The organism is Neobacillus bataviensis, assembly GCF_019969725.1.
This window is the reverse complement of sequence record NZ_JAHXYW010000006.1, coordinates 230,686-288,356: the sequence shown is the minus strand read 5'-3', so window position 1 is coordinate 288,356 and position 57,671 is coordinate 230,686. Positions and strand designations below refer to the sequence as shown.

Genomic DNA, 57,671 nt, shown 5'->3' with positions numbered 1-57,671 from the left:
TTAATTTTTTTAACTTTAACACCCGATAATCGAACCGCTTCTTCATTACCGCCGATTGCATAAATATATCGGCCGATTGGTAAATGATTTAAGATGATATAAGCAGCGATAAAGACTAGAATCATGATCACCGCAGGCATTGGAATAACACCAAACAAATTTCCTCTTCCGATAAAAGCATAGGATTTTGATACACCAGATAATGGATACCCGCCTGTATAAAGCAGCGCAGCGCCTCGGGCAACCTCCATCATCGCTAAGGTAACAATGATGGCTGGTATTCTGGCATGGGCAATAAATAAACCATTAATGTAACCAAGCACCGCACCTAAAACGATTCCAAGTAAAACAGCGGCGATCGGCGGCATTCCCATGTTGATCATCAGGCCCACCATAATCGTACCGGTGAACGCCATCACCGAACCGACGGATAAATCGATACCGCCTGTTAAGATAACGAAGGTCATTCCAACGGCTAAAATTCCGTTAATGGAAACCTGCCTAATAATATTTGAAACATTTTCCGTCGTTAAAAACTGTGCCGTAGAAAAACTAAAGAAGGCACATAGAACAAGAAATCCCAGTAAGGTTAACATTTCAGGCGTTTTAAACGTTTCTTTCACGCTAAATGCTTTTGTTTGATACGATAATTTCTGGACATTTACATCATTCATTTACTAACACCACCCGTTGCATAATACATTACTTTTTCAGAATCAGCTTTTCTTCCATCGATTTCTGCCTTTATTTTTCCTTTGTGCATAACGAGCACGCGATCACTCATCCCTAAAATCTCCGGTAATTCGGAAGAAATCATAATAATCGATAGCCCTTTATCTGCCAGGCTTCTCATTAATTTATAAATCTCTTCCTTCGCCCCAATGTCAATTCCACGGGTAGGTTCATCAAAGATTAACACTTTACAGTCCGTATTCAGCCATTTTGCTAATACGACCTTTTGTTGATTCCCGCCGCTTAAATTTTTAACCATTTGCTTGCTGCTTGGTGTTTTGATTAATAAATCTTTAATCGATTGATCAATGAGGGAATCTTCTTTTTCCTTGTTAATGACTCCCAAAAAGCCCGTTAGTTCTTTTAAAATAGGTAAACTGATATTATTTTTTATCGTCATATTGAGGACGAGACCTTGAGTCTTTCGGCTCTCTGGAATGAGGGCGATCCCATGTGCCAAGGCATCAGTAGGGTTTTTAATATCGACCTTTTTCTGGTTGATATATACTTCCTTCTCCTTTGCAGGGTCAGCGCCGATTAGCGCTCTTACCGTCTCTGTTCTGCCGGATCCGACAAGACCGGCAATTCCGATAATTTCACCCTTTTTCAAAGAAAACTGTATATCTGCAATACTTTTATTACTTAACTTTTTCACTTCCAACAGCATTTCTTCCTTGCCTACTTGAGATGGCTTTTCAGGAAACGCATTGACAATTTCACGGCCAACCATCATTTTTACAATATCCTGCTTGGTAACGTTCTTTATTTCTCTTGTGCCGACCCATTCCCCATCCCGTAAACACGTCATTCGGTCACACATTTTGAGGATTTCGTCCAAATGATGCGATATATATATAATGGTTACACCATCAGCTTTCAATTTCTCAATTAACTCAAATAATTTATCAATTTCTTTTCCAGTTAAACTGGCCGTCGGTTCGTCAAAAATTAATACCTTTGTATCAATGGCAATGGCTTTGGCAATTTCAATAAATTGCTGGTTTGCCACACTCAAATGTGCGACAGGCTTGTTCAGGTCTATATCCGCATTTAACCTTTTCATGACTTCTTCTGCTTCTTTTCTCATCTTTCTTCTGTCTAATAATCCATTTGATTTCCTTTTCTCTCGACCCAAGAAAATATTATCAACACCGCTCAAATAGGGAATTAAACTGAACTCTTGATGAATAATACTGACTCCTAATTGTTGTGCTTGCTTAGGATCTTGGAATATGACTTCCTTGCCATCTAAACGAATTTCACCTGTTGTCGGTGTATAAACACCGGAAAGAATTTTCATGAGTGTCGACTTTCCCGCTCCATTTTCTCCAACTAACGCGTGAACCTCACCGCGTCTAATATCGAAACTGACGCCTTTTAGGGCTTTAACTCCGGGAAATTCCTTCGTTATATTCACAATTTCTAATACTTTATCCATCGTAATCACCTTCCCCTCTTACATTTTTTAAAGCGGGCGGGCGTTTTCCATCATGTCAACGCCCGCCTGATTGTGACGATTACCAGCTGAAGCCTTTTGCGTTATCTTTTGTTTGTAATTTAACATCAATTGGGACTTCTTTCGGTACTACTTTTGCTCCCCAAAGCTTAGATAATGCCATACCAAGACCAATTCTCACCTGATCTCTTGGATATTGTGCTGTAGTGGCTTTAAAGGCGCCGCCTTTTAAAATGGCTTTAATGGCTTCTGGATGACCATCAACGCTATAAATCCCTACATTTTTGCCAGATGCTTCGATTGCACCTAATGAACCTAGAGCACCTTCATCATTTACACTGAATAGTGCATTTAAATCTGGATTCGCTTGTAACATATTTTCTGTGACTTTCATGGCTTCTGCTCTGTCTTGTTTACCGTTTTGAGTGTTTACGATTTGAATGCCAGGATTCTCAGCCATTGCTGCTTTAAAGCCTTTTACACGTTCAAGGATAGGTACTACCGGAATACCATCTAGAATTGCAACTTTACCTTTCCCGCCTAAATCTTCCGCCATCTTTTTACCTGCTAAATAACCAGCATCATAGTTTTTAGATCCAACAAAGGAGTCGATTGGACCTGACGCCTGTGCGTCAACCGCTACTACAATCACACCCGCTTTTTTAGCTGCCACAACCGCTGATTCTACACCCTTACTATCAGTTGGATTAATTAATAAAATGTCGATTTTCTTTTGAAGCATATCGTCAATATCATTGATTTGTTTGGAGACGTCATGCTGCGCATCTGCAATCACGACTTCTGCCCCAATTTCCTTTGCTGCATCTTCCAACGCTTCTTTCATGGAAATAAAGTAAGGATTATTCATTTCTTGGAAGGACATACCGATCTTGATTGTTTTTGCTTTTTTGTCTCCTGCAGCACTGCTTTGATTTGAACAGCCGGCCGCGATTAGCATGATGCATGCTAGTAAAAGTGCAAACATTTGTTTTGACAGTTTTTTCATTTTGTTATTCACCCCATAATTTTTATTATAAAAACCTTTGTTATTTTAAGAAGAATATAAAGCGTTTTCCAAAATTCACATGATAATCGTAATGGATGGAAACGATTGATCCTATGAATTTTTCCCCTCCCCCTTATTCTTCATAAAAATACCATTGAATATCGATTTGATGTTGAATATCACCCCTTTCAAAGGTCATTAATCTCTTGTACACGTTTTCATATGCATGAAAAATAAAAAATGCCTTATATACGCAAGTCTTTATGTTTAAAAAAACATAAAAATTGCGTATATAAGGCACCCATAGCCATCATAAATTTTATACCAGCCGTAAGCATAAAATTTAAAGTATTAAATTTTGAAATATTGTTTTTCTATACCACACATGAGTATAGAATTCGAATGAAAGATTACAACCTCTTAACTATATGTTCATTATAGTTTCACAGATTATAAGAGTCAAGTGCAAATTTTTCGAATACTCGACATTTTATGATAATTGTTTAAGAATGAAATAAAGCATCTGCTTCAATCAGTTCTTTCGCAATCACGACTAATTTTTTATTTTTGTCCCTGCTCATTTGCTGCAGTCGTTTCATCGCGTCTGCTTCTTTTAAATTCATTCTCTCCATTAAAATTCCTTTTGCTTTTTCGATATGTTTGCGTGCTTCCAATGCATTCTTCGTACTGTCTAGCTCATCCTGTAATTTCTTAAATTCTTCAAATCTGGATAAACTAATATTGATAGCAATCTTTAAATCTCCAATATCGATAGGCTTTAGTAAATAATAGAGGACTCCTTCTTCCGTTGCCCGATTAATTAGTTTTTCATCATGATAGCCGCTGACAATAATGCTGGGGATAAAGAGGGTTTCATTGATTTTTTTAATCGCATCGATCCCATCGAGATTTGGCATATTAATATCCATAATCACGAGATCCGGCTTTGTCTCTAGCGCTAATTCTACTGCCCTCAACCCGTCTGTAGCGGTCCCTACTACCTCATGGCCCAGCTTTTCAACGTAGGACTTAATCCCCATTAAAACTAAAAATTCATCCTCAGCAAGTAAAATCCGTAATGATTTTTTCATAGATCATCACCATCCATTTGATCTTTACTTTAACTTTTAAATGAAAGCGTTACCCAATTCACATATACTATTTATAGTAACATCGTTTTTTAAAAAATCTATACTTTGATTGCAGAAATTTCACAAACTTCAGAGGAAGATGATTTAATATTATCTATAGAACTAAATAAAAGGTGGAGGCAGGATTTTGTCGAAGTTTATATTTGAATGTAGAAATCTTACAAATAATACTCCTGATGGACATATAAAAAATATAAATTTAAATTTAAGATATTCAGAAATTCATGCAATCATTGTCAAAAACAGCTCTGAACAAAAGGTTTTGATCGAATCCATCAAGAATTTACTAGATCATCCAAATGCGCAGGGAGAATTAAGATTTAAGGATCAAAGTCTTAAAAAAAGTAAATACAATAAAAATAAAATTGCCATTTTACATCAAAAGCCGTCATTGATTAACAACTTCTCCGTTGCGGAAAATCTCAATTTAGGAAATATACCCACCATGAGATTTCTTCCGTTTATCGATTGGCGCAAAATTAAGAGTAAGTCCAAAATATATTTAGAAAAATTAGACTTCCCAATCGATTATCGAACTAAAGTACGAAAATTATCGGATGAAGCCAGACGACTTGTCTATATCACCCGCATTTTCTTACAATACCCCGAAGTCATTATCATGCACGAACCGATGGAAGGACTGTCAGCTGAAAATGCAACAAAGCTATACAATACCATGAAGCAATTTAAAGAAGAAGGTAAAAGCATTATTTATATCACGAAGCAATGGGAAGATGCCTTAAAGCTTGCGGATCGAATCTCGATTCTATCCAAGGGAACCATTACGGATGAAATGCCCGCTGACAAAGCCAAAAGTGACCCGCAAAGTTTGTTAAGAAAGATTGAAGATTACAATTTTAAAGAGAACGATCAGTTTAATGTGGATGATGATACAAAAAATGTTCTTGATGCTGTTTTTAAAGCGGCAGAATTTCTGACATCAGAATACGAGCTAAAAGATGTACTATTACTGTTAGCGAAAGAAGCCACTCGTGTCATGAATGCGGATGGGTGCTCCATTAAATTAATCGATGAGTCCACCTGGAGTACGATTGATGATTTTGAATTCAACAATAATAAAAATATAAAAGCCCAATTGACAAAAGAAGCGATTTTATTAATCGCGAAAGGGAAAGACATCTTTTATGCCAATCAAAATGATCGCGAATTCAACTCCTTGTTTGAAAAGATCGATAACGTAAAAACGATTATCTGTGTTCCTGTGTTTATTCGATCTCAAGTCACAGGAATCATTCAATTATCTTACGAAAACTTTTATGTTCATTCGAAAGAGGAGTCCAAACATTTATCAGCGTTAGCGCTTCATGCTGCCATTGCGATTGAAGATACAAGGTTATTGGGGAAATCGGCGTTATTACAAGAAAGTCATCATCGGATCAAAAATAATCTTCAATCGGTTGTAAGCTTGATATCATTACAAAAAATGTTTGTAAAAAATACCCCTGATCAATCCATCGATGATTTATTGGATAGTATTATTAATCGAATCAAAAGTATTGCTTCCGTCCATAATCTTCTTTCGAAAGACAAATTAGGAAGAAGTATTATTAACGTGAAACAAATCATCGAAGCGATTATCGGCCTCATTAATGATCAGCCAAAAGTCGAGATCCATTTAGATTTGGATGATATACTCATCCCGTATAATAAAGCCACATCTATTGCGCTGATGATTAATGAGTTAGTCATGAATTGCTTTAAGCATGCGTTTAAAGATATGGAATCAGGTTTGATTGATATTCAGTGTAAACGGTTTGACGATTATATTTTCTTATCCGTTCGTGATAATGGGCGTGGATTCCCAGAAAACTTTGATATCACAAAGGTCGATAGCCTTGGATTATCTATTTTGCAAGGAATAGTCGCCAGCGACTTTCAAGGGGAAATGAATTTTAAAAGCGAAAAAGAAAATACAGTCGTGGAAATCAAACTGCCTACTGAGAGGATTTTTCTGCATTGATAGGGAAACCATGGGGACGGTTCTTGTGGCTTTTTTGAGCCACAAGAACCGTCCCCATGGCCCTTCCCATGGCCCTTCAAAGGCAGCAGTTTATTTTAAATAAAGGTTACCAAATTCCAAATCAAGGCTTAACTTTCTTTCTAATTTATCAATACTACCTCCACCTGCTATAAAAATTTCTAATTCTTTTACTACATTTTTTCCTGTATTTTTACTAAAATGATCACTTTTTGGTAACCTGTCCACTGTAATCACTTCGGGAGTTCGGTCTGCCCTATAAAGCCTACCTGGAACCTGTTTCCAAAAATCATTCCACTCCTCTAATAGTCCTATGTCATTAAAATAATATCGTTGCACACCACATAGCCAAGCAGTACATGCGGTATTTCTTTTTTGACAGCCAACTTGGTCTTCTATAAATTCGCATCCAAAGCAACAGGAATTTCCACTATTGATACAGACCCTACAAATTTCATTTGCTCCAATTTCTTCAAATATTTTTAAACCGTAATTAATTATTTCATCTTTCGTCATTTCAATACTCATTTTTACCCCACATTTTCAATAAATTTTATATCCTTTTTTTCTAAGAGTTCAAAATGGGTTGATGCTGTTATTTATAATATATTGTATAAATCGTATGAATAAACTTTCAAAGCACTTTATCAAAAAACCTTTGACTTAATATAAAATCAGGTATAGATTCATATTATGCTATATTCAAATAATCAGATATACAAATAGTTTATATGGTGAAGTGTTTCTGTGCAACATGACCAGCTATAATAATCGTTTTGCTAATAATGAATGAAGTCAGGTGAATAAAATGATAATGGGTTTTATTATTGTTGGGGTTTTGATTGTTTTAATTGTGCTATTCTTAAGTGTTATAACAACTTCCAAAGCATATACCTACAAGCATACGGTAGATTCCTTGGAAAACAATCCAAATATAAGTGGAGATAGAAAGATAATAAATAGTAATAAAAAGGATTAGATGAACGGAGGAAATGCAATTATGTCAAATTTACCAAATTGCCCAAAATGTAATTCAACATATACTTATGAAGATGGAATTCTTTATGTTTGCCCAGAATGTGCTTATGAGTGGACCTTGGATTCAAAAACCGAAAATATTGACGATAAAAGGATTTTCAAGGATGCAAATGGAAATGTCTTAACCGATGGTGATACTGTAACAGTAATCAAAGACCTTAAAGTTAAAGGGAGTTCTTCAGTCTTAAAAGTAGGTACAAAGGTTAAAAATATCCGTTTAGTTGACGGAGATCATGATATTGATTGTAAGATTGATGGTTTTGGAGCTATGAAATTAAAATCTGAATTTGTGAAAAAGTTATAATGGACAGGAATCGTATAGGCTATTAGAATGAAAGCCTTGCTCAACACATGCTTTTCCTTGATTATTCCGACTGTTTAAACAATACTGGTATGAGAATAAATTTATATATAAGGACAATTAAATTCCGAAAGATAAAAGCCTGTATCATTGATTACCAAGTAAACATGATACAGGCTTTTTTTTTAATCCTTCTTATTGAACTAACGCACTCGTTGAATAAGTTTCTTAATAAAATTAATGTTTAGCTGTTAAAACAATTTCTTTTCTAAATAATACTGTTTATATCCTTTTGGGTGATCTTCTACTATCCCAACAACCTTAAATCCCAACTTTTGATAGAAGTCTGGTGCCTGGAAGCTAAAAGAATCTAATAGTATTAGTCTGCAATTATTTTCTCTTGCCGTTTTTTCAATATGATTTAATAACTCTTTACCATAACCTTTACCTCTTAATGAATTATCGACCCATAGATAATCAATGTGTAAATGGTACCAGAATATCGTTCCAGTAATCCCCCCAACTATTTTTCCATCATCATTTCTAAGTATATGGCTAACATTTATTGATTTTTGTTTTACTTCATCAGGTAGTATCGAAAGGTTATATTCAATTACCTTTTTTCTAATATAATCACTATCTTCTGAAACCCATTCCTTAGAAATTTTCATAGTTCCCCTCCATATTTTATAATATTCAGAACAATTATAATATAAATCCTTTATAACTATATTATCTTGTTTAATTATCTGAGTTACTCTGTTTGAGAAAACCACAGGGACGGTTCTCATGGCTCTAAAAAGCCGCAAGAACCGTCCCCCTGGTCGTCAAGTCTGCTTAATCCCCATAAATTTAATATCCGTCATTTCTGTAATGGCAGATGCAACTCCTTCCAGACCAATCCAGCTGATCTTGCCGCCATATGGATAATTATCCTGTACGACTGTCGAGATTTCATTGATCCATACCCCGCCGGTTTCTAGAGCTTCAAAGAATCGGAAAGCCCAGTTAATATCAGAGGTGAATACGCCTGCTGCATCCCATGGTCCAAAAGATGAAAAATTTTTTGAAAATTATTGAAATAATATAGATAATCATGGTATGCTTTTTATATCAAAAATGAAACGATGTTGCTTAATAACAAACAACATAAGCCCCACAATACTTTTAATATAGATTCGGAGACTTACAGTTTATACAATTGTGATTCTCTTAAAAAAAAATGAATGGAGACGTTAAAAGCTATGAGAAATTTGAAGGATATGTCGCTGGAACTGCACAAACAGTCACAGGGAAAATTAAATGTTGGTGTTAAGGTTACGGTAGAAAATACAAATGATTTAAGTTTGGTCTATTCTCCAGGAGTAGCAGAGCCTTGCAAAGAAATTCATCAAAACCCTGAAAAAATTTATGACTATACCATAAAAGGAAATCTTGTTGCAGTCGTATCCGACGGATCTGCTGTTTTAGGCCTTGGAAATATTGGGCCAGGTGCAGCAATGCCAGTTATGGAAGGAAAAGCTGCGTTATTTAAGGCTTTTGCTGATGTGGATGCCTTCCCTATCTGCTTGAATACGAATGATGCGGAACAGATCATTCAAACTGTAAAATTGTTAGAACCAACATTTGGAGGAATCAATTTGGAGGATATTTCAGCACCGAATTGTTTCATTATTGAAGAAAGACTAAAGAAAGAAATGGGAATCCCGGTTTTTCATGATGATCAGCATGGGACGGCAATTGTCACAGCAGCCGGTCTGATTAACGCGCTAAAGGTTGTCGGCAAACGCCTTGAGGATATAAAGGTCGTGGTCAATGGCGCAGGTGCAGCAGGGATTGCCATTACAAAACTACTTATCAGTATGGGTGTATATGATATTATCTTGTGTGACACAAAGGGTGCCATTTATAAGGGACGCAAGGATGGAATGAACGCCATGAAAGATTCCATTGCAGAGGTGACTAATAAAGGAAATGTTCAAGGCCCTTTATTTGAAGTAATCAAAGGAACAGACGTGTTTATTGGCGTATCTGTGGCTGGAGCGCTGACCCAAGAAATGATTATGTCTATGAACAAAGACTCGATTATTTTTGCAATGGCAAACCCGGTACCTGAAATCATGCCAGATGAGGCACTTAATGCCGGTGCGGCAGTAGTAGGGACTGGAAGATCTGATCTGCCGAACCAGGTTAACAATGTACTAGCTTTCCCTGGTATCTTTAAAGGCGCGCTGCAGGTTTATGCTTCTGATATCAATGAAGAAATGAAATTGGCTGCTGTGTACGCAATTGCTAATTTAATCGAGCCTGAAGAGCTCACACGCAACTATGTAATTCCTCATCCGTTTGATAAAAGAGTCGCAAATGCCGTAACGAAGGCGGTAGCAGAAGCCGCTATCAAAACGGGAGTTGCCCGAAAGAATATCAAAACGGAAATCATTGTATAAGAGGATTATTTTAGGAGGAATAGAAGTGCCTTTAGTTTCCATGACAGAGATGCTTAACAAAGCGAAGGCGGAAGGCTACGCGGTTGGGCAATTTAACCTTAATAACCTGGAGTTTACCCAAGCAATCCTTCAAGCTGCAGAAGCGGAAAAATCACCCGTTATCCTTGGTGTGACTGAAGGGGCCGCCTGTTATATGTCCAGCTTCAAAACCGTTGTTAAAATGGTAGAGGGCCTAATGGAAGATTTAAATATAACAGTTCCAGTGGCGATTCACCTTGACCACGGTTCAAGCTTTGAAAAATGTAAAGAAGCGATCGATGCAGGCTTCACTTCTGTTATGATTGACGCTTCCCACCACCCGTTCGAACAGAATGTAGCGGCCACTTCGAAAATAGTAGAATACGCTCACGAAAAAGGAGTTTCTGTGGAAGCGGAATTAGGAACAGTCGGAGGACAAGAGGATGATGTTTCTGGAAGCATCCTTTATGCTGACACTCAAGAGTGTGTTGAACTTGTAAAACGTACAGGGATCGACTGTCTTGCACCTGCATTAGGTTCCGTTCATGGCCCATATAAAGGCAAACCAAATCTTGGATTCAAAGAAATGGAGGATATCAGCAACCTAACTGGTGTACCTTTAGTTCTTCACGGCGGTACTGGTATTCCAACAAGAGATATCGAAAAATCTATTTCTCTTGGTACGGCTAAAATCAACGTTAATACCGAAAACCGAATCGCATCTGCGAAAGTGATTCGTGAAGTATTGGCAGCAAAACCAAATGAATACGATCCACGTAAATATTTAGGACCAGCTCGCGATGCCATCAGAGAAACGGTAATCGCCAAAATGCGCGTATTCGGTTCTTCCGGCAGAGCATAAACCAAAAGCAGACTTCGGGCATTTTTGCTGTTTGCCAATATGGTCATATAAAAACCGTCCTTACCTTAAGGGCGGTTTCTCTGTGTTAAAAAAAGAAGCTGATTCTATTCTATGAATCAGCCCCTTTCCATTATTATTTTGTGTCGTGTAGAATTAAATCCATTGGAAGCGGTCCGGCAACCCCAATAACAACGAATCGCTCATTGCTTGTATTGCACATACCATGTTGCTGGCCAGGATAATTAATGATGATATCACCTTTCCCAATTTCTACCTCTTCACCATTTCCTGGATAAAAAGTCCCTGTCCCCTCAACAACAATCCAAAGGTCATCTGAAGTGGTATGGGAATGCTTATAAATTTCCTGACCTGGTTCTAAACACCAAACCGCACCGGCAGTTTTTTCAGTTTCATAGAATATGTTCTTTTTCCCCTGATTTTGATCAAATTGAATGATCTCATCCAACTTAAAAAACCTTTTGGTTGATGAGGCTTCTTTTGCCGTTTTCTCCATTGTGAATACTCCTTTAATAAATAGATTAGACAAAATATTCAGAATTTAAATTATAAAATAAAATGAAGAAAAGATTTCCACTAACCATTTATTGTTGGGTATTTTGACTATTTACATTTTTTACAATTTCATATCTTACTGAGGTTGTTTCCAATATAGTACCCTTTTTAAACAATGAATTTTTAAAGGCATATTTTGTTAGAAGAAAATAGGCGATACCGCCCACAACAAGGCCAACAATCCATGCTAGATCCACTTTGATAAAAGCTGCACCTGCGCCAATGAGCATGGCTAGTACCGCGCTTGGGTTAATTCCAGAGAATGGACCATCTTCTTTATACAAATCTGCCACATTTATTTTTTGCTTTCTAAAAATGAAATAATCAACTAACAATATGGAAAGAATCGGGCCTAAAAATGCGGAATAGATACTAATAAACAAACCCAGACCCTTTGCCGATGAATCCTGAACAAGAACCCAAGGGAATGCGCAAATCGCAAGCAGTCCTGTTATAATAACAGCGACTTTATAATTTACTTTTGTAAGCAATGTAATAACGTAGGCTGGAGAAATAATATTGGCAACCAAGTTTACTCCAATGGCAGACAATATAATAAATGATGAGACAAAAACAGTAATATAAGGATTATCGACCACAACCGCAAACGCCTTAACGGGATTAATAATTCCTGTTGCGGAAGAGAGCATTGCGCCAACAATCATGGCAAAGCCGTACGAAAAGATTAGAGGAATAAGATATACAAAACTTTGTTTTGTCTTACTCATACCTGATTTCAACTCTCTTGAATAGTCAGCTGCACTTAAGAAGAGAGCAGCATAGTTTCCGAGCATCACCATGATGGACGCCACGAACGGCACACCCCAAGAACCTTTTACATGAACCCAATTCTGAGCCATAACGTCACTATGGGATTTCATAAGAATGACAAAAACATAAGCCAGCGCTAACATAATAACCGTACCTGTCACCATTTGTACCCATTTAATAGCATGGAAACCAAACATCGAAAGAAAAATTTGCACGCCCTGCAGGACTAAGAAACTAATAAAAATATTATCAAAGGTACCACTAGAAAAAACCTTAACAATTTCATTCAAGGCCGTAGCACCGATCCAGCTTTGGAAGCCGTACCAAACGATGGCTGGGATTCCGCGCAAAAGGGAGGAGATAATACCACCTTTCATACCGAAAGACATTCTAAGATGGACTACATAAGGAATTCCGGTATTGTATGCAAGTCTTCCATTTAAAACAAAAAGAGTGGTGATAATGGCGAGGGCAATAATCGTTGCAACAAGGGTTTGGGCAAAGTTAAGCGTGGCCACTCCTGCGACAAACAAACTTGAGCCAATCGTTATATTTCCCATATTAACGCCTTCACCGAGCCACATAAACATAAATTTTACTGGACTTAATTCCCTATGCTCAAGGGAAGTGGGTTTCAAGGATTCATCTATATTCGTATCAAATTGAACCTCTGTTTTTTCCATAATGGAAGCTTCTGGCATTGATGGCATGGTATTTTCATCTCCTTTTTATTTGTTTTCTGCTTTTAAACTTGCATTTCCTTTTGCTGATTCAAGCTGGGGGTTTTTTGTAATCTGTCACGAAGTATATACTTCCCGCGACCCAGTTCCCCAATAAAGTGACCGTCCTTTACAATAATCTCACCCCGGGATAAAACATGAGTAATCACCCCTTGAACTTCCATGCCTTCATAAGCGTTGTAGTCAAGATTCTGGTATTGGGTTTCTGCACTAATCACTCTTGAACGGTTCGGATCCAAAATGACGATGTCTCCATCCTTGCCGACGGAAATCGAACCTTTTTTCGAAAGACCAAACAGCTCGGCAGGGGCAGTACTGATGGCCTCAACAAATTTCTGCAGGGAAATTCGTCCTTCATGGACACCAAAGTGATACAACAACGGGAAGATATCTTCAAGACCTGGCATGCCATTTGGAATCTTAGAGAAATCATCCTTACCAAGGGTTTTTTGGCCTTCAAATTGGAAAGGACAATGATCCGACCCCACCACAGAAATAAGGCCGTTACGAATACCATTCCATAAAACATCCTGATTCCATTTTTCTCTTAGTGGAGGTGAGCAAACGTATTTACCACCCTCAAAGTCGGGAAGATCTAAATAACTAATATCAAGAACCAAATAATGCGGACACGTTTCTGCAAAGGCCTTCACTCCACGTTTCTTCGCTTCGTTCACTTTTTGTAAAGCGTCTGCACAGCTGACATGGACGATATAAACAGGGGCATCAGCTGCCTCGGCAATCGCTAGCGCTCTGCCAGTAGCTTCGGCCTCCATGATTGTCGGGCGGGTATATCCATGATAGATCGGGTCTGTTTTTCCTTCAGCGATGGCCTGTTTGACAAGTTCATCAATCACATCACCATTTTCTGCGTGAACATTGGTAATCACTCCAAGTTCCCCAGCTTTTTTCATAATCTTATACATTTCAAGGTCATTAACCATCAATTCTCCCTTGTAAGCCATAAACAGTTTAATAGAACTAACGCCGTATTCTTCGGCTAAAATGGGCAATTCCTCTAGGACTCTATCACTGTATTCATTAATAATCGCATGAAGCCCATAATCAATAGCAGATAATTTCCCTTTTTCAATCCACTCCTTCTGTGTATCAATTAAAGAAGCCCCTCTTTTTGGATTCGTAAAGTTAATAATACTGGTAATTCCACCAACTGCTGCCGCTTTGGTACCGCTTACAAAATCATCCGCCGTACCTGTACTCTGAAACGGCCAAGCCAGATGGGTGTGAACATCTATTCCACCTGGCAATACGTATTGATGACTAGCATCGATAAGACGGTCTCCGATTTCAGGTTTAATTTTTTGTGCAATCGAAGTAATCGTGGTTCCTTGAATTTCTACATCCGCTTTGAATACGCCTCCAGCTGTAACAACCGTACCGTTTTGAATAATTGTTCTCATTTAGAACACTCCTTTAAAGAATAGCTGTTTTAAAGAATATAGTTGATTTTTAACACTGTTGATTGGAGCGGAAGGCGCGAAGACTCCCGCGAACCGCTCGCGCCCGGAGCATAAATCAACAATTCCTCATGAGTATAGGTAGAATGATTTCCCTCACCCAGTTTGATTCAATGCATGATTCACTGTCCCTACTCGTTTATAAACGAGCCCATGCTTCAACTAATGTTCTCTTAGATTGTGCAATCACAACATCTGAGGATTCATTTCCAACCGGTTTTACTTCAAAAGCAACCACATTTCTGGAACCTTCTCCGATATAACCAATTTCTAATAAAACTCTTAAGTACTCAGTTAATTCCTTCACATCATTCTCACTTCCAGGATAACCAAAGCGCGGATGCTGGTCGCCATAGGCAGGATCATTTTTATCTTTGATGTAGCAGTTACCGATATGGGCATGATTGATATAATCCCTTGCAATCATCAAGGCATCCCTTGAGGTTTCTCTTTGCATTGGCAGATGGCTTAAATCCAGCATTAAACCAAATGTAGGGTCAACCACCCTTACTTCTTTTGCTACTTCAACCGCTAATCGATTGGAGCCGATTAGGCATTTTTTATCGGTTTCGTCATCAAATGTTTCTAATGAAAGAACAAGATTTCCTTTACTTCTTGCATATTGGGAAAGTTCGATAATCGAATCCGTAAGCAATTGAAGGGCTCTGTCCTCATCCTTTTCAGGTTTTGGACCGCTTAAAAAGCCTAGCTTTGCTGCGTTTAATTCATAAGCCTGGTCGATGGCTCCTTTAACCAAGTTAATAGCCGTTTGGCGTTTTTCAGGGTCGAACGAGTTCAAATCTCCTTTGTTGCTTAAAAGAATGGGCTGGGCGCCGAAGCCGATTGTCATTCTGCCTGATTCCAAAATAGAAGCAACTTTGCTTCTTTCTGCCGGATCATTAACTCTTGTCACTTCAATCCCTGAGAAAAAATCATCGGTAACAATTTTTTTCACTGTTTCCGAAATCGGACCATCACCTTTCATGGCCTCAGGAAATGCCATAAAGTGTACAATGCCGACCTGCATGAAATGTTGAAGATCTGTTTTCATAAATACCTCCGGAATAAATCCGGATTTCCCCCTTTCAGTACGGGAAAAAGGGACCTATGTGTCCTTTTTTCCCGGTAAATATTTTTAGTAGAATGATTACTTTGAATATTTAAAACCTGTTAACGATCCATTATTTGAGAATTCACAAACGGCAGTTGGATCAACAACTACTTCAATTAAATATGGTTTTCCGCTCTCTACTGCACGCTGCAATGCTGGTTTAATTTGATCATAGTGAAGGACAAGCTCACCGCGGACACCCATACCTTCCGCAGTCTTAACAAAGTCAATTCCACGCTCTTCATTGTCACAAAGCTCATTTTTGTAAATAAGATCTGTAGAAATGGTTCTTTCGTTATAAAACCAGTTCTGTTGTTGCCGGATTAGTCCGAGCAATGAATTGTTTAATACGAAAATGATGACAGGAATATCATGTTTAGCGGCAGTAGCAATATCTTGTAATGACATACCCAAGCTTCCGTCTCCAAGGAAATTTACCGCTTGACGCTCAGGAAATGCCAGCTTGGCAGCCATTGCAGCTCCTAATCCCCAGCCCATCGTTCCTGCTCCTCCTGTTAATAAATAGGTTCGAGGAACATAAGTTTCAAATAATTGGCAAGACCAAATTTGGCTGATCCCACAGTCATGAGAAATAAAGGCATCGCGATCTAAGAATTCACGTAATTCTTTAAGAGCACGTTCTGGACGGATTGGAAGAGTATCGTAGTCTTGCTTCCGTGCATATTTCTTTCTTTCTTCTGTTAAATCAAGCTTTTGAACACCGGCTTCTGCAGCGGCAGCAACTCCTGCCCCTAATTCTCTATAAGCTTTTGCTAAGTCCGCCATAAAGGATTTAACATCTGCCATTATTCCTAGTTCCGTTTTTACGGTTTTACCAATCTCTTTTTTATCAAGGTTAATATGAATGATTTTGGCATCACGTTTGAAAATGTCGACTGCACCTGTGCTGCGGTCTGCAAAACGGCCGCCCAAGTTAATGATCAAATCGGATTCAAGAATGGTCATGTTACCATATGGTGTATCAAGCATGGTTCCCATACGACCTGCAAATAATGGATGATCGTTAGGGAAAGTATCCATTCCCATACCAGTCGTAACTACAGGAATTTGTAAGGTTTCAGCTAAATCTTTCAATTCTTCAGTAGCGTTTGCAAGGTTTACACCGCCGCCAGAAACAAGAACTGGTTTTTTAGCATCCTTTAAATAGGTTAATACTTCAGCAATTTCTTGTTCAGAAGCATGTGGCAGAACTTCCGGCTCATCTACAAATTCATCCCAATCAACTTCTACTAATTCTTTTTGTGTATTGATAGGAAGGTCAATTAAAACAGGACCCTTTCTTCCAGTTGTAGCAGTTGTCCAAGCTTCGTGGATCATTCTTGCAGCATCTTTTCCATCAAGCAGTTGATATACAGCTTTACACACAGGTTTTGCCATTTCACAGATTGGTGCTTCTTGGAACTGCATGGTTCCTAGTAGTCTCGAACTTTGTTGCCCAGTAAATGCGATCATTGGAATAGAATCCATATAGGCGCCATATAAACCAGTTAGGAAGTTTGTTCCGCCAGGACCGGATGTTGCTGCGCAAACTCCCACTTTCCCTGTTGCTCTTGAGTAACCATCAGCCATAAATGCTCCTGTTTGCTCATGGCGAACGACATAAGATTCAATAGTAGTGTTATTACGAATAGCATCATATAATGGAAGAATTGCCGCTCCCGGAACACCGTAAATATGTTCAACACCTTTACGAACTAGGTACTCCGCGATTGCCTCTGCAGCTGTCATTTTTCGTTTAACCATGATGATCTCTCCTTTAACGAGTGAATTGATTTATTTTTTTAAAAATATCGGTAATCGTATTTTTCTGGCCAACATTCCCTGGAAAGACAATATAGGCTGTATTCTTAATTCTAGCTTCTTCACCTGTAAGCAAGACTGGTACACCAGCTGCTGCCTGTCCGAGGATCTTCGCTTTTTTAATTCCCAATCCGCTTGTAGCGATATCACTCGAAGTGATTCCACCCTTTGCCATTATGAATCTTGGTCTTAATTTTAATAAATGGACTAATTCAACAAGTGTGTTTGAAATGGTTTGACTATATTTCAAGTTATCTTCTTTGTTTGCTGCTTTAATCACACTTCGGCTTGTATAAACCACCGTATCTTCTCCATTTGCAATCGATTGTTCTAGTAAACTAGAAACTCTTAAAATCTCATCCTTCTGATCAAATGAAGATAGGATTTTTTCAACATTAACCTCGATTGATTTAACATGGACCTCAGATATTAAGTCGGAAAGCTGATCGGTTGTTTTCTTCGTATGGGAACCAACAACAAGTAATCCGCCATAACCTTCAATCGATTGGTCATTAACCATTTCTTTTGCCTCAAGGTAGGGTTTATGATTAAACCCGCCTACTGATTTAACGAAAGAAGCAGCCGTTCTGAATAAGAAGTGCTTACCCTGGTCGATTGCTTTTAAGACAGCCAAAGAAACAATATCCAAATCTTGATAGTTAACAGCATTGACGACTATTGGAGCATTATTGGCTGCTCTATTTAGAATCGAAAGGACTTGATCCACACCACCCTGACGAATATCTTCTAAAGTAATTGTTAAGATGGTTGGAAGTGAATAGGAACCTTCTGATTTTTCAACGATATAGTCAGGGAGATTTGCAGTTGAGTATCCGAATACTGAATCCTTGGCAAATTCCGTTTCATTGGCTGGTACAAGAACCTTATCTTCTAATAAATAGTGAGTGTTCTCGACTGTGTATCGGTTTCCTTCAAAGAAGGCAGGGATAACCAAATGTCCTGAAACTTCCCAATTCAATTTTTCTGTTAAGACCTTCTCAATCACAGAGATTTCTAACGGGTAGTGTCCTCGCAATGTGGAATCACCGCGGCTGATCACTGAAAATGAAATATCTAGTTCTTTTGAAACCTCTACCAAGTTTTGAATAATTTCTGTATTAATGGCTGTTGCTTTTTCAGAGTCATAGCTTCTTGTATTGGTTAAAACATAGAGAACATTTCGATCATCAGCTAATCCTTCTCGAAGCCATTTCTTATCCCAGTCAGTGATGACATAAACATCATGGACGGTTTGTACTCCTGTAGGATCATCATCCAAAACAACAAACTTATGATTGGATTGCTTAAGCTTTTCAGCAATTTTTTTTCGGAGTGGATTTTCACTTTTTTGTGTTGAGGCATTGCTAAGGATTTCTTGGTAAATCGTGTCTAATAGTATCGTCACGTTTTCCCCCTCCCTTATTTCACTAAAGCAGAATTGACTAGCTCTTCAACATCAGAGACAATTCTTGAAGCTCTTAATTGGAAGAAGTCAAGAAGTTCATGCATTTTGCCGGATACACCAAAACGGTCTTGTGTACCCACTCTTTTAAGTGGAACTGGATGGTTTTCAGCAAGCACCTCAGCAACAGCACTTCCTAAACCGCCAATAATGGAGTGTTCTTCTACGGTTACAACATGGCCTGTTTTGGACGCTGATTTAACAATGGCTGCAACATCGATTGGTTTAATGGTATGAATGTGCAACACGTCTGCCTGAATACCTTTTTGAGAAAGCTGTTCAGCTGCTTTAAAGGTCTCATCCAGCATGATTCCTGTACTAATGAGTGTTACGTCGTCGCCATCACGGTATTTAATCGCTTTGCCAATTTCGAATGGATCTTCTTTCTTTGTAACGATCGGTACTGGAAGTTTGCCAACCCGTAAATAAACCGGCCCCTCGAAGTGATAAGCTGCTTCTACCGCTTTTTCCATTTCAACTGAATCAGCAGGTACGATCACCGTCATTCTTGGCAATGAACGCATTAGTGAAATATCTTCAAGTGGTAAATGGGTGGCACCTTCCTGGGCAGCTGATGTACCAGCATTATGACCAACAATCTTAACATTGTTATTGGAATAACATACGGAAATTCTCATTTGGTCAAAAGCGCGGCCAGTTAGGAAGTTGGCATAGGCATTCGCAAAAGGAATTTTGCCGCCAATCGCTAAACCTGCCGCAGTTCCAACCAAATCACATTCGGAAATTCCTACGTTAAAGAACCGCGTTGGAAATTGATCTTTAAATAGATTAGTAAGATTTGATTTTGCACAGTCTGCATCTAAAACAACTAAATCTTCATGTTGATGTCCAAGCCTAATTAGAGCTTCACTAAATCCTTCACGAGGTGCTTTTTGTTGTACGGTCATTTATACCAACTCCTTTAATGCCAATTCTAATTCCTCGTCATTTGGAGCTAAGCCATGCCACTTATGTGTGTTCTCCATAAATGAGATTCCTTTACCTTTAACCGTGTGAGCCAGGATCGCTGTTGGCTTGCCTTTTGCCGTTTTTGCTTCTTCAAAGGCAGCATGTACCTGTTCTAAATCATGGCCATCAATTTCAATGACATGCCAGCCAAACGCTTCCCACTTGGCAACAAAATCCATCATTCCTTTAACGTTTTCAACATAATCATCTAGTTGGATTTTGTTCCAGTCGATAATGGCGCAAACATTGTCAAGCTTGAAGTGGGCTGTTGTCATGGCTGCTTCCCATACTTGACCTTCTTGGGATTCACCATCGCCAATCATGACATAAGAGCGTCTGGATTTACCATCCAGCTTTGCAGCTAAGGCAACACCATTTGCTAAAGATAATCCTTGACCAAGTGAACCTGATGAGGCATCCACTCCCGGAATATGTTCGCCGCACGGATGACCATGCAGGCGTCCATCAACATCTCTAAATGTCATTAGTTCTTCGACTGGGAAAAAACCTTTTTCTGCTAAAACAGAGTAGTAAACTGGAGTACAATGTCCTTTTGATAAAAAGAAGACATCGCGTTCTTCCCAATCAGGATTAGTAGGATCGACATTCATGTGCTCAAAAAAGAGATCCATCAGTAATTCAGTTGCAGATAATGACCCTCCTGGATGTCCGCTTCCTGCATGGTGTGTCATTCTTACAATGTGCTGGCGAATTTTTTTTGCTAAGCCAACTAAAAATTCTTTTCTATCTGGTGCTAACACCATTTAATTCCCTCCCTATGTTGCTTATTACGAAACAGCGTTTCTATTATAACTTAAAAAAAAGCAACAATTTTAATGACTACTTCTTTTCTCCAATGACGTAAATGCTGAATCACAATACGAAGATCCAAAACCAAACAATTTAACGATATATCATTTCGTGTTGCTTATTAAGAAACGCTGTTTCAAAGTTATTTTATTTAAGAAAATCATACCATTCAAAGCAATCACTTTCAATATGTTTTTAGAAATTTTCACATTTTTCAATTTCTATTTCCTATTTCGCTTAAATGGTTCCACTTACTTCCATAACATCACCTTGGACGGTTCCATTGTTTTGTTTTCGTCTGAAAGTATTTGTTAATTTACCGAGTTTTTCAATTTCAATTGTTACTACATCACCATCTTTTAGCCAAACCTTTTTGTCTTCAGGATACCCCAAAATAACCCCTTCTGGTGTTCCCGTTAAAATAATGTCACCTGGTTGAAGTGTTATATGTTGGGAAACATAACTCACTAGTTCACCACAATTAAAAATCATATCTGAAGAATTGGAATCCTGGCGAATTTCTCCATTAACGGATAAGGTAATCGTTAAATTATTGGGATTTTCGACTTCCTCTTTACTAACTAAGTTGGGACCAATTGGACAGAATCCATCGCATGATTTCCCAAGGAGCCACTGCGAAGTTTTGTTTTGTAAATCACGCGCAGAAACATCATTTGTAGCACAATATCCATACACAATAGACAGTGCAGCCTCTGTTTTAATATTTTTTGCCCGTTGGCCAATAACAATGGCTAATTCTGCCTCATAGTCTACTTCAGAAGATGTACTAGGTATCAAAACCTCTTTTCCATGGGCATTAATTGTATTATTAAATTTACTAAATACAATCGGAACCTGAGGAAAAGGCATATTACACTCGATGGCGTGCTTTTTGTAATTCAATCCGATACAAATAATTTTTGGCGGTTCAGGTACACAAGGTCCATAGTTAAGTGAATCTTCCTTTAAAAATAACGCATCATCCATTTGGGAATTTTCAACCAGCCTTTTCAGCCCTTGTTTTGCACGTTCCCCACCAGTAATCAATTCAAGTACTGTTTTTGGTATATCTTTAATATAAGGAAACCTTGTGGATGCTGCTTCAGTGTCTAATATCCCCCTATTTGTTTTGACTCCTAAAACAAGTTGTTCATCTTTGTAAAAAGTAACAGTGATCACAACCTAAGCCTCCTTACGATAATTCGCGGAAGATTCCAATACTAGCCGCTATGTATCTGATATTAAATGAAATACATGTATGGTATAATAAGGATCATCTGCACATTGACAATTGCATACATAAAGGGTTGGGACAGCAAATCTTCTGTCCTGTAAAATGTATGGAGCGTCATCGATGACGTTAATCATCATGCAGATACCTTTTTTTCAAAAATATAAATGAAGAGAGCATTACAACCCCCCACAGGTTGAATGCTCGTTATAGTGAATTAGTTATTTACCGTTACCCTTGAAAATACTTTACCCCATCCCTTTACCACTTTAGGATCTATATCTACCATTTTTAAACATTCCCACAAAAGGACATTAATGGTGTCATACATTGGCAAGTTATATTTTTCTTCGTAGTATTCTACTTTGTTTACGGCAGGGAAATTTGTACATACGACACTTAATGCATCTGCCGGTGTTATGGCTACGGATTGGATTTGCTCTTCAATCCTTTCTTGTGTTACTTGGCTGAAAGAACGATTATGTGTTTGAGAAAGTCCTGAAATATTAATTGTTTCAACATTACAGTGCTTTTTGTATTGTTCTGCAATTCGTTCGTTAATTTCAGAAATGTACGGAGTGACAAGGTGTACCGATTTAATATTGTGCTCTTTAAACGCCCTTACTTGAGACAACATGGAAGTAGTTGCCGGAATACCTGTTCTTTTGGTAATGGCTTCACAAAGCTCACGGTCTACATCGAATCCCAGCCATCCGCCTGATGTACCATTCCATGCAATGACATCCACTTCAGCATGTGCTAACAATTCTGCAGCTTGAAGCATTGGCTCAAAATTAAATTGGCTTAAAGCATCTTGTTCAAGTGAAATTTTCGTAACCTCAAAGCGTCCATAGTGGCAAGTTACTTCCGGTACATTGTAAAGCATTCTGGAGCAGATTGGCTCTAAAGTCGTGTTAGAAGATGGAGTAAGCATTCCTATTTTTTTAGGTTCATTCATGTTAAATCCTCCTAATAAATTCAATGTTTTATTTTTCACTGCTGATGGTACTGCCAATTTTTTTATTGTAATTAATTAAACTTGAAACCGTTGCCAAAAGAAGACCTGCGAAGACAAACACCATTAATGCCAAGAAATAGGATCCCGTTGTGGATACAATAAGACCGACATAAATTGGTGTTATAACACCCGCAATATTTCCTGCGAAGTTCATACATCCACCGACTGTACCAATATGTTCGCGTTGTGAGATGGCAGCAGGAACACTCCAATACAAACCGCCCCAACGAAGGAAGAATAACGCAAATGATAGTGTGATAATCGCCATTGTTACTGATGTTGATTTACTTAAGGAGTAAATGGACAGTGCAGTCATGACCCCGGCTATGGATAACATCGTTCTCATAACCGTATTATAATTGCCGCCTTTTTCGCGCCACTTGTCTGTAATCCATCCGCCAATAAGTTCTCCGACAAATCCAGAGCCGAAAATAATGAGAATGGATCCTCCAATGGACTTAATATCCAAATTTTGTGTTGCAGCTAGATAGGATGGACCCCATGTCATTAATCCATAGAAAACAGTGTTAAACGAAAACCAGCCCAGACACATACACCAGAAATTGCGGGCCTTCAAGTAGTCTTTTGGGCCAATTTTCATTCCAGTAGCATTACGCTTATGTTCTTCGTATTCCTCCTCGAGTGCTTGTCGAATATATTCGCGTTCTGCTTCGTTCACTTTTGGATTGCTATTCGGTCCACCTTTAATAATTCTCCATACCCAATATGCGACGATAATGGTAAGGATACCGGCACCAATCAATGCACCGCGCCAGCCTCCGAACCATGCCATAAAGGCAACAATAATAGGACCTCCGACTGCGGTTCCAAGTGGTGCACCGCTATCAATAATGGTGGCCCCACGGCCCCTTTCCTTTGAACTAAGCCAAATCGCTTGTAATTTCGAACATCCCGGCATAACAGGGGCCTCTGTAATCCCAAGTAAAACTCGAAGAAACAAGAGTGATTTCGCACCTGAAATAAATCCTGTCAATGCTTGGACAATCCCCCATCCAAGTGCAGCACTAAATACTACTTTATCTGGGCGATATTTGTCGGCAATCCAGCCTGATGGAATTTGCATGAGGGCATATCCCCAAAAGAAGGAGCTAAGAATGAGTCCTACGATAGCTGGATCTAAACCTAAATCCTTTTGGATCGCTGGCATGGCGATAGATAATACAGCTCGGTCAACATAGTTAATGGTAACTAACATTAGCAACATAAAGAATACTCGCCAACGGATATTGGTTGGCTTTGCAGTTAACTCAATACGCGGTTCTTCCACATTTAGGTTTAAGTTACCTTTTGCCAAAAAAATTCCCCCTTTTTTCAATTTAAAGATGTTCGATGTGTTTCACTCAAAAGAAAAAGCAATGTTTAGGAATCACCCCCTTCAATTAATGGGGAACACACCTGGGGACTTAACAAGATGTTTTTAAATTAGCAAGTAACTTTTGTTTGGCATTTTAAACACAGCTTACAGATCAATGGTACCGCTTACAGTACCATCAGTAACTCTTGTGCCTTCGAATGGCGATAGTAGATTATCCGCAACTTCTGTTGTCGTCTGTCGACAGTTAATGAATCCACCTCCTAATGTTAACTATTTTGTATGTAAACCTAGAAAAACCGAACCTATTCCGTTTTTTTAGGATTTAGCTGTTTGGCAAAAATCTCTCTTAAATGCAGTAAGTCCGTTTCAAGATGCTTTTTCATCATTAACGATGCATTTTCTTCATTTCTTCGTTTAATTTGATCAAGGATTTCTTGATGTTCGTTAAAAACAATCCACTCTCGATTCTCACCCTGGAAATTTAATACTCTATAGTAATGACTTAAAGATTTTAAATCTCTAAGTTGTTTCATTAACCTTCTATTTTGACTATATTTTGTAATCAGATCATGAAATCGGCTATTTTCCTCAATTAGGGCAAGCCTATTTTGTTCACCATCCATATTAAGATACTTCTTTGCATTTACAACGGTATTTTCAATTTCTGCTATTTCCTGACTAGTTGCGTACCTTGTTGTTAATCCCGCTGCTAATGATTCAAGGGCAATACGGCATCCATATATATCCACAATATCTTTCATGGAAGGTTTATAAACTGTTATTCTTGATTTTTCATCAATAACCAATAATCCTTCCTTTTCTAATGCGCGGACTGCTTCTCTAACCGGGCTGCGACTAATATTTAATTCTCTTGCTATTCTAGCCTCAAATACACTATCACCAGGTTTTAATACCCCTTGAACAATCCTTTCTCTAATCGAATTATAGACTTGATCATAATATCTCACTGGTTTTTCTATCGAGAAAGAATCCATAGCATTCACCCATCCTGTCGTCTGTCGATACTTTTTTCTTTTTTTATATCAAAACCATTCATCACTTTCTGATGTTGCTTATTGAGAAACTGTGTTTTACTTTATTTTTTTCTAAACTAAAAATAACATCTTTACTAGACAGTTTCAATATTTATTTTCGAATTTTTCAATAATTTTTATTTTTTCATAAAAATTGGCTGTATTAAACTTGGCTGTTGATTTCCGCTCCAGGCGCTTCGCTTTCCGCGGGGAGGTCCTGGAGCCTCCTCGGCGCTTTGGCGCCTGCGGGGTCTCCAGTGACCTCTATATCCCGCAGGAGTCTCGCGCCCTCCACTCCAATCAACAGGGGTAAAAAATCAACAAATATCTTTAACACAGCCTAAAAATAAAAAGACATACCTTTGATAGTATGTCTTCATGATGGATTCTTCTTAAGTTCCATTATTTTTTGTATCCAAGTCGCTCAGAGATTTTCATTCCGACCTCAATAAGTTTATTCTTTATCAAATCAATTTTCTCCTCATTCATCCTCATAGAAGTACCTGATATACTTACTGCTCCAGTAACATCGCCAAGATGATTGAAGATCGGTGCCGCTATACAAGTAATTCCCGGTTCATTTTCTTCTCTTTCAATTCCGAAGCCTTGGTTTTTGATAGTTTTGAGAGCTTCGAATAATTCTTCCGCAGTTATGATCGTATTTTCGGTGTGCCTTGGTAAACCCTTTTGCTTAATTATTTCGATTACTTCACTATCCGGCAAGTTTGCAAGTATGACCTTGCCCGCACTCGTGCAATGCATGGGGGCACGCTTGCCTACCTGGGAGTGCATTCTTAAAGTTTCACTCCCCTCTAGTTTTTCAATGTAGACAGCTTCCTTTTGTGAATAGATGACTAAATGTATCACTTCATTTGAAATTCTTTCTAATTCCCTTAAATAAGAGGCCGCCTCCTTACGAATATCAATCGAATCTAATAACTTGTTGGCGATCTCCAAGTAAATATAGCCCAATTTATATTTCTTCGTTTCCATGTCTTGTTCAATGAAACCATTTTCCACTAACGTTGCAAGTAAACGAAAAATAGAACTTTTATTTAATTCCAGTTTTTCAGCTAGTTCAGTTACTCCTATTCCTTCTTTCCTGGCACTAATTAGTTTAATAATGGTCAATGCTCTGTCCACTGACTGCACCATTGGAATCCCTCTCTTTCATAAACATATATTTTAATGAACCATAACCTGCAATCGTAATAATTTATAAAATAGGAGTTTGCTTTTCTAGATACACTGATTCTCCTCTTTAATGTCTTTACTATTAAAGTTGCTTATTAGGTAACTTCATTTAATTTTATCTATTTTCAAATAATTTATCAATTAAAAGAATATTTCCAAAAAAAAAGTAAGTGGTTAGTACACCACTTACATTCATCTTGAACTTTTAAGCTTAAAGTCTATTTTTCAAAAATGGTTCCTTTTTTAAATACTGATTGTTTAAATCCAAATTTATTCAACAAATAGTAGGAGATGCCACCTACAATTAATCCAATTGGCCAACCAAGATCAACAACGATAAATGCACTAGCCGCGCCAATGATCATGGCGGTAACTGCAGCCATATTTAACCCGCTAAACTGACCATGCGGATTGTACAATTCATTAATTTCCACTTTTTGCTTGCGCAATATTAAATAATCTACAACTAAAATAGCCGTGATTGGTGCTAAAAATGCAGAATACGTTAGGATAAAGATTCGGAGTCCATCTGATGAACCTGGCTGAATCAATTTCCAAGGGAAGGATACCATTGCAAGCAAGCCTGCAATAACTACTGAAACTTTATATTTAACTTTTGTAAACAATTGAATGATGTATGCTGCCGGAACAATGTTTGCCACCAAGTTAACACCCACTGCTCCTAGAACGATGAAAACGGAGACGAAGAAAGTAATATAATCATTGTTTACAATTTTTGCGAACCCTTGAACAGGGTTGGCAAGACCTGTTGCAGAAGCAAGCATTACTCCAAGACTCATGACCGTAAGATACGCGACCGTAACCGGAGTAAAATACATAAGAAATCGCTTAGGAGCTGATACTCCTTCTTTCAATTCACGTGAATAATCAGATGCACTAAGGAAAAGCGCAGCGTAGTTCCCAAGGAATGCCATTGTGAATGACCAGAATTTGATTCCCCATGTTCCTTTCGCTTCTACCCAGGTTGAATGAATTACTGGAGTATGGTCTTTTAAAACTACTACAAATGCATAAATAAAGGCTGACATAAGTATTATTGCGATCAGTGAGTTCATCCACTTAATAGTGTGAAAACCTTTTAAAGATAAAACGATTTGGATGAGAACAAGAATGACAAAACTGATAGGTATACTATCAATTTTTCCTCCAGTTGCAATCTTTATGATCTCGCTTAATCCAGTGGCTCCAATCCACGACTGAAACCCATACCAAATTATTGCAGGGACACCTCTCATTATTGACGAAATAATGGCACCCTTCATACCAAAAGCCATTCTTAAATGAATTACATAGGGTACTCCCGCACGATAGCCAAAACCGTCATTAATAAGAAAAGCACCAGCGATAATAGTAGTTGCAATAAGTAATGAAACTATAGTTTGCAGCAAATTCATTGTTGCGGTTCCAGCAACAACTAAACCCGTTCCTATAGCCATATTACCTAGACTTACACCGTCCCCTGCGAACATCAGCGCGAAACTCAGTGGATTGAGTATTCTTTTTTCAGGTCTATTTGGTCGTAGACTTTCTTCCACACCTGAAAAGTCATATCCTTGTTTTGTTTGACTTCCTTGATTTGGCTGAAGTACTGGATTTGTCATAATAGATCCCCCTTTATTTTATAAAGCGACACTAATTTCCAAATTCATTTTGAGAGTTTCATTATCACTGACCATCATTGTTACTATTTATTTGTTTACTGTTGCCCTTGAAAACAATTCTCCCCAACCTTTTACTTTGGATGGATCTACATCTACCATTTTTAAGCATTCCCAAATAAGCACATTAATCGTGTCATACATTGGCAGTTTGTACTTTTCTTCATAATATTCAACCTTAGCTACTGGAGGAAAATTCGTACAAACAACACTCAAAGCATCTGCGGATAAAACTGTTACTTCCTTTATTTGTTCTTCGATTCTTTCCTGCGGTACCAAACTAAATGAACGATTGTGAGTTAAATTGAGTCCGGAAATTTTAACAGTTTCAATTCCACAGTAATTCTTATATTGTTCAGCAATTAATCTATTAATTTCATGAATATAAGGAGTTACAAGATGTACTGATTTAATATCATGCTCTTTGAATGCTCTAATTTGAGATAACATTGAAGTTGTTGCCGGGATTCCAGTTCTTTTCGTAATCTCTTCGCAAAGCTGCCGGTCTACATCAAAACCAATCCAACCGCCTGATGTTCCGTTCCATGCAATAACATCCACCTCGGCATGTGCCAGTAATTCTGCAGCTCGAAGCATTGGTTCCATATTGAATTGGCTTAATGAATCCTGCTCAAGTGAGATTTTCGTCACTTCGAAACGGCTATAATGACAAGTTACTTCCGGAACATCATGCAGTATTCTTGAGCAAATCGGCTCCAAAGCTGTATTAGATGATGGTGTCAGCATTCCAATTTTTTTAGGTTCTTTCATTATGAGATCCCTCCTGTAATTCTTTTAATTCATGCATTCTAATAATTTTAGATAAAAATAGAGCGCTTTCATTTTGTGAAATAAAGGTAAATCAAACATTTACCTTCCTAAATATTTAGCCCCTAATGGAGTGATGTTCCCAGCCCAATCAGTATAATAGCCCTCCTCATTTAGTTCAGTTAGTACAAAAGGAATCCATTTGCCCCAGGAGTTTTTATTTTCACCAAAGATAACTGAATCGACATTATCAACTTCTCCATCCGGCCAGCCGTATGTATACCAGAAAGTACGATTTAGTGGATCATATATCTCGGTACTTACTGTCCCGCTTAGAAGTCCGTGATTGGAAATAGACTTTTCGTGCGGTGCATCTGGATCAGGAGTTCTATCACTGATTATTTTTTTCATTGTTTCTAAATCAATTTGGGATGCGTTATCTTTTAAGAGTTTCATAGCTCGATGATAACGGAATTCGGAAGAATCAAAATGAATCGAATTTCCTCTTTTGCTATCATCGAGTGGTATCATCGTATCCGTTTCCCACCTATTGGCTCTTGCTGCTATTCCATTGTCTTTGATGGAGAATTTCTCTGCCACTGTAACAGTCTTATAGCCAACTTCTACAACAGCCATGTTCCCATTAATATCGGCAAAAAGGTAATTACCCTGGGCTCCGATTCCTTTTGGATTCTCTTTAACAAATTTAATTGCTTCATCGACCGTCGAAATCTTTGCTCCCATTTTTAAAAACCAATCAACAGCATCTAGTTTATACGGATTTTCCATTTCTTTAGGTACGACCCATGATCTAGTCCAGGAAAAACCTGTTTCATTCATCCCTCTATCCGAACCAATATTAACCAGTTCTCCGGAAGTGTCTTTAATAAGACAGGGAGTATGCACGAATTTATATCCTCCCTCTTTTGGAATTGTCACACATACAGGTTTTCTCGGACCTTCGAGGTAAGGGTTATCACTAGTAGATGCCAAAAACACACGCCTGCCTATGGTCGCTGTACCAGTTGCTCCCATTATGGTACAAGCTGCTAAGGCCGAATGGTCGGAACCAAAAATAAGAAGAATGGCACCTACTATTACTAGGTTTAATATTATTTTCACTTTTTTTCCTCCATTAATTTAAAATAAATTGAATATTCATTTAATTGAATTATAATTGTAATTAGTTTATAGCGGAAATACTGATTTTTTATGTGTCCTATAAGTCTATGCTTATAGTTATAAGGAAGAGGGAATCCTATGGATATTGAGCAAATGTATCGTATTTTTTTAACCCTGGCTAAGGATAAGAATTTTTCTAGAGTAGCAGAAAAATTACATATTTCTCAGCCTGCTGTTAGTCAACATATTAAAAACCTGGAAAAGTTGTACAATGTTCCATTATTTATTCGCTCGAAGAATGTATTATTGACTCCTGCAGGCGAAACATTAGTAACCTATGCGGAGAAAATTCTCTCTTTATATGACCAATCATTCCTAGCAACCCAAGAACAAAAGACTAGCAATAACCCAATAAAAGTTGGTACAAGTTTAACCATAGGTACTTATTTTCTCCCAAGAATAATATCCCAGTGCAAAAAAAATATGGTTGATAATGTTATTCATGTGAAGGTTGGGAAAACGAAAGAAGTTATTCAAAAACTTTTAAATGATGAAATTGATGTGGCACTCATAGTTGAGGAAATACAAATGAAGTTGCTGATAGCAGAACCATTCGCTGAAGATGAGATTGTTTTAATCATCTCACCAGATCACTCTTGGGCCAAAAACCATGAATTAGGAATCAAAGAGCTTCTTGAAGCAAATTTTATTATTATGGAAACCGGTTCTCATAAGCTTGCAGAGGATACATTGAGACGACTTGGAATTGAATTTACCCCCTCGAATTCGATGGAGATAGGAGATACAGAGGCACTGAAAAGTTCTGTAGAAAATGGGTTAGGAGTAGGAATTGTATTCTACTCGGCTGTACAAAACGAAGTGCAAAAGGGAACCTTAAAAGTCTTGAGAATTGATGGACATAAAATGTTTCAAAAATTTTACTGGGTGACAAAGCCTAACTTATATTCAAATAAAAATGTCGATATGCTAAAAGAAATCATTTTTTCCAAGAATATTCATGTTGCTTCAATAGAAAAAAATTAAATGAGCAACTCAACAGAAAAGAGTCAGAGCAATAAACAAAACGAGGGTGCCCCTAAAAGATATACTTTTTGGGACACCCTATTTTTAGTTTTGTTCCTTTAATAGATCATATAATGATAGTGCAACAATTTTCGTTGCTTTGATTAAATCATCTATTTTCACATGCTCGTCTGCACGGTGCCCATTTGCCTCCAATAATGTTCTAGGGCCAGCACCAAATAAAACAACGGGAATATCTGCTTCATAGAAGTGACGAGCATCCGTATACAACGGAGAACCTACTATTGGAAGCTCTTCTCCATCCATAATTTCTGACCAATTTGCGGCGAAAGATTGTACCAATGGAGAATTGACAGGTACAGGGCCAAAACTGCGTGCCAATAAAATTTGATTAACTTCTGCTTCCACCCCTGGATAATTTTCAAGTGCTTCGGCAATGACATTCCGAATTTCAGCTTCTGCAGCCTGTGGATTTTCTTCAGGAATTAATCGTCTATCAAGACGAATCGAAGCTGTATCAGGGACAACATTCGTATTAATACCACCTGAAATCAATCCAACTACTAGATTAGGAGAACCAACATTAGGAATATTGGATTTTATCTTCGTGAAACCCTTTCTGTATTCATAAAGTGCACTTAATACACCTGTCATCGCTTCCAGGGCATCATGTCCATATTGCGGCTCTGCAGCATGTGCAGACTTGCCTTTTAATTTTACTTCCAAATGCAGGCAGCCATTATGAGCATTGACAAGGGAATATGTAAATCCCGGACAAATTGCCATATCAGGGTTTATTAGCCCTTTCTCGAGCAGCCATTTTGGTCCGATGTCACCGCCAGTTTCTTCATCAAACGTAAATGCCAATGAAATTTTTCCGTTTAATGTTTCTTTTAATTGCCTTAAGGCTAATGCAGCGAATGTAAAAGAAGCGATATCCGATTTTGAAACAGCCGCACCGCGGCCATAAAGTTTTCCATCCACAATATTGCCACCATAAGGATCTTGCGTCCAGCCAAGACCAGGAGGTACCACATCCCCATGAGAGTTTAAAGTGATTTCCGGACCTTTAGTGTTTCCGAACGTTTGAAATCCCACCACATTGGAGGCCTTAATCATTCCAACCGCTTTCACTTTTTCTTCTTCTACTTCATTGATTGAAACATTTTCAAATTGAAAATCCTTTAGGCTCTGAAAAATATGTTCTGCAATTTTTTGGCAGTCACCTGGAGGATTATCAGACGGAATCGCTACAAGCCCTTTTAAAAAGCCAATTAAGTTTTCTTGTTGCTCATCAATAAAATCGATAATTTGTTGTTTTTCTGGACTTAATGTTTTAGTTGTCATCTTATACTCTCCTTAATTTTGTTTTTATGATTGCTGGTTAACTGAATAATAGATTCCAGTAAAACCATGGTTCCCATTTCCATATCTTCAACCGAGGCGAATTCCTTTGGATTATGGCTGATCCCGCCCTTACAACGGACAAAGATCATTCCTATCTTTGTTAGGTCAGCCATCGCCATCGCATCATGCCCGGCACCACTGACTAATGAAATCGGGTTCATTCCATTTAATAGAATGGCAGCTTCAATGGCAGCCTTCATTTCTTGATCACAAAGGACTGGTGCTGTTTCCATGACTTTCTTATACTCGAAAGTTAAATGACGTTTTTTACAAATTTCATGCGCAGTACGGAAGATTTCTTTTATAACACGCTCCTTCCTGTTAATATCTGTGTCACGAATATCTAATGTACCGGTTACTTCACCTGGTATCACATTACTTGCCCCGGGATTAACAGTTAACATTCCTACGGTTGCTACAATAGGAGCATTCTCCTTAGCCAATTTTTCAATTTCAAGAATAAATTCGGATGCACCGATAAGAGCATCTTTTCTTAGTAGAATGGGAACTGTGCCGGCATGCCCTGCAAAACCGGTTATTTTAAAGGTATACCGGGAAGCACCGGCAATACCTGTTACAACCCCAACCGGTTGACCTAAATCTTCTAGAACAGGCCCCTGTTCAATGTGAAGCTCAAGATAACATAGAACGTCATTTGGATGATAGGCGGCTTCTTGATATCGAACAGGCTTCAATCCCAATTGTTTTAATGTTTCCCTTAACGAAATTCCCTTTTCATCCATTGCATATAAGGTCTCTTCTTTAAATGTACCCGCAATTGCCTTACTACCTAAAAAAGTTGTATGGAATCGAACTCCCTCTTCATCGCTAAACCCAATAACCTCAATTGGGTTTTCCATTCTGTATCCGCTTTCAGAGAGGGCACTTACGATTTCAATCCCGGAAATAACCCCTAGCATTCCATCATATTTTCCACCGTCAATCACAGTATCGAGATGTGACCCAATTAGGATGGCAGGCGCCTCCCGATTCATTCCCTCATAACGGCCGATAATATTATTAAGGTGATCAACGCGAACCGTCATCCCCGCATCAATCATCCATTTTTCAACTAACTTTTGCCCTTCTTGGAACTCTTGTGTAAAGGCCAACCGAGTTACACCCTCTGATGATTTAGAAATCCTTCCTAACTCATCAATTCTTTGAGATATTCTCTGACCGTTGATTTTTCGCTTGAGGTCCAGCAACTGACATCCTCCTTAGCCTGATTCAATCCCATAACAAAGCGAGAACCACATGGGCAAATCCTTGGTATGGAATGGTTTTGTTGTTTCGATAAAATAAATTAAATTTCTACTAAACTACTGTTGGCGGAAATAAACTTACCTATTGGTTTTCCAACTATTCCCTCTTCAAGATCGAATACTAGCTGCCCCCTAACAAAGGTTTTCGTCACCCGGCAATTAATGGTCCGGCCAATATACGGGCTTTGCTGATGACGATAATATAAGTCTTCTTTCTGGACAGTATAGGTTTGATTCGGATCGATGAGGATGATATCTGCATCTTTTCCGAAGTCGATACTTCCTTTTTGAGGTAAATTAAATCTCTCAGCAGGTTTGGCTGCAATCATCTGGGCAAAACGATTTATAGGCAACCTACGTTTTTTAACCGCTTCATCAAACATTAAATCAACATTATTTTGGCAGCCGCTGATTCCTCCCCAGATTTCAAAAATATTTTTTGTATCGCTTTGCTTCATTTCAGGAGGACATGGGGAATGATCGGAAGTCAACATATCAATTTTTCCTTCCAAAAGAGCTTCCCATAATAGATCCTGTTCTGCTTTTTCACGTAATGGAGGTGCACATTTAGCAACAGGTCCAATTTTTTCAAATGCTTCCAAATCAAGGGTAAAATAGTGTGGACAAGATTCTAAAGTAACATCTTGGCCTTCTTTACGCGCTTTTAGAATTTCCTCTACCGCACGTTTACTGCTGATATGAACAAAATGCAGTTTACACCCTGTTTCTTTTGCTAAAAATAAAGCTCGTCTTACTGCATCCACTTCGGCAATAACTGGTCTGGACTCTACATAATCTCGAATGCTTGCCTTCCCCTGCTTGATTTTGTCAAGCGCATAGTTATCCGTGAATTCTGCATTTTCCGCATGGATGGAGAGAACATGCCCTAATTCCGCCAATTTCTTCATTCCCTGGAAAAGTGTGTAGTCATCCACATTTTTGAAATCACCAATTTCATCCGTGCCGCATGTCGCCATAAAACATTTATAGGCTACTACACCTTCATCAGAGAGATCTTTTAAATCATCAATGTTTCCTGGAACTAATCCCCCATATAGCGCATAATCAACATAGGCTTTGTTTTCTGCAGATTGTAATTTTAGTCTTAACGACTCTTTATCAGTGGTAGCTGGAAGTGCATTTAAAGGCATATCGACAAAAGCGGTCGTTCCACCTGCTGCCAAAGCCTTTGTCCCTGTTTCAAAGCCTTCCCATTCCTTTCTCCCAGGCTCACAAATATGAACATGGGTATCAATCATCCCTGGCAGGACAAATTGATTAGAAGCATCAACCACTTCTTTTGAGGTATCCGTAATATTGGGGGATATTTCGATGATCTTTCCATTCTTAATACCAATATCAACCTGTTCCACAGAATTCTTCAACACAACATTTCCATTTTTTATGACCAAATCATAGTTCATATCCCCTAATCCTCCTATTTATGAATAATGGTTTTTTATATGTTGGAGACTTTCTCCCCCAATGAGACGTTTTCTGAAGCATCAACATTTAGTTGTTTATTGAGCAACTACGTTTCACCTTGTGGGCAAAAAAAGATAAAATTGATATTCTGATCTATTTGTTCGATCACCACCTTAATAAATTAATATGTAAAATCCTCTCCTACTAAAAGATCTATAAAGGAGAAGAAGAACATCCAGCATGAACTAACGTTTTATAAGTACTGCCTAAAAAGGGGTAAGCGTTTTCAGTCGATTCAAAAAAATTTATATTTTTACGTAAGAAGTTCCGAAAAAGATGTGGAGAGCGGAAGGATATCGCTAAAATGAAGATTCGATTCAATTTCTTTCAGATGATCGACAGTTAATTTTACAGCTAAATCTTCATCTCTTTGTTTGATCGCATGAAAGATTTCAAGATGGTTACAACATGTCCCATTTCTCTCTTTCCCCCTGCCATAAATGGAAATAATAACATACGTTAACGAAATTAAATCCTCAAGATACTGGTAAAAATAAGAATTGCCCGCCATTTCTGCTATTTTCAAATGAAAATCTCCAGACATTTGCAATGCTTCAATGTACTCTCCCTGTTCAATTTCTCTTAATTCTTCTTGAACCAAATTTTCAAGTTCTTGAATCTGTTCCTGGTTATATAATCGACAAGCTTTTCGAACTGCCTCTGCCTCAAGAATTCTTCTCATTTCAAATACTTCTTTTGCTTCTTCTTTTGAAGAACAGGTAACAAATGCACCTTTATTCTCAATAATTTTTACCAGCCGCTCATAGGACAATCTCCGAAGTACATTACGGACTGGAGTTCGGCTAACTCCAAAAGAATTGGCAATTTCCTTTTCAACCAATTGCATATTTGGAAAGAGTTTTCGTTGGAGAATCGCTTGTTTGATCTTTTTGTAAATTTCTAATTCCTTGGAATTCATTTTTCGTTAGCCCTCTCTTTTAAATTTCAATATGATAAGCATCGACTAAGAATCCCAGAATGAGAAATATAAAAGCTTACTAAAAGGCTTTTATTGTATTTCTTTTGGAATACTTGATTGTATACAATTTCTATAAATAGATTACTCCAGATTCTACTTATTCGCAAGCATTTTCTGAAAAATTAAAAAATTATATTATAATAATTTCTGCCGGTACAATGGCAAAAATCACCACAGGAATCACCACAGGGACGGTTCTCATGGCTCAAAAAAAGCCGCGAGAACCGTCCCCGTGGTCTCCCCGTCTCATCCTAACCTTCGTCTCCATGAGTAAAGCATGGAAGAATTTTTTGATGTCAATTCGGGTGGTTGTAGTTTGGTTTTTTCCTTCGAGTTCGAGCATTTTCATTCGTACTTGGGTATAGTCAAACAATTTGGATGAGTAGTACTCAAATGTAGGGTTGGCAAAATCAGTTAAACCCAGTGAGGCAAGATGCTCGAGAACCTGTTGGAGGGTTCGGCGAATCCGTTGTTCCACAGCTTTACCTTCTTTTCTTACTGCCTCAGGTGTAATGGATGAACCGAGCCGCTTTTTGGCCGCCTGCTCATATAGCTCTTTTAAAGGCGGAATATCCCGATTTCCTTCCGTGTCCCATTGGTGCAAAATCGGTAAAAGATCTAAGAGATCCTTTTCACCACTCTTACCTACAATCCCAAGTTCAAGAAGGATACTTTTAGCAGCGGAATTAAACGAAGGTTGTTTTTCCTGACGAGTATTATCAAAAGGAAGATCGTTTCTATTGTGCTTCGTTAAAAAGCTTAATGATTTTTGGATGTTATGAAGTGATTTTTCCAGCACCAAGTAGTCACTTACTTTCTTAATGACACTTACCACCTCAAGGCGGTTAATCGGCTTTGTGATATAATGCTCGACACCTAGGGAATACGCTTCGCTAATCATATCCTTCGTTTCGACTTGAGAGATCATGATGATTTTTCCATGAAAGGAGGGAGCGATTTCTCTCACCGTCTCAATCCCGTCCCTTACGGGCATGAGCAGATCAATCATTAGGATATCGACATCCAGCATGGCAAGGTTATCAGCATTCACTTCAGCGCCGTCCGCTGCCTCCCCGACCACCGTACCCAATCCTTCTTCTTCAATAATATTAGAGAGCATCCCTCTGATAGTGGCAGTATCATCGATAATAAAAAAATTCACGGTAATCACTCCTTTTTTATTAAATTTCCAACCGGAAGTAGAATTTCAAAGGTTGTTCCTTTTTCTTTTGAAGACTCAATCAGGTGAATTTTACCGTTGAGATTTTCGATGACATTTTTTGTGTAAGATAAACCGATTCCATTTGAAGCAATTCCAGCTTGATCATATTTCGTTGTAAAGCCTGGTTCAAAAATATACACTTTATTTTTTTCAGAAATTCCGCTTCCATTATCCTTTATCGTTATTTTGACAAAGTCTTGAATCCTTTCAACTGTTACCACAATCTGCCCCTCCTGATGGATGGCTTCCACAGCATTGGCGAGAAGATTATTGATTAGGGAAAGGATGATAAAGGTACGGTACTTGGGATGTTCATTGTGAATTATCACCTGAAAATCAATCGTTTTCTCTAGCAACTCACTATAATTATTATTTGAGATGGTTGCAACAGAAATGATTTCCCGAATGTTCATAAAGTCATCTAGCTTTTCTTTGGCCATTAATTTGGACAAACCGGCATATATGCGTTGATTATCTTTTTTAATTTCATGTAATTCCCCTGCGATTTTCAGCATCTCCTGCGCTTGATTTGGAATGTTTAGAGCTTTTAAATCACGATAAATGGAGTAGCAGGCGCTGGTTAACTTCTCCGCATTTTTCGCTGATTTTTCCAATTGAAACATTTCTACATATAAATTTGAGACTAATAGTAAAACCTCTTCGGTCCGCTTCCGTTGCTGCTCTTCAGCCAGCCTTGTTTCACGTACTAAGATCGTATTGAAAAAACCGAGCACAAAGAAACTGCGGATGATCGCAACCCCCACAATAATGAAGAAGCTCGAGTTTGTCATTTTCATATCGGTTGTAAAATGACGAATGGTCATTTCAGTAAAATTACCCATGATTTCAAGCACCATTCCAAGCAGACCAATGAGAAGCGGCCGGTGATACAATTTTTTCACTTTAAAAATATGAAAAAACAGGCCGTAGACCATGTAATAAAAAAACACGGGAAAATGGTTAGGGAAATGGAATGAGCCAACTTCAACCTTGTCCAGAATGATCCGAAAACAAACAACTGCACTTCCTGTTAAAAAGCCGGCCAAAACAGGATGGATCTTACGTGACCATAACAATATAAAGAAGAAAACAGTTGTACTCATGCTGAATCTTAAATCAGCACCGCTTATTGGGTAATACTTTAATTCGCCTGTAATGGGCACAGCAATGATCATAAATAAATACGCTAATAATTTATCGCGAATACCATTATCCCCCATCTATAGTTGAAAAATTTTGTTAATTATAAAAATTATTTATTCAACTTTGTAGTTTTTTGTAGTTTATCGTAGGTTGTACGTTAATGTTAATAGTGAAATCGTTTGCATAATACTTTCTACTATAATAGTATCAAAAAATGTATCGATGGGAGAGAAGCGAATGAAAAAAATTAGTTTAGCATGGCAAATTTTTATTGGTTTAGTCCTTGGTATTACTGTGGGAGCCATTTTTTATGGCAATCCACATATAGAGCAATTTTTACAGCCGATTGGAACCATCTTTTTACGATTAATTAAAATGATCGTGGTTCCGATTGTCATTTCCTGCCTTGTTGTGGGTGTAGCCGGTACTGGCGATATGAAATCGTTAGGAAAGCTCGGCGGTAAAACACTTCTTTATTTTGAAATCATTACAACGATTGCGATACTTGTTGGTTTGTTAGTAGCGAATGTTTTCCATCCAGGTTCTGGCGTGGATCGTTCACAACTTATTAAATCAGATATCAGTTCCTATGTTACAACGGAAAAAGCAACGGAGTCCCACTCTCATATTGATACTTTTGTAAATATCGTACCGACCAATGTGGTTCAGGCTTTTGCAAATGGAGATATGCTGGCGATTATTTTCTTCTCCGTTATGTTTGGTATTGGTGTTGCAGCAATTGGTGAAAAAGGCAAACCGATTATTGAGTTTTTTAGAGGCACCGCTGATGCCATGTTCTATGTAACCAATCAGATTATGAAGCTTGCTCCATTAGGGGTGTTTGCTTTAATCGGTGTTACGGTTTCAAAATTTGGTTTAGAATCACTTATTCCGCTTGGCAAACTAGTCTTTACCGTTTATGGTGCGATGGCCTTCTTTACGATCGTGGTTCTCGGTATTGTGGCGAAAATCGCGGGCTATAACATTTTCAAATTATTAGCTTATTTGAAAGACGAATTAATTCTCGGCTATTCGACTGCGAGTTCGGAAACGGTTCTTCCTAAAATTATGGAAAAAATGGAGCGGATCGGCTGTCCGAAAGGGATTACATCTTTTGTCATACCGACTGGTTATTCCTTTAATCTTGATGGCTCTACATTGTATCAGGCAATTGCGGCGTTGTTTATTGCGCAAATGTATGGCATTCATATGAGCATTGGCCACCAGATCACATTAGTTCTTATTTTAATGATTACCTCGAAAGGGATTGCTGGTGTCCCAGGTGTTTCGATTGTTGTTCTGCTTTCAACGTTAGGAAGTGTTGGTGTTCCTGTAGAGGGCTTGGCGTTTATTTTAGGCGTAGACAGGCTGCTAGACATGGCACGTACATGTGTAAACATTGTTGGTAACTCACTTGCTGCCATTGTTATTTCTAAGTGGGAAGGTCATAAAATCAAAGAACACGACAAAGTACATCACGAAAAACAAGTCGCATAAGGCGATTCATTGGTACTATTTTTATAAAAGTTTTTGCTTTAAATAGGCACAACTAGCTGAAAGCAGCTGGTTGTGCCTTTTGGTTTTTAAGAACCACAGGGATGGTTCTCATGGTATTTCGACCGCAAGAATCGTCCCCCTGATCACGCTGATTCCTCTTTCCAAAACTCAGCGCCACTAGAACCGTCCCCCTGGTCTTCGTCAACGGCGGTCGTGGCTTGATGGATAAACATCTCTATTTCAATTTGGTAATGTTCTAATTGGTCATTGCTCCAATTTAGTTCATTCGCCATTAATTCTGCAACTTTCTGCTTCCATTGGTGGACCCAATCCATATTAAACAGCAACGCACCGGTTCTTCGAATAAAAAAGTCACTAGGTGTTACGGTCATTTCTTCATGGATGGCATACATGACTTGAGCGTAAACATCCAATGGCAGACCGAAGGTTAAGGCAGCCTCATTATATTTATCTACTAACGCGAATAAGCTATCGACATTGGAACCGTAAAGCTTAGCAAGTTTTTGAGATTGTTCATTTGTAAGTCCTAATTTTACTCCTTCTTTTGTCTTATCTTCTATGAAAGCAGGCAAATTTTTCGAACCACCAACATCTCCACCAGAAATAGGCAAATATTTGGTTTGGCATTTTCCAAAATCGCCAACACCCTCTCGAATGAACTGTTGGTTTAATAAATCAACGACCATCTCAGCCATTTTTCGATAGCCCGTTAATTTCCCTCCGGCGATCGTGATTAAGCCAGACTCGGATTCCCATATTTCATCCTTACGAGAAATTTCTGATGCGGATTTCCCGGATTCATGGATAAGTGGTCTTAACCCCGACCAACTGGATTCAATATCTTTTTCCGTTATCCCTACTCCTGGAAACATAAAGTTAATCGCCTTGATTACATACTCTTTATCCGCTTTCGTTAAGCGCGGATTGGCCATATCCTCGTTATACACCGTATCTGTCGTGCCAACATAGGTTTTGCCATCTCTAGGAATGGCAAATACCATTCGCTTGTCGGGTGTATCAAAGTAAATTGCTTGTTTAAGCGGGAAAACACTTTGGTCAAAGACAAGGTGAATTCCTTTTGTTAATTGCAGATGCTTTCCTTTTTTCGACTGATCCATCTCCCGAACAGAATCAACCCAAGGACCCGCTGCATTGACTACCTTTTTCGCAAATATTTTATAGGCTTTGTTGGTCAACTGATCCACCACTTCTGCCCCCACCACTTTTCCATTATCGTACAGTAACTTTTCTACTTTTGCGTAGTTTACGGCTAGTGCCCCTTTATCGACGGCTTGTTTAATGACTTCGATTGTCAATCTTGCGTCATCCGTACGGTATTCCACATAATAGCCGCCGCCTTTTAGTCCCTCTTTTCTTAACAGCGGTTCACGTTTATGTGTTTCAGATGCACTAAGCATACTGCGGCGTTCATTTTTTTTAACATCTGCTAAAAAATCGTACACCTTCAAGCCAATGGAAGTGGAGAACTTGCCGAACGTTCCACCATCTTGAATGGGTAACAGCATCCACTCAGGCGTCGTGACGTGAGGGCCATTTTCATAGACAATCGCACGCTCTTTCCCCACTTCCGCTACCATTTTCACTTCGAATTGTTTTAAATAGCGCAGGCCGCCGTGAACCAGTTTCGTGGACCGGCTTGAGGTACCTGCTGCGAAATCCTGCATTTCAACAAGACCCACTTTCATTCCTCGTGTGGTGGCATCAAGGGCAATGCCACTGCCAGTAATTCCTCCACCTATCACTAAAATATCAAGATTTTCTTTTGACATTGTTGAAAGTTGTTCCAATCTTTTTTTACTAGAAAAAGTCCCCATTTCAATCGCTCCTATTTTGAAATTTTTTCCATATAAGCAAAAACAAAAAGAGACCAAAACAAACCTATACAAGTGTATTCTTGTATACGTTGTTTGGTCTCTCCTAATCTCCAACCAATATATTAACTTATTAAAAATATACCATATTCTTACTGATGATGCAAAAATTTTTATTTGAATGCCATGGCCGCTTTTACTGCCTTTTGCCAGCCTTCATATAGGGCATTTCGTTGGTTTTCATCCATTTCAGCTTCAAAGGTTCGATCAATTTGCCATTGCATTGCAATTTCCTCTTTGCTGCTCCAGTAGCCGACTGCTAAACCAGCCAAATACGCCGCACCCAAGGCTGTTGTCTCGTTCACAACCGGCCTTTCCACCGGCACATTTAAGAGATCACTTTGGAATTGCGTTAAGAAATTATTCTTCACCGCTCCCCCATCTACCCTTAGTGCTTTAAGGGAAATGCCGGAATCCTTTTCCATCGCTGCTAACACATCTTTTGTCTGGTATGCCAGTGACTCCAATGTGGCCCGAATGAAATGTTCTTTGGACGTCCCTCTCGTTAAACCAAAGACAGCTCCCCTTACATCGCTGTCCCAATACGGCGTGCCTAATCCAACAAAGGCTGGAACAACATAAACCCCTTCTGTTGATTGAACCTTGCTCGCATAACTTTCTGTATCTGCTGCATCTTTAATCATCCGCATTCCGTCTCGCAGCCATTGAATCGCAGAGCCTGCGACAAAAATACTGCCCTCTAAAGCATAACTGACTTTACCATCCAACCCCCAGGCGATGGTGGTCAGTAGGCCTTGATCTGACTTAATGCCGCTTTCACCCGTATTCATCAACATAAAACAGCCTGTCCCGTACGTATTTTTTGCCATTCCTTCTTCAAAACACGCCTGGCCAAATAGCGCCGCTTGCTGATCACCAGCTGCTCCGGCAATTGGTACTTCTTTCCCAAAAAAGTGATATTCAATGGTGTGAGCATATATTTCTGAGGACGGCTTTACTTCTGGAAGCATCGATTCAGGAATGTCCAAAGCTTCTAGGATCTCCTTATCCCATTTCAATTCATGAATATTGTAAAGCAATGTGCGTGACGCATTCGAATAGTCTGTGACATGCGCTTTCCCGCCAGATAATTTCCAAATTAGCCAGGTGTCAATCGTTCCGAATAAAAGTTCTCCTCTTTCCGCTTTTTCCCGAGCACCTTCAACATGATCGAGGATCCATTTTATTTTCGTTCCTGAAAAATAAGCATCGATAAGCAAGCCTGTTTTTTGACGGATTTTCTCTTCAAAGCCAGCTTGTTTTAGCTCCTCACAAATGGAAGCTGTTTGTCTTGATTGCCAAACAAGGGCATGGTAAACGGGCTTTCCTGTCTGTTTATCCCAAACGACCGTTGTTTCGCGTTGGTTGGCAATCCCGATCCCCGCAATTTGTCCCGCGCTAATGCCGGATTCCGATAAACAAGAAGCAATAACGGATAAGATACTTCCCCAAATCTCATTCGCATCGTGCTCGACCCAGCCTGGTTTTGGAAAATACTGAGTGAATTCCTTTTGGGCAGAATACACGACTTCTCCTTTTTTATTAAAAATAATCGCCCGTGAACTAGTGGTTCCTTGATCAAGTGATAAAATATATTTTTCCATTCGAAATCCCCCGGATTATTTTTCTGAATAGTAATCCCAAAGGTCCACTTTAGATGTCGTCACAGCAATGCCCCCCGCTTCAATCGCCTTGTTGACATCATGGACCGTTCGGATTAATCCTCCAGCGAACACAGGGATACCTGTCGTCTCTTTGATTTCTCGAATCATACTTGGAATAACCCCTGGCAATACCTCGATAAAGTCTGGCTGTACTTTCTTGATGACTTCACACGTTTTTTCGACTGCATTGGAATCAAGCAAGAATAATCGTTGAATCGCATAGATCCCTTTTTGTTTCGCTTTAGTGATAACGGCCGCTCGAGTAGAAATTAATCCAGCCGGTTTTACTAACTGGCATAAAAAATCAGCTGCATGTTCGTCATTCTTTAACCCTTGGATTAAGTCAACGTGAATAAACAGCTTTTTGTTTACCCGATTTGCGGCTTTAACAAAACTCGGGATTTGGGCAATCTGAGAATCTAACACAACCCCATATTCGTACGTACTCTCCAAAAACCGCTCAAGCCCTTTTCCATTTTTTATCGATGGTAGTATTGTTTGATGTTGGAAGGTCATAAAATACCTCTTTTCTTATTATCATATCGCTTTGTATGACTAATTAAGGAAAAATATATAATGGGACATTATGCCCGATTATATTTTTCTCTGAGAAAGGAGATACTTCTATCAATATATGGTTCCTTTGTTTCTTCTAGTAATATATTGATGAACGGTTTTTTCTCTTTTATAAATTTGAACAATGTATCGTAATTCAGCATTCCTTCTCCAACGGTTGTTGTCATTATACTATTATCTTCTATTATAAAATCCTTGGCGTGCAGGATAATGATTCGTTCTCCAAATAGTTCAAATGCTTCTGCGATTACAGCTTCTTGGTTTTGATAGTTCTCAATCGTTAAATAATTTACTGGATCAAAGATAACTTGAAGATTGTTAGAATTGACACTCTCGAGGAGTCTTTTCATCATTCCTGGAGAATATACAGGGTGATTAATTCCACCCTCTATCCCAACTATTACTCCGAATTTCTCTGCCTCTTCCACAAGCTCTCGAACACTTTTTACCACTTCAAGAAACGGTTCTTCTTTAAAATTCTCTTTTGTATAGACAATTTCTGCGTTAACATTTCCCGTTTCGGTTCCAACAATACTACATCCAAAATCTCTGGCAAAGCGAAGATGCTCCTTGAATCGGTCCAACGCTTTTCTTCTTTCATTCAAATCTGGATGGATCATATTGATGTAACATCCTAAGACGGCAATTTGAATATCTTCCTGGCGGAACGCTTTTCCGATATGATAGGCCATTCCAGGGCTAAGGCTCCCTAAGCCGGTGTTTATATCAGGAAAAGATTTGTTTAACGCTAACTGAACGGAAGTAAGCCCTTTAGAAGAGATCTCTCTAACTAATTCCTCTAATGGCAAGTTTTCAATATCATGTGCCCTTATACCAATATTCATGCTTCAACCACCTCGAATTTGCTAATGATAAAAAAAGTAAGCCGTATCGTGAAGTGACTAGGGCTTACTTTTTCAAATTTATCTTGCCAGCCATCCGCCATCTACAACAAGTGTATGTCCATTCATATAATCAGACGCTTTGCCTGCTAAGAAAACGACGGCACCCATTAAATCGGCAGGGGCAGCCCACCTTGCTGCCGGAATACGTGATAGAATTTCTGCATTTCGTTTTTCATCTTCACGGATAGGAGCCGTATTTTTCGTTGCAACATATCCTGGCGCAATCGCATTTGTTTGAATTCCATATTCAGCTAATTCATTGGCAAATGACTTGGTCAGACCTGCAACGGCATGTTTACTTGCCGTATAGGGAGGGACAAATTTTCCGCCTTGGAAGGACAGCATCGATGCGATATTAATAATTTTCCCACTCTTTTGTTCCATCATCACTTTTGCAGCTTCTTGGCTTAGAAAATAAACAGCATTTAGATTAAGGTCCATCACCGCATCCCAATCCTCTTGTTGATACTCTAGAAGCGGTGCACGGCGAATGGTGCCTGCATTGTTCACAAGAATATCAATTCTACCGAATGCCTTTAGACACTCAGATACGACTTCCTTAATGATTTCTCTATTCGCTAAATCAGCCTGGAAAAATTCTACCCGGCCACCCTCTTTTTCAATAAGTCCCTTCGTTTCATCCCAATTAGTTCCATGGGTGACAACAAATAGATCGGCACCTGCCTTAGCAAGCGCTACCGCATAGGCTTGACCAAGTCCGGTGTTACCACCTGTAACAATCGCGGCCTTTCCCGCCAATGAGAAAAAATCCAATGAGAATTCATTCAATTGAAGCGTCATCCTTAAACCCCCTTTTGTTAAAATGATTCTGTTACCTTAGTTGTTCCATTTTGACATGGTCCATGTCATCGTAAGTAATGTTCTCTCCGCACATCCCCCAAATAAAGGTATAGTTACTAGTAGCAGTCCCTGTATGGATAGACCAGCTGGGTGAAATAGCTGCTTGTTCGTTTTTCATGACTAAGTGTCTTGTCTCATCCGGTTTCCCCATGAAATGAAAAACGCGAGTATCGGGCTCCATATCAAAGTATAAATAGACTTCCATCCGCCGCTCATGAGTATGACAAGGCATGGTGTTCCAAACACTTCCCGGAGATAGCATGGTTAGTCCCATTTGAAGCTGACAGCTTTCACATACATTTGGGTGGACATATTGATAGATTTTCCGTTCATTTAAGGTTCCCGGAGCTCCAGCCTCTAAGGGTTTAATTTCATTAATATCGATCTTTACTGTTGGATAGGTATGATGGGCTGGTGTTGAATTAATATAGAATTTCGCAGGGTTCTTTGGATCCTTTGATCGGAATAATACTTCCTTCGTTCCCCTGCCGACATACAGACCATCACGACGTTTCATGTTATATTCCTCGCCATCCAAAATGACAAGACCGTCTCCGCCAATATTAATAATTCCCAGCTCACGGCGTTCAAGGAAGTAACTGACCCCTAATTCTTTATCGAGCTTAATGGTCAATTCTTCTTCTGCCGGTGTTACTCCACCAAAAATCATGCGATCGGCATGGGTGTAAGTTAAATGTACTTTTCCTGGTTCAAAAATGGTTTCAACTAAAAAATTTTCTCTTAATTCATCCGTATTAAATCTTTTAATTTCTTCCGGGTGGTTTGCATAACGCGTTTCCATTTCCATGATCCATGTCCTCCTATAAAGCTTCTATTTTTAACGAACAATTTTACCAGGTTCATTTTCAGCAAATGCCATAATTTCATCCTTAGAAAAGGTATTGCAATCCCCATACACCGTATGCTTTAAGACAGACGCTGCCGTGGCAAATGAAATTACCTGTTGCGGCAGCATTTCTTCGATAATCCCGTATAAAATACCAGCCGCAAAAGCATCCCCGCCGCCCACGCGATCAACAATATCATCAATAGGATAGTATTTTGACTGATACAACGTCCCATTTAAAAATAAATTCCCTTGCAAGGTATTATACGAGGCAGAAAGTACGTTTCGGAAAGTCGAATATAAGTATTTGATATTCGGATACATTTCTACTATTTTTTTATAGTAATACGTAAGCTGCTGCTCTTTATTTAATGTAGTATCTGCTTTTTGTATGTTTAAGAGATAAAGAGCATCTAATTCCCCGCATGAACAGATATCAACATAGGGCAGAAGCGGGGTAATCGCTGCAGCCGCCTCTTTTTGGCTCCATAGCTTTGAACGGTAATTAAAATCAAAGCTTGTTGTGACACCAAGCTCTTTCGCTTTCATTAAGGCAAGCAATGTTACTTCTTTTAACGAATTAGATAACGCAGGTGTTATTCCTGAAACGTGAAAGAGGTCTGCTCCTTGAAAAATCTCAGTAAAGCTAACCTCATCGACGGTAAGCTGAGAAAAGCTTGAATGCTTCCGGTCGTAAGTGACTTGCGCACCTCTGGCACCCGCCCCTACTTCCAAGTAATAGGTGCCTAAGCGCTCTCCGCCCTTCAACAAGTAGTCAGTATGAACACCAAATGACCGTAAATGTCTTTCCGCTGCCAACCCAAGCGGATTATTCGGCACTTTACTAACAAAGTAAGCTTCATATCCAAAATTGGCCAGTGCAATGGCAACATTGGCTTCTGCACCGCCATAATGCATTGAAAGCTGATCAGATTGAAAAAGTCGTTCTCCATGATTGGTAGATAACCGAAGCAGGATTTCTCCTAAGGTGACAATCTTTTTCATAGGTTATTCCTTCTTGCTTCTTTGACTTTTTCTACATACTGAACGGCAAAATCAGTGATTTTTTCATAGTCTCCCGTTTTAGCAGTTGCAATCAAATTACCGCCAACGCCAACGGCTGCACAACCATTTTGAATCCACTGATGGACATTTTCGAGGCTGACTCCCCCTGTCGGCATCAAATTAACTTGTGGAAGCGGCGCTTTAACCGCTTTGACAAACTCCGGTCCAAAGGCGTTTCCAGGAAACAGCTTGATAATATCTGCACCAGCTTCTAGGGCACACTTCATTTCTGTAATGGTCATACATCCAGGCATATAGGGAATTTGATATAAATTACACAATTTGGCTGTTTCTCCGTCAAAGCAAGGACTTACAACGAACTGAGCCCCTGCCAAAATAGCAATCCTTGCCGTAGTTGCATCAAGAACTGTTCCTGCTCCAATAACAACATCACTATTTCGATACACTTCAGCCAATTCATTAATAACCTCTTCAGCACCTTCGACCGTAAAGGTTACCTCAATCCCAAAAATTCCACCCTTTACACAGGCATCTGATATCTTAATCGCTTCCTCCTTAGAGTCAGCTCTTACAACCGCTACCACTCCACAATCAGTTATCCTGGAAAGAACATTTAATTTGTTCATCGCTGCCTCCAGTTGTCATTATTCGAACTGTCTTGTTGTATTTTCACACGAACCGGAAGTACTGAATTTATTGCTTCCCCATTAACATAAAGGTTCCGTTTATCCGTTTTTGGCAAATAGATACTAACAGAATCATAAGGAAGTTGATAATTCCCTTCCATAGCTATCTGGATTTCTACACTTTCTTTAGTAGTCTTCATATCTACTAATAGGAATGAAGACTCACCTTTTGTATAGGTTAATGAAATCCCGTCATCTTCATAGAATCGTTCGCTTATATGCTCTTCCCTTAAGGAAGGATATAGACGTATTCCTCTTGCATCCTCCGATTTATTTTTAAACGTGATTTCCCCATCACGAATCGGGAAAGCGGAACCCGCCTGTGCAAAAAGCGGAATGACGTTCAGTGGTGCATCTACGATAATAGTTTGACCACCTTGATACCATTGATCAGAATTCATATCATACCAGCCCTTATCATTTTCTGGCAGATATACACTTCGTTGAGTGGCTCCTTTTTCTACTACACTACAAACCAATAAATTCTCACCGACCATAAAGTCATCATTCTCTTCAAAGGTTTTTGAATCATGTTCAAAATAATAAAAAGTAGGAGTAAGGATTGGTTTATATTCTTGACTTGCCTTATGAAGCAAATGGTAAAAATAAGGGATCCACTTCACACGTTCCTTCATAAAGCTCCGTATGATCTCGATCTGTTCCGGATACATCCAGGGAACATTGACGGATTGATCCTCATTCCACGAATGAATGGTGAATCTCGGATGGAAAATGCCATTTTGAATCCACCTGATAAATAATTCTGGTTCTGGTGCTAAACCGCTAAATCCGCCAACATCATGTCCAAAATTATATACACCTGACAAACTCATGCTTAACCCCATCTTGATATTAAATCGCAGCGTTTTCCATTCCGTTAAATTATCTCCCGACCATGTTTGCACATAACGCTGCATGCCAGGCATGCCTGATCTTGAAATTAAATATGGTCTACTATTAGGAGCAAATTCTTTTTGAGCTTCATAAGACGACTTGAGCATTAACAGCGTTTGAATGGGTTTAATATCCTCGACAGGAATGCTCTTGCCAAAGCCATTGGCACGTGCCTGTTTATTCCAGATTTCAAATTCATTGTTATCATTCCAGGTGGAGTCAATCCCAAAGGATAAGAGCTGCTCCTTGACATTTCCTTTCCACCATTGGATAGTCTCCGGATTCGTAAAATCAAGATAGGATCCATCATCATCCCAAAATTGGACTAATTCAGGATCTTGATTATTATCCGTTTTTATAAACATTCCCTTTTCAGCCAGTTCAGGGTATTGCGGATGGTCCTGAAGTAAGCATGGTTTAATATTGGCACAAACATGTAACCCATTCTTATGGAAATGATGGTTCATGGCATGCGGGTCAGGTATTTTATCGTAATTCCAATTAAATACATACCTCTTTCCGTCAATAGTGGTATATCCAGAGGACAACTGAAAGGAATCACAAGGAATATCATATTCCACACAAGAATCTACAAATTTCTTTAATTGTTCTTGTGCATCTGGCGCATCCGTATACGTCATCGTTGACCCTGAATAACCAAGACTCCATTTTGGAGGGAAAATCGTCTTGCCCGTAAGTTTTGAATATTTTTCAACAACGTTATGAATATTAGGACCCAAAATGAAATAATAATCCAAGTCGCCTTTTTCTGCGTAATAATACCTGTAAAAGCCATGATAATTGTCAAGCTCCGCACCTAAATCAAAAATAGAGTCGGAGTAATTATCATAAAACAGTCCATAAGATAGCTTCGTTTTTTGATTATGGGTCAGGTAAAAAGGGATATGCTTATAAAGCGGATCGGTAAACTCAGCATCATAACCCATGGCGTCAATGGTCTTCATGATATAACGCCTTCTAGTCTTATTTAGTGTTCCGCTTTTCTCACCTAAACCGTAAAAATTATCTTCCTTGTATCGCTCAAGATAATGATAGACCCCGTCTCCAAGCTTGTTGTTATAGTTATAACTCTGTGTTTTTCGGTCATTCGCTATTAAAATTTCTTCGCCGTTTATTTTTGCATACCAAGAGATCTTAAAGCCGTCTAATTGAATGACCGCTTTTAAAAGATGGGTTTCAATGATTACTCGCTCACTGCCAACTTGTTTTTGGAAGGCTGGTAATGAGAATGAAGTTAAATCAAAACGGTCTCTTCCTTCAAAAGGAATATCTTCTGCATCCGGGGCAATTGCCCAAGTCGTCGATAGAGCTGGTTCACAATCAGACGACATAAATACTCTGCATAAATCTTCTTCTAAAACCATAAAAATGATTTTCTTATCATTGCATTCAAAGAAAAGTTGATTATTTTCTTCTTTTATAAAGTCAAACTTCCAAGCCAAGCTCATGATTTTCACCTTTTCGCTATTTTTTAAAACAGAGATAAACCGCTTGGATTATCTCTGTTAAACTTGATCAATCTATTAATCTTTCATACCAGAAGTAGCCATTCCCTGAATAAACTGCTTTTGGAATATTAAAAACACAATTAATACAGGGATCATGGTTACGACGGACATCGCCAATAGGCTTCCCCAGTCGACATTAAATTCACCGATGAAATTGGATAAGGCTAATTGGACGGTATATTTCGTTGGATCACTAATAACAATCAATGGCCAAATAAAGTCGTCCCATCTCCACATGAAGGAAAAGATGGCGAGGACAGAAATAATCGGTTTGGCAATCGGAACAATCAGTTTCCAAAAAATCTTCCACTCTCCAGCGCCATCTATTCTAGCCGCTTCAATCAACTCATCAGGTACGGTCAATAAATACTGTCTTATTAGGAATACCCCAGTCGGTGTTGCTGCTGGAGGAATAATAATTCCCCAAAGAGAATTGTACAGACCTAGTTTGCTTATGACCGAAAAAATAGGGGTCATAATAACTTCGAGAGGGATCATTAAGGTTGAGATAAATCCGATTAACAACCATGTGTCCCCTTTAAAACGATACTTGGCAAGAGCATAGCCTGCCATCGTATTAATGATTAACGTTAGGACTGTAGCGGTTACCGTCACAAACGTACTATTGAGAAAATAGGTGCCGAAATTCCCTTTCTCAAAGGCTGCAATAAAGTTTTCAAAGGTTGGATGATCCGGAATAAATTTTGGAGGCCAACTATATAATTCGGTAGAATCTTTTATGGAAGAAAGGACTACCCATATGACTGGAAAAATGAAGATACAAACAAGAACAGACAAAGCTAAATAGATGAGGATATTAGATTTCTTTTTCAATCGATTGTACCTCCTTTTGTCCATTTAAATTGAATAACCGTAAAGATGGCAATCACCACAAACAGAACAACGGACATCGCACTTGCGTAACCCAATTCCCCTTTTTTGAAACCAAATTCATAAATATATTGAACAAGGTAGGTGGTTTGCTTTGCCGGTCCTCCACCAGTCAAGGCCAAGACGAGCGGATATTGCTTAAAGGATTCAATCAAGAGCAAGATTAACACTAAAAAACTAGTTGGTTTTAATAATGGTAAGGTGATGCTCCTAAACATTCTAAACTTTGAAGCTCCATCCATTTGGGCGGCTTCATAATAGGAGGTAGGGATACTTTGTAACCCAGCCATAAAAATCACCATAAAGAACCCTATTCTTGCCCAAATCGTTCCAACAACAACCGTCATGTTGGCAAATACCGGGTCGGATAACCACTTTATTGGTTTGAAGCCTAATGACTCAATCAAATAATTCAAGACACCGAAGCTATCCCCAAAAATCCATTTCCAGGTCACACCAACAATAATCGCTGAAATCATCGTTGGCCAATAAAATATTGCACGAAAGAAGCCTTTTACTTTAATTTCCTTGATCAACAACATAGCAATTCCAAGGGAACATATAAATATGAGTGGCACTACCGCAAAAGCATATTTAAATGTATTAGCAAATATCTTCCAATACTCAGAGCTCTGAAACACTTCTTTGTAGTTTTCAATTCCAACGAAGTTCATTTCCGATAATCCATCATAGTCTGTGAAAGAATAATAGAGTCCCACGATGGCAGGAACGACAATGAATGTAAAAAAGATGACGAAATTTGGAAGTACAAAAAAATAGGGAACAATTTGCCGCTTCAGTTTATCTGATCGAAAGGAGGATTTTTTGGCAGTTTTTATCGCCGCATCTTCTTTGATTATTGGTTCCACCATATTCACCTGCCTAAATTATTTATTTAGCTTTTTAATAGTAGTGACCACCCCAAATCTGGGGCAGTCACGAGTGGACTATTATTTAGAATCTGCAATAGCTTCCTTAAGTTTCTCGGCAACTTTATCCATGGCTTCTTTTGAAGATACCCCGCCGCTAAGAACTTCTACTACTGCGTCTCTTATATCAGTAGTAACCTTAGAGATGACCACTTGATTGCCCCAGTCATTTGCTGCAACCTCTGGTGTATTTTCTAATTCATTAGAGAACACTTTAAACATATCTTTACCAAACGCATAATCCAATTCGTTATTATCTTTTCTAGCACTTAGGAATAGTGAGTTTTGGTTGAATTTCGCATTAACCTCTTTTGATGATAAGTATTTAATAAATGCAGCCGTCTCTTTTTCTACTCCTGTTTTTTGGAAGCCCATGATGTATTTACCGCCAGGTACAGAAGAACGGATTTCTCCTTTTGGAAGGTACGTTACCCCCCACTCAAAGTTGTTAATATCTTTGTAGTTACTTAACATCCAGTTTCCAGCTAAGTGAGCAGCTGCTGTTCCAGAACGGAATAAGTTATTAGGATTTTCTCCACCCAACCAAACAGACTCAGGAATGATTCCATCTTTATGAAGCTTTTTAAAATAGTCTAATGTGGCAACACCATTTTTATTATTAATCGCTGGTGCAGAACCATCTTTTGTAAAAATACTTCCGCCAAATTCATAAACTAAAGTAGAATATCGATGTGGAGTGAAATCTACTAATAATCCGTATTTTGCTCCGCCTTTTTCCTTTACTTGCTTAATTGCGTTTTCAAATTCATCCCATGTCCAAACATCATCTGGTGATTGTGGAACTTCAACTCCTGCTTTTTTAAACAATGTTTTGTTATAAATGATGCCGTTTGCCGTAACATCCATTGGTGTCGCAATGATTTTATCTTTCTTTACATAGTAAGGTTTAATAGAAGGAAGGAATTGAGAGGTGAATTTATCGACTCCTCCAACATATGGTTTAAGGTCCATCGCCTGTTCGGCAAAGATTCCGGTATCAGTGACACGTGCTAACGCAGGTGGTTTTCCTCCAGCGATCATCGTTTTTAATTTTGTTGTGTAATCTTGATAGGCCACTTCAATTAACTTAACTTCTACGTTTTTATTTTCTGCTTGATAATCTTTAATGATGTCTCTCATGACATCGCCTTCTACCCCATCAGTAAACCAGAGAAAGTCCAATGTAACCTTTTTACCGTCTGATTTGCCGGTACCACTTGATTTTGAGCTATCAGAACAGGCTACAACACCAATTAATAAAACAGCTGCAAGCAATGACATCGTAAGCATTCTTAGCATTTTTTTCATAAAATACATCTCCCCTTTTTCGAATTTTTAATTTTTTACCGTCTCACTAGTAACAAACTCTATTGATTCGACTAATAATAGGATGGCTAAGGCTTGACCATAGGTCATCGGACTGATCGGGATGTTTTTATAAAATTCGTCATCCAGCCCAACCGGCGTCCCATATGATACTTTTTGAACCACGCCCTGTTCATCGATTACATCCATCACTGCTTCTAAAGCCTTTAACCCAATTGGTAAATACGCCTTATCAAGGTACCCTTTTCTAACACCTTTGATGATTCCATAACCAAAAGCGGCAGTGGCAGAGGTTTCTTCATAGGAACTTGGATTGTCTAAAACGGTATGCCATAAACCACTATCAGCTTGTAGTTTTGACAATGCCTTCACTTGACTGTGCCATGTAGCTAATAAATAATCTTTTATACTTTTTTCTAATTCAACTATTTCAAAAAACTCTAACAACCCGCATGTATACCAGCCATTTCCTCTTCCCCAGCGGACAGCACCGTAGTTGTGATTCTCATTAAAATCCCAACCGTGATAAAATAACCCTGTTTCTTTGTCATATAAGTATTTAATATGAATGAGGAACTGGTTTTTCGCTTCCTCGATATATTCTGGCCGTTTAAAATAAGTACCAGCTTTAGCAAGGAATAACACGGTCATAAATAAGGTATCAATTAATATCTGACCATCATTCGGGTCACCCGTAATCATATGCTGCAAGGCTCCGTCACCGGTACGAATCATCTCTTCCATGATCCAAGTACTCCATTCATCACATACAGCAATATACTTGGAATCATTGGTTTCCTCGGCCAGATGGATGAGAGTAAGCAGCGGTGCCATCGTATTGACATTTTTTTCAGGGAGGCCTTCCGCAATTCTTTGATCAAACCAATCTAATAAAAACTGAAGGGTCTCTTGGTCATTGGTTAATTTATAGTATTTATACAGGCCATAAATCCCGACACCTTGCGGCCATTCCCACAGATTAATGTCTATCAAACCAATCGGAAATTCTTCGACAAACCCATCATCATTTTTCAATGATTTCAGTGCATTCTTTACAAGATGAACCTTTGATTCGATTAATTTTGAATGAACGACCATTTTTCTAGAGCTCCTTCTGTTTTCTGATCTGAATTTAATTGTATAACATCATTCACTGTAAATGGCCCCTCCCAGGAGCTTTGAGCTTTACCGTGAATAGGATCATGAAAAATGAATTCTTCTCCAATGTGTTTCAGTTCTGCATTCTTAATACTAGTGATAAATTGGGAGAAGGAAGCAAACTGTTGAACATGGCTATTTCGTAAGATCCACTTATTTTCTCTACCAATCGATATCAGTTCCCGTTTTTTGTTCTGGCCCTCCGTCTGTAAGATCAATCCATTTTTTGCATAAAGCGCAATATAGGAATCTCCTATTTTTCCAAAGCACCAATTTCCGGTGATTTCCACTTGCTCGAAAGCGGTGAGTGGAAAATAGGCATGAGTATAATCAATTTCATTTTCCGGATCAATCTTATAGTGGATAAAAGCGATATCCTGATATTGATCAACCTTTGGCAATTGACCATTTCCAGCCCAAAAGCTTGGCCGTCCTGTCCCTAGTTCAGTTTCTTCTCCAGGATGATTTATCCATACAATCGCTTCTGGACTAAGCGTAGAATGGACGACGTGCTCCGAGTAACCGCTTCCACCAGGCCGGTACTCGACGGCACTTGATAGTAATCCGAACCTGTTTTTATAAGTATAAAGATCGACAAAGCCCTTTGTTCCCTGATGATGTTTAAACACAACATTCTCATCCGCGCATAAACCAATCAAGGACCGATAATCAGGTGGTTCATATTCTGACATAGATAAAGCTGCTGCGGCAAAGGTTGAGTTATTTAAAGTTCCTTTTCCATAGGCGATCCATAGTAAGGAAGTAGTCGCATTATTATAATTTCCCTTTAATTCTTTTTCGTAAATACGACCGTGTGAACAAGATAAGTAGCCATTATGACAATTTAACGCCATTAAGCGAAAGGTTGTATCCAGTGCTTGCTTCGCTGCGTTTTTCAATTCCAGGTCATTGACCAAATCATATACTTGCAAGAATCCCATCACGTTTATCGGAATATACGCACTTGAATTCCACTCTGCCAAGCCTTCATCATTAAATTTTTCAAACCATTTTTTCAGCCTGACTTTTGCCCTTTCAACATGGACAGAACCAAGGATGTTTGCGTTAGGGAATATTTCGTTCGGGAATAATTGTCCCGCTAAATATTCACAAGTGTGGAATAGCAAGGCGTGATTCTCACTAAAGAACCACATGACATCATCCCCAGGTTCATCAAACCAATAGCGATAATTGAGAATGGCCTGCTTACATTCCTCCCACAAGCTCTCTTCAAATAATTCCGTATCATGAAAATCTGCCCAAAAACGGAATAGTTGGTTAAAATAAAAGTCACTGCAATCAAATCTGGCATTAATCACTTGCAGCGTATCCCTAACAATCAATTCAACTAACTCTAAATCATCGCCTGTTTTAGCTAATAAATAAGCTCGATGGATATCCTTTTTTCCATATTTGGCGATAAAGGACGAAGCCTGTTGCTTTCTTACTTGGAGATGATCTGGTACCTCTTGTGGTACTAGGTTTTCCGGATATAGTTGAAGAAACATATTTTTTTTGAGCACAACCGATTGGTACCGGATGTTGATGGATAATAGCACATTGCCCATTCCAAGTTCTTCAACTTCACCAAGTATTACTTTTTCGCAGTTTGGCCGAACAATCCTGTTCAGTTCTTTCTTTTCGCCCCACCACTCTGTTTTAAACTCACATTCCAATTGGACTTGCCCCGCTAGTGGGTTATCAAAATAAAGGCTAACTTCACCAGACGTGAGGACATCGCTAGGAAAATAGGCATTTTTTAATGCTTCTTCTAACAAATGAATGTCGTCGGAGGACGTATCACCAATTGGAAGCACCATTTCTAAATCTTCAGTCCCGAGGTAATCCATCCTAAAGTAAAACAGTGTATCCCGCTCTGCCAGATCCTCGGAAAGAACTAAAAATTCATTATCTCCTTCACGAAGCATAACCTCAAATCCAATATTCTTTTCTTCATTTCTTGTATAAGGGGAAAATTGTAATACTTTTTCACCATTTACCCAAAGGTTCACACTTCCGCATGTAAAAAGTTTAAAAGTGGCGTTTTGGGCTTTATTTGAACGAATGTTGGTTATGGCCCATGATTGTAGATGGGTGGGTTGCTGCCAAAATCCTGACTGTTCAATTTTTTTGTTCTTCCATGGAAAATAGAGCTGCCATGTCTTTGTTGACGTTTGGTAGGATAACGATTTTCCAGGGGAAACCTCTGATTGGTCAATTCTTTGCTTTTCAACCTTCAATTCAGCTTCGATGAATTCTTTTCGGTTGGGATTTTCAAATACAGCAAATCCCTCAGT

Annotated in this window: 49 protein-coding genes and 1 pseudogene (2 of these 50 only partly in view); 7 read left to right on the top strand and 43 right to left on the bottom strand. The window is 38.7% G+C overall.

Annotation, left to right across the window (positions count from 1 at the left end):
• From LC455_RS17350 to LC455_RS17335, 4 genes are all read right to left on the bottom strand, one after another.
• Positions 1-674, bottom strand: the 5' portion of a protein-coding gene (locus tag LC455_RS17350) for an ABC transporter permease (protein WP_223592611.1). The gene continues 313 nt to the left of window position 1, outside the view; the window shows 674 of its 987 coding nt (coding positions 1-674); its start codon is at positions 672-674; its stop codon lies beyond the left edge, outside the window.
• Positions 671-2,170 carry a sugar ABC transporter ATP-binding protein gene (locus LC455_RS17345; protein ID WP_223592610.1) on the bottom strand — a complete coding sequence of 500 codons (1,500 nt, stop codon included), beginning with the start codon at positions 2,168-2,170 and terminating at the stop codon, positions 671-673. Before LC455_RS17345 ends, LC455_RS17350 begins: the two co-directional genes overlap by 4 nt.
• Before the next feature lie 79 nt (positions 2,171-2,249).
• Positions 2,250-3,194 (bottom strand): ABC transporter substrate-binding protein, encoded by a 945-nt coding sequence (locus LC455_RS17340; RefSeq protein WP_223592608.1) that lies wholly within the window; start codon positions 3,192-3,194, stop codon positions 2,250-2,252.
• Positions 3,195-3,697: 503 nt separating this feature from the next.
• The gene (locus tag LC455_RS17335) at positions 3,698-4,285 is read right to left on the bottom strand and encodes an ANTAR domain-containing response regulator (RefSeq protein ID WP_223592606.1); all 588 of its coding nucleotides are present in this window, start codon (positions 4,283-4,285) and stop codon (positions 3,698-3,700) included.
• 187 nt (positions 4,286-4,472) lie between these two features.
• Between LC455_RS17335 and LC455_RS17330 the strand changes: the two genes are divergently transcribed.
• Positions 4,473-6,326, top strand: coding sequence for a histidine kinase dimerization/phosphoacceptor domain -containing protein (locus tag LC455_RS17330; RefSeq protein WP_223592604.1), 1,854 nt, complete (start codon positions 4,473-4,475; stop codon positions 6,324-6,326).
• A 90-nt stretch (positions 6,327-6,416) separates the two neighbouring features.
• On the opposite strand, the gene LC455_RS17325 is transcribed toward LC455_RS17330, so the two are convergent.
• Positions 6,417-6,872 (bottom strand): DNA mismatch repair protein, encoded by a 456-nt coding sequence (locus LC455_RS17325; protein WP_223592602.1) that lies wholly within the window; start codon positions 6,870-6,872, stop codon positions 6,417-6,419.
• A 286-nt stretch (positions 6,873-7,158) separates the two neighbouring features.
• On the opposite strand from LC455_RS17325, the gene ytzI reads away from it, so the two are divergent.
• Both ytzI and LC455_RS17315 read left to right on the top strand, forming a co-directional pair.
• On the top strand, positions 7,159-7,323 hold the full coding sequence (ytzI, locus tag LC455_RS17320) for a YtzI protein (protein ID WP_440446409.1): 165 nt from the start codon (positions 7,159-7,161) through the stop codon (positions 7,321-7,323).
• Positions 7,324-7,344: 21 nt separating this feature from the next.
• Positions 7,345-7,686 (top strand): zinc ribbon domain-containing protein YjdM, encoded by a 342-nt coding sequence (locus LC455_RS17315; RefSeq protein ID WP_223592601.1) that lies wholly within the window; start codon positions 7,345-7,347, stop codon positions 7,684-7,686.
• Positions 7,687-7,934: 248 nt separating this feature from the next.
• Here LC455_RS17315 and LC455_RS17310 read toward each other — a convergent pair whose 3' ends face one another.
• Positions 7,935-8,354 carry a GNAT family N-acetyltransferase gene (locus LC455_RS17310; protein WP_223592747.1) on the bottom strand — a complete coding sequence of 140 codons (420 nt, stop codon included), beginning with the start codon at positions 8,352-8,354 and terminating at the stop codon, positions 7,935-7,937.
• Between the two features lie 156 nt (positions 8,355-8,510).
• Positions 8,511-8,708, bottom strand: a pseudogene (locus tag LC455_RS17305) (aldehyde dehydrogenase family protein); the annotation flags it as partial.
• A gap of 219 nt (positions 8,709-8,927) precedes the next feature.
• Here LC455_RS17305 and LC455_RS17300 point away from each other — a divergent pair.
• Positions 8,928-10,130: an NAD(P)-dependent malic enzyme gene (locus LC455_RS17300; protein WP_223592600.1), complete on the top strand. Its 1,203-nt coding sequence runs from the start codon at positions 8,928-8,930 to the stop codon at positions 10,128-10,130.
• Between the two features lie 25 nt (positions 10,131-10,155).
• Positions 10,156-11,010 (top strand): class II fructose-bisphosphate aldolase, encoded by an 855-nt coding sequence (locus tag LC455_RS17295; RefSeq protein ID WP_223592599.1) that lies wholly within the window; start codon positions 10,156-10,158, stop codon positions 11,008-11,010.
• 133 nt (positions 11,011-11,143) lie between these two features.
• Here LC455_RS17295 and LC455_RS17290 read toward each other — a convergent pair whose 3' ends face one another.
• From LC455_RS17290 to LC455_RS31745, 16 genes are all read right to left on the bottom strand, one after another.
• Positions 11,144-11,524, bottom strand: coding sequence for a cupin domain-containing protein (locus LC455_RS17290; protein WP_223592598.1), 381 nt, complete (start codon positions 11,522-11,524; stop codon positions 11,144-11,146).
• 88 nt (positions 11,525-11,612) lie between these two features.
• Positions 11,613-13,064, bottom strand: coding sequence for an NCS1 family transporter (locus LC455_RS17285; protein ID WP_223592597.1), 1,452 nt, complete (start codon positions 13,062-13,064; stop codon positions 11,613-11,615).
• 35 nt (positions 13,065-13,099) lie between these two features.
• The gene (hydA, locus tag LC455_RS17280) at positions 13,100-14,515 is read right to left on the bottom strand and encodes a dihydropyrimidinase (protein WP_223592596.1); all 1,416 of its coding nucleotides are present in this window, start codon (positions 14,513-14,515) and stop codon (positions 13,100-13,102) included.
• Positions 14,516-14,711: 196 nt separating this feature from the next.
• Positions 14,712-15,623: a sugar phosphate isomerase/epimerase family protein gene (locus tag LC455_RS17275; RefSeq protein WP_223592595.1), complete on the bottom strand. Its 912-nt coding sequence runs from the start codon at positions 15,621-15,623 to the stop codon at positions 14,712-14,714.
• A gap of 96 nt (positions 15,624-15,719) precedes the next feature.
• A complete protein-coding gene (locus tag LC455_RS17270; RefSeq protein WP_223592594.1) occupies positions 15,720-17,447 on the bottom strand; it encodes a thiamine pyrophosphate-binding protein in 1,728 nt (575 codons plus the stop codon).
• Between the two features lie 13 nt (positions 17,448-17,460).
• Complete coding sequence (locus tag LC455_RS17265; protein ID WP_223592593.1) at positions 17,461-18,909, bottom strand: four-carbon acid sugar kinase family protein; 1,449 nt, start codon at positions 18,907-18,909, stop codon at positions 17,461-17,463.
• A 14-nt stretch (positions 18,910-18,923) separates the two neighbouring features.
• On the bottom strand, positions 18,924-19,874 hold the full coding sequence (locus LC455_RS17260; RefSeq protein ID WP_223592591.1) for a transketolase family protein: 951 nt from the start codon (positions 19,872-19,874) through the stop codon (positions 18,924-18,926).
• Positions 19,875-20,699, bottom strand: coding sequence for a transketolase (locus tag LC455_RS17255; protein ID WP_223592589.1), 825 nt, complete (start codon positions 20,697-20,699; stop codon positions 19,875-19,877).
• A 283-nt stretch (positions 20,700-20,982) separates the two neighbouring features.
• Positions 20,983-21,924 carry a fumarylacetoacetate hydrolase family protein gene (locus LC455_RS17250; RefSeq protein WP_223592587.1) on the bottom strand — a complete coding sequence of 314 codons (942 nt, stop codon included), beginning with the start codon at positions 21,922-21,924 and terminating at the stop codon, positions 20,983-20,985.
• A gap of 269 nt (positions 21,925-22,193) precedes the next feature.
• Positions 22,194-22,934 (bottom strand): maleate cis-trans isomerase family protein, encoded by a 741-nt coding sequence (locus tag LC455_RS17245; protein WP_223592586.1) that lies wholly within the window; start codon positions 22,932-22,934, stop codon positions 22,194-22,196.
• Positions 22,935-22,962: 28 nt separating this feature from the next.
• On the bottom strand, positions 22,963-24,309 hold the full coding sequence (locus LC455_RS17240) for an MFS transporter (RefSeq protein ID WP_223592585.1): 1,347 nt from the start codon (positions 24,307-24,309) through the stop codon (positions 22,963-22,965).
• 323 nt (positions 24,310-24,632) lie between these two features.
• On the bottom strand, positions 24,633-25,325 hold the full coding sequence (locus LC455_RS17235) for a GntR family transcriptional regulator (RefSeq protein ID WP_223592584.1): 693 nt from the start codon (positions 25,323-25,325) through the stop codon (positions 24,633-24,635).
• 441 nt (positions 25,326-25,766) lie between these two features.
• Entirely contained in the window at positions 25,767-26,519 is a 753-nt protein-coding gene (locus LC455_RS17230; protein ID WP_223592583.1) for an IclR family transcriptional regulator, read from the bottom strand.
• A 257-nt stretch (positions 26,520-26,776) separates the two neighbouring features.
• Complete coding sequence (locus LC455_RS17225; RefSeq protein ID WP_223592582.1) at positions 26,777-28,180, bottom strand: NCS1 family transporter; 1,404 nt, start codon at positions 28,178-28,180, stop codon at positions 26,777-26,779.
• Positions 28,181-28,267: 87 nt separating this feature from the next.
• Positions 28,268-29,008: a maleate cis-trans isomerase family protein gene (locus LC455_RS17220; RefSeq protein WP_223592581.1), complete on the bottom strand. Its 741-nt coding sequence runs from the start codon at positions 29,006-29,008 to the stop codon at positions 28,268-28,270.
• Between the two features lie 99 nt (positions 29,009-29,107).
• Positions 29,108-30,127 carry a carcinine hydrolase/isopenicillin-N N-acyltransferase family protein gene (locus LC455_RS31745; protein WP_223592579.1) on the bottom strand — a complete coding sequence of 340 codons (1,020 nt, stop codon included), beginning with the start codon at positions 30,125-30,127 and terminating at the stop codon, positions 29,108-29,110.
• Positions 30,128-30,265: 138 nt separating this feature from the next.
• Between LC455_RS31745 and LC455_RS17210 the strand changes: the two genes are divergently transcribed.
• The gene (locus tag LC455_RS17210; RefSeq protein WP_223592577.1) at positions 30,266-31,171 is read left to right on the top strand and encodes a LysR substrate-binding domain-containing protein; all 906 of its coding nucleotides are present in this window, start codon (positions 30,266-30,268) and stop codon (positions 31,169-31,171) included.
• Positions 31,172-31,255: 84 nt separating this feature from the next.
• On the opposite strand, the gene LC455_RS17205 is transcribed toward LC455_RS17210, so the two are convergent.
• From LC455_RS17205 to LC455_RS17180, 6 genes are all read right to left on the bottom strand, one after another.
• Positions 31,256-32,518 carry an ArgE/DapE family deacylase gene (locus tag LC455_RS17205; protein ID WP_223592576.1) on the bottom strand — a complete coding sequence of 421 codons (1,263 nt, stop codon included), beginning with the start codon at positions 32,516-32,518 and terminating at the stop codon, positions 31,256-31,258.
• A complete protein-coding gene (locus tag LC455_RS17200; RefSeq protein WP_223592575.1) occupies positions 32,515-33,786 on the bottom strand; it encodes an allantoate amidohydrolase in 1,272 nt (423 codons plus the stop codon). Before LC455_RS17200 ends, LC455_RS17205 begins: the two co-directional genes overlap by 4 nt.
• 98 nt (positions 33,787-33,884) lie before the next feature.
• A complete protein-coding gene (gene allB, locus LC455_RS17195) occupies positions 33,885-35,267 on the bottom strand; it encodes an allantoinase AllB (RefSeq protein WP_223592574.1) in 1,383 nt (460 codons plus the stop codon).
• Between the two features lie 314 nt (positions 35,268-35,581).
• Positions 35,582-36,247, bottom strand: a complete 666-nt coding sequence (locus tag LC455_RS17190; RefSeq protein ID WP_223592573.1) for a GntR family transcriptional regulator — start codon at positions 36,245-36,247, stop codon at positions 35,582-35,584.
• Positions 36,248-36,512: 265 nt separating this feature from the next.
• The gene (locus LC455_RS17185; protein WP_223592572.1) at positions 36,513-37,469 is read right to left on the bottom strand and encodes a response regulator; all 957 of its coding nucleotides are present in this window, start codon (positions 37,467-37,469) and stop codon (positions 36,513-36,515) included.
• A gap of 5 nt (positions 37,470-37,474) precedes the next feature.
• Complete coding sequence (locus tag LC455_RS17180; protein WP_223592570.1) at positions 37,475-38,704, bottom strand: sensor histidine kinase; 1,230 nt, start codon at positions 38,702-38,704, stop codon at positions 37,475-37,477.
• A gap of 205 nt (positions 38,705-38,909) precedes the next feature.
• Between LC455_RS17180 and LC455_RS17175 the strand changes: the two genes are divergently transcribed.
• Positions 38,910-40,169, top strand: coding sequence for a cation:dicarboxylate symporter family transporter (locus LC455_RS17175; RefSeq protein WP_223592568.1), 1,260 nt, complete (start codon positions 38,910-38,912; stop codon positions 40,167-40,169).
• Positions 40,170-40,312: 143 nt separating this feature from the next.
• On the opposite strand, the gene LC455_RS17170 is transcribed toward LC455_RS17175, so the two are convergent.
• The 14 genes from LC455_RS17170 to LC455_RS17105 all read right to left on the bottom strand — a co-directional run.
• Entirely contained in the window at positions 40,313-42,025 is a 1,713-nt protein-coding gene (locus tag LC455_RS17170; protein ID WP_223592566.1) for a glycerol-3-phosphate dehydrogenase/oxidase, read from the bottom strand.
• 170 nt (positions 42,026-42,195) lie between these two features.
• A complete protein-coding gene (gene glpK / locus LC455_RS17165) occupies positions 42,196-43,686 on the bottom strand; it encodes a glycerol kinase GlpK (RefSeq protein ID WP_223592564.1) in 1,491 nt (496 codons plus the stop codon).
• A gap of 15 nt (positions 43,687-43,701) precedes the next feature.
• Positions 43,702-44,262, bottom strand: coding sequence for a glycerol-3-phosphate responsive antiterminator (locus tag LC455_RS17160; protein WP_223592562.1), 561 nt, complete (start codon positions 44,260-44,262; stop codon positions 43,702-43,704).
• Positions 44,263-44,330: 68 nt separating this feature from the next.
• Entirely contained in the window at positions 44,331-45,167 is an 837-nt protein-coding gene (locus LC455_RS17155; protein WP_223592560.1) for a sugar phosphate isomerase/epimerase family protein, read from the bottom strand.
• Between the two features lie 78 nt (positions 45,168-45,245).
• A complete protein-coding gene (gene kduD / locus LC455_RS17150) occupies positions 45,246-46,028 on the bottom strand; it encodes a 2-dehydro-3-deoxy-D-gluconate 5-dehydrogenase KduD (protein ID WP_223592558.1) in 783 nt (260 codons plus the stop codon).
• A 31-nt stretch (positions 46,029-46,059) separates the two neighbouring features.
• Positions 46,060-46,890, bottom strand: coding sequence for a 5-dehydro-4-deoxy-D-glucuronate isomerase (gene kduI, locus LC455_RS17145; RefSeq protein WP_223592745.1), 831 nt, complete (start codon positions 46,888-46,890; stop codon positions 46,060-46,062).
• Between the two features lie 36 nt (positions 46,891-46,926).
• Positions 46,927-47,940, bottom strand: a complete 1,014-nt coding sequence (locus tag LC455_RS17140) for a sugar kinase (RefSeq protein WP_223592556.1) — start codon at positions 47,938-47,940, stop codon at positions 46,927-46,929.
• Entirely contained in the window at positions 47,937-48,587 is a 651-nt protein-coding gene (locus LC455_RS17135) for a bifunctional 4-hydroxy-2-oxoglutarate aldolase/2-dehydro-3-deoxy-phosphogluconate aldolase (protein WP_223592555.1), read from the bottom strand. Before LC455_RS17135 ends, LC455_RS17140 begins: the two co-directional genes overlap by 4 nt.
• Positions 48,584-51,010, bottom strand: coding sequence for a glycoside hydrolase family 31 protein (locus LC455_RS17130; RefSeq protein ID WP_223592553.1), 2,427 nt, complete (start codon positions 51,008-51,010; stop codon positions 48,584-48,586). The genes LC455_RS17135 and LC455_RS17130 overlap by 4 nt, the downstream gene beginning before the upstream one ends.
• 75 nt (positions 51,011-51,085) lie before the next feature.
• Positions 51,086-51,904, bottom strand: coding sequence for a carbohydrate ABC transporter permease (locus LC455_RS17125; protein ID WP_440446408.1), 819 nt, complete (start codon positions 51,902-51,904; stop codon positions 51,086-51,088).
• Positions 51,901-52,833, bottom strand: coding sequence for a carbohydrate ABC transporter permease (locus LC455_RS17120; protein WP_223592550.1), 933 nt, complete (start codon positions 52,831-52,833; stop codon positions 51,901-51,903). Before LC455_RS17120 ends, LC455_RS17125 begins: the two co-directional genes overlap by 4 nt.
• Positions 52,834-52,911: 78 nt before the next feature.
• On the bottom strand, positions 52,912-54,198 hold the full coding sequence (locus LC455_RS17115; RefSeq protein ID WP_223592549.1) for an ABC transporter substrate-binding protein: 1,287 nt from the start codon (positions 54,196-54,198) through the stop codon (positions 52,912-52,914).
• Between the two features lie 27 nt (positions 54,199-54,225).
• Positions 54,226-55,314 (bottom strand): beta-galactosidase BglB, encoded by a 1,089-nt coding sequence (gene bglB, locus LC455_RS17110; protein WP_223592548.1) that lies wholly within the window; start codon positions 55,312-55,314, stop codon positions 54,226-54,228.
• On the bottom strand, positions 55,293-57,671 hold the 3' portion of the coding sequence (locus LC455_RS17105) for a hypothetical protein (RefSeq protein ID WP_223592547.1). The gene runs 132 nt beyond the window's last position; 2,379 of the gene's 2,511 nt are visible here — the last part of the coding sequence; its start codon lies beyond the right edge, outside the window; the stop codon is at positions 55,293-55,295. Before LC455_RS17105 ends, bglB begins: the two co-directional genes overlap by 22 nt.

Coding starts and splice junctions, on each gene's coding strand:
- LC455_RS17235 (WP_223592584.1), bottom strand. CDS start 25,325: ATGGATTCTTTCTCGATAGAAAAACCAGTGAGATATTATGATCAAGTC.
- LC455_RS17285 (WP_223592597.1), bottom strand. CDS start 13,064: ATGCCATCAATGCCAGAAGCTTCCATTATGGAAAAAACAGAGGTTCAA.
- LC455_RS17225 (WP_223592582.1), bottom strand. CDS start 28,180: ATGACAAATCCAGTACTTCAGCCAAATCAAGGAAGTCAAACAAAACAA.
- LC455_RS17275 (WP_223592595.1), bottom strand. CDS start 15,623: ATGAAAACAGATCTTCAACATTTCATGCAGGTCGGCATTGTACACTTT.
- LC455_RS17180 (WP_223592570.1), bottom strand. CDS start 38,704: ATGATCATTGCTGTGCCCATTACAGGCGAATTAAAGTATTACCCAATA.
- hydA (WP_223592596.1), bottom strand. CDS start 14,515: ATGAGAACAATTATTCAAAACGGTACGGTTGTTACAGCTGGAGGCGTA.
- LC455_RS17230 (WP_223592583.1), bottom strand. CDS start 26,519: ATGGTGCAGTCAGTGGACAGAGCATTGACCATTATTAAACTAATTAGT.
- LC455_RS17135 (WP_223592555.1), bottom strand. CDS start 48,587: ATGAACAAATTAAATGTTCTTTCCAGGATAACTGATTGTGGAGTGGTA.
- allB (WP_223592574.1), bottom strand. CDS start 35,267: ATGAACTATGATTTGGTCATAAAAAATGGAAATGTTGTGTTGAAGAAT.
- LC455_RS17325 (WP_223592602.1), bottom strand. CDS start 6,872: ATGAGTATTGAAATGACGAAAGATGAAATAATTAATTACGGTTTAAAA.
- LC455_RS17335 (WP_223592606.1), bottom strand. CDS start 4,285: ATGAAAAAATCATTACGGATTTTACTTGCTGAGGATGAATTTTTAGTT.
- LC455_RS17155 (WP_223592560.1), bottom strand. CDS start 45,167: ATGAATATTGGTATAAGGGCACATGATATTGAAAACTTGCCATTAGAG.
- kduD (WP_223592558.1), bottom strand. CDS start 46,028: ATGACGCTTCAATTGAATGAATTCTCATTGGATTTTTTCTCATTGGCG.
- kduI (WP_223592745.1), bottom strand. CDS start 46,890: ATGGAAACGCGTTATGCAAACCACCCGGAAGAAATTAAAAGATTTAAT.
- LC455_RS17270 (WP_223592594.1), bottom strand. CDS start 17,447: ATGGTTAAACGAAAAATGACAGCTGCAGAGGCAATCGCGGAGTACCTA.
- LC455_RS17290 (WP_223592598.1), bottom strand. CDS start 11,524: ATGGAGAAAACGGCAAAAGAAGCCTCATCAACCAAAAGGTTTTTTAAG.
- LC455_RS17340 (WP_223592608.1), bottom strand. CDS start 3,194: ATGAAAAAACTGTCAAAACAAATGTTTGCACTTTTACTAGCATGCATC.
- LC455_RS17160 (WP_223592562.1), bottom strand. CDS start 44,262: ATGACCTTCCAACATCAAACAATACTACCATCGATAAAAAATGGAAAA.
- LC455_RS17260 (WP_223592591.1), bottom strand. CDS start 19,874: ATGACCGTACAACAAAAAGCACCTCGTGAAGGATTTAGTGAAGCTCTA.
- LC455_RS17345 (WP_223592610.1), bottom strand. CDS start 2,170: ATGGATAAAGTATTAGAAATTGTGAATATAACGAAGGAATTTCCCGGA.
- LC455_RS17140 (WP_223592556.1), bottom strand. CDS start 47,940: ATGAAAAAGATTGTCACCTTAGGAGAAATCCTGCTTCGGTTATCTACC.
- LC455_RS17245 (WP_223592586.1), bottom strand. CDS start 22,934: ATGAATGAACCTAAAAAAATAGGAATGCTTACTCCATCTTCTAACACG.
- ytzI (WP_440446409.1), top strand. CDS start 7,159: ATGGGTTTTATTATTGTTGGGGTTTTGATTGTTTTAATTGTGCTATTC.
- LC455_RS17255 (WP_223592589.1), bottom strand. CDS start 20,699: ATGGTGTTAGCACCAGATAGAAAAGAATTTTTAGTTGGCTTAGCAAAA.
- glpK (WP_223592564.1), bottom strand. CDS start 43,686: ATGGAAAAATATATTTTATCACTTGATCAAGGAACCACTAGTTCACGG.
- LC455_RS17220 (WP_223592581.1), bottom strand. CDS start 29,008: ATGAAAGAACCTAAAAAAATTGGAATGCTGACACCATCATCTAATACA.
- LC455_RS17210 (WP_223592577.1), top strand. CDS start 30,266: ATGGATATTGAGCAAATGTATCGTATTTTTTTAACCCTGGCTAAGGAT.
- LC455_RS17315 (WP_223592601.1), top strand. CDS start 7,345: ATGTCAAATTTACCAAATTGCCCAAAATGTAATTCAACATATACTTAT.
- LC455_RS17205 (WP_223592576.1), bottom strand. CDS start 32,518: ATGACAACTAAAACATTAAGTCCAGAAAAACAACAAATTATCGATTTT.
- LC455_RS17175 (WP_223592568.1), top strand. CDS start 38,910: ATGAAAAAAATTAGTTTAGCATGGCAAATTTTTATTGGTTTAGTCCTT.
- LC455_RS17300 (WP_223592600.1), top strand. CDS start 8,928: ATGAGAAATTTGAAGGATATGTCGCTGGAACTGCACAAACAGTCACAG.
- LC455_RS17310 (WP_223592747.1), bottom strand. CDS start 8,354: ATGAAAATTTCTAAGGAATGGGTTTCAGAAGATAGTGATTATATTAGA.
- LC455_RS17120 (WP_223592550.1), bottom strand. CDS start 52,833: ATGGTGGAACCAATAATCAAAGAAGATGCGGCGATAAAAACTGCCAAA.
- LC455_RS17115 (WP_223592549.1), bottom strand. CDS start 54,198: ATGAAAAAAATGCTAAGAATGCTTACGATGTCATTGCTTGCAGCTGTT.
- LC455_RS17130 (WP_223592553.1), bottom strand. CDS start 51,010: ATGAGCTTGGCTTGGAAGTTTGACTTTATAAAAGAAGAAAATAATCAA.
- bglB (WP_223592548.1), bottom strand. CDS start 55,314: ATGGTCGTTCATTCAAAATTAATCGAATCAAAGGTTCATCTTGTAAAG.
- LC455_RS17170 (WP_223592566.1), bottom strand. CDS start 42,025: ATGGGGACTTTTTCTAGTAAAAAAAGATTGGAACAACTTTCAACAATG.
- LC455_RS17190 (WP_223592573.1), bottom strand. CDS start 36,247: ATGAATTCCAAGGAATTAGAAATTTACAAAAAGATCAAACAAGCGATT.